This window comes from Thermosynechococcus sp. TG215 (genome assembly GCF_031583455.1).
Taxonomy (GTDB): Bacteria; Cyanobacteriota; Cyanobacteriia; order Thermosynechococcales; family Thermosynechococcaceae; genus Thermosynechococcus.
Genome location: NZ_CP134178.1, coordinates 632001 through 688551, shown reverse-complemented (window position 1 = coordinate 688551; position 56551 = coordinate 632001). Strand labels below are relative to the sequence as shown.

Here is a 56551-nt window from a genome sequence, read left to right as displayed (position 1 = left end):
GTATGCGTCAGGGGGCAAGTGAGGATGAGGCTTTTGCCCACGCTAAACAAAATCTCTGGCAACAGGATGAGCAAGGCAATTGGCGAATTGATCCGAAGCGGGATGCGCTGCGGATGGCCAACCACACCCGTGTCTTTCACACCAAGCCCAGTCTCGAGGAATGTATCAATGCCGTGCGCAGTCAGTTCTATTCAGGAGAAGGTGCCATTCAATGGGCCGGGGAGGCGATCGCCCGCGCCAATGCCGATCTTTTGACTACAGCGGATCTCAAGCAGGCCTTCCTCCGTGCCTATGAAAATCAACAGGGGGAGGCGTTTTTGCGGCAACTGTTGCCCACTATCGATCAGCGGGAGCTGGCTCACCGCTTGGGTCGTTATGGCCTCAATCCCTGTGTTACAAGCGATACGTGGGTACTCACAGAAGCAGGGCCGCGTCAAGTCAAAGATTTGATCGGCCAACAGCACGGCACCTATGTCAATGGCGAATTGTTTAGTACCACCGCCGCTGGCTTTTTCCTGAGTGGTATCCAGCCAGTTCTCAAACTTACCACCCGTGAAGGCTATACCCTACGGCTCACCGCGAACCATCGTTTGCTGAAAGTGACCGCCCAAACCCCGAAAAGACAATACACGGAATGGGTAGAAGCAGGTCAATTACACGCGGGCGATCGCCTTCTTTTGCACAATCACCGTGATCTAACCCCTTGGGGTGGTAAGGGAACTTGGGAAGAAGGCCGTTACGCCGCTCAAGCCCTTTATCAAGTTGCCATAGGAAGCACTGCTGTGCAAACCCAAGCAGCAGGCTGTTTCACAGGGATTAAACACCGCCAAAACGACTGGATAGCTGTACTCCCCCATAGCTTAGAAAAGAACTTTCGCCTAATCACGATCGAGGAAGGCAGCTATGCATTCTACTGCGGGTTCCTCCGAGAGATTTTCGTTACGACTCAGTTAACATCAATACCACGGCTGCATGTCACACTGGGGGATCGACAACTAGCCTCACTTATTCAGCGCATGCTACTGCGTTTGGGAATCGTTTCGGTGGTTGCAGAATCATCCCTAGTTATCCAAGGGGATAATCTCACAACGCTGGCTCGGGTTCTGGAATTGGGGGCGATCGCCCATAATGACTCCTTACCTCCCGAACGCTTTACAGTTGTCGTTGAGTCAATTACTCCCGATGGCATTGAGCCAGTGTATGACTGTACCGTGCCCGGCCCGAATTGCTTTGATGCCAATGGCTTTGTTGCTCACAATTGCGGTGAAATTATTGGTGCTGATTTCCACTGCAACCTTGCGGAAATCCACCTGAATCAAATTGATCCAGCGGATACGATCACACAGGAAAAAGCCTTCAAGGCTGGTGCGGTCTCAGTGGCAGCGCTGTTGAACCATCGCTTTGTTGTCGATCGCTATCAATACTCCCGCGCGATTGATCCCATTGTTGGCGTCAGTTTTACGGGGCTATTTGACTTCTGTGTTCATGCCTTTGGTGTGCCTTGGCTGGAATGGTGGGCCGCAGGACGACCGGATACCCCCCAAGGGCGCGAATTCAAAGCCCAAGAGGCAGCCTTCCTACAACACTGGCGGCAAATTGTCCATGAGACCGTCTGGGAGTATTGCGATCGCCACGGCCTCAAGCGCCCCAATCGCTGTACCACCGTCCAACCCTCCGGTACCAAATCCCTGTTGACGGGTGCCTCTCCCGGCTGGCATCCCCCCAAAGCCCAACGCTTTATTCGACGGATTACCTTCCGCAAGGGCGACCCCGTGGCCATGGCCTGCTATGACTTTGGCTACAATATCATTCCCTCCCAGTCCGATAAGGATGAGACAGGGAAACTTCTTGATGATCCCTTTGATCCACGGTGTACCGAGTGGCTAGTGGAAATTCCCGTTGCCGTCTCTTGGGCAGATCTGCCGGGGGCAGACACGATTGATATTAGCCAGTTTTCGGCCTTGGCGCAGTTTGACTTCTATATGCAGGTGCAGCAGCACTACACCACCCACAACACCAGTGCCACCATTGAGCTACGGGAACCTGAAGTCGAACCCCTTGCCACGGCAATTTACACGGCGATTCAGCAGGATCAAGGGTATATCTCTGCGGCGCTCTTGGCACGCTTTGATGCCCATGAAACATTCCCGCGTCTGCCCTTTGAGCCCATTAGCAAAGAACGGTACGAGCAAGAAGTCGCTGCGGTTGCTCGGCGCAAGCGGATCCATGATTTCCATGCAGCCCTTTCCCGCTATACCCAGCCCGTGATGGAAGCAGGGCCTGCCGGCTGTGACTCCGACAAGTGTCTCACATCCTAGGACAGCTGGGGGGATGCCCCCCTGATTGAGTTCGGGTTTAGTATTTAGGCAACTTTGTAAACCAATTCTTTTTGGCGCGATCGAGTTGGCCTTGAACCATTCCAGAGACCATACTGAAGTCTGCCCCAGAAATATCGGCACCGGTAAAGTTGGCTCCTGAGATCGAGGCATCCTGCAATTTTGCTCCCTTCAAATTTGCCCGCTCAAAGTTGGCTTGCACCAGATAGGCACCGCAGAGATTGGCATCACTCAGGTTGGCCCCCTGAAGATTGGCTTCCCGCAAGACCACATTGGTGAGGATACAACCCTTCAAATCAGCATTGGTAAAATTGGCATTGGCAAAATTGGCACCGGAGAGATCGGCATTGCGCAATACCACATTGGAGAGATCGACATCCACAAAATCCCGTTCTCCCCGCTTATAGGCCGTTAGCACTTGGGCAGCCGTCATCCGTACGGTGACTTTGGGGCGCAGATGCTGACCCGAGCCTACCCCCACAACTGGCGGCCCACCCCATGGAGATCCTGTCATCCGCGATTGCCGCAACCGAGCTGCTGCAGCATTTTGACGCACAGAGGAGGCATAACTAGAGGACTGAGCTGATCCACGGGGTCGGCCTTGGCTGGGAGGGGCTGCAAGGGCATTACTGAGGTCATCATCCTCTGCTGTAACGGTAGGGGCAGCCAGCGCAGGTGTTTCTTGGCAATCAAGGAGCTGGAGATCGGCTAGGACATCGATCGCGCTTTGGTAACGGTTTTTAACGCTATCCTCCAGCATTTTGTCGAGGAGAGCGGCAAACTCAGGGGAGATATTTTTGACGTAGCGCTTCCAATGCCATTCCCCCGTGTGCGGATCTCGCTCAATCTCTTTGGGTGATTTACCAGTGAGCAGATAAACACAAGTGACACCCAGAGCGTAAATATCGCTGGCATAGATGGGACGCATGGCCATTTGCTCCGGCGGCGCATACATGGGCGTTCCCACGGCAAAGCTGGTAAATGTGGATAGCTCTGGGGCATTTTCCACCATCGCCTGGGTGACTTTGTCTTTGACTGCACCAAAGTCAATGAGCACTAGCTTGTTGTCAATATCACGGCGGATCAAGTTGGCAGGCTTAATGTCACGGTGGATCACACCATTTTTGTGTAGGTAATCAAGGATGGGCAGCACTTCCTGCAAAACCTGCTTCACCTCTTCTTCGCTTTTGGGGCCAAAGCGTTTGACCTCCTGTTGCAGGGTGAGGCCACCCACATATTCTTGGATGAGATAGAACTCATTTTCATTTTCAAAGTAGCCAAGCAGACGCGGCAGTTGGGGGTGGTTGCCAACTTTGCCGAGAGTGGTCGCTTCCCGCAAAAAGAGTTCCCGCGCCATAGCCAAGATATGGGGGGCGGTGGCGGCTGGCCGTAATTGTTTAATCACACAACTGGGATTGCCGGGCAACTTTGTATCAATCGCCAAGAAGGTCGTGCCAAACCCCCCTCGCCCCAGCACTTTAATGGCTTTGTATTGATCGTTGAGCAACAATTTGCTGCCACAGGATTGGCAAACCTCTACATCATCGGGGTTTTCTGGCTTGACACAGTTTGGGTTTAGGCAGTAACTCATAAGCAGCCAAGGGGATGAACAGCACGTTCAACAGGGGGAAGGGTGATAGGGTGACCTGTTTTCAAGTCACAGCTCACAGGAATGTGCCCCCACCGCTAGTATGATTCAATAGCTTCCACAGGACGACTCCGTACTTTTACGATACTCTTTTTTCTTTGCCTTACCCTATCCGTGAAATTACGGAAGTTGGACAAAACGCTTACAGCCTTTTCTTAAAAAAAATATGGGATGCATAAGGAGAAAGTTTATCCTGCTCTACAGTTGCTTTGACGGTTTCAAGAGTTTCCCAACCTTGTGAAAAGAGCCTTCGGTATGATACAAGGGTAGCACTTCATCATCCCTGCTGTGGCTTTGGCTATGACCCCGCTTGTGACAACTGATGCTAAAGATTCGCTGTGCGATCGCCAGCAGGTTTTGGCGTGGTTGACGGAGAATGTGCCGGCACCCCGACTCCAACATATCCTGCGGGTAGAAACGATGGCGGCGGAGCTGGCTCTCCACCATGGCTTGGATGTGGATCGGGCGGCGTGGGCGGGGTTATTACACGATTTGGCAAAGTACTTTCCGCCGGAGCGGCTATTGAGCATGGCACGGGAGGCGGGGCTGCCGATTACGGAGGTGGATGAGGCGGATCCCCACCTGCTTCACGCGGATGTGAGTGCCCTTGTGGCGCGACAGCAATTTGGTATTACCGATGAACAGGTCTTAGCAGCCGTTGCCAACCATACCTTGGGTCAACCGGGAATGGATGCCTTGAGTTGTGTTGTGTTTCTGGCGGATAGCTTGGAGCCGGGGCGAGGCCAGACGGTAGAGCTAGAGGAATTGCGCAAGGTGGCTCACCAAAATTTACAGGAGGCGGTGTGGCGGGTGTGCGATCGCACGCTGTTGTGGTTGGTTGGCCAGCACCGTTTAATTCACCCCCGCATGATCCTCACCCGCAACTGGGCAATGCAGGTGGCACCAGCAAAACCGAAAAAGAGCGAAAAGAAAGGCGCCGCCAAGGTTTAGAGGCCTTGCTACCCTAGAAAACAGGTTTGATCTCGGAGTTGCGTTATGACCACCGCTTCAGCAAGGGCTGTTCCCGGTATTTTCTCAGGTGAATTCATTCAGGAAACGCTCGCTTTGACCCGTCGCCTGTTTATCCAACTGCAACGGCGCCCTTCAACACTGGTGGCGGGGGTGGTACAACCCTTGATTTGGCTGATCCTCTTTGGTGCCCTCTTCCAGAATGTGCCGCAGGGTCTGTTTGGCGAGAGTACCAATTATGGTCAGTTTCTCTGTGCCGGTATTATTGTCTTTACCGCCTTTAGTGGCGCCCTCAATGCGGGGCTGCCGGTGATGTTTGACCGTGAGTTTGGCTTTTTGAATCGGCTGTTGGTGGCGCCATTGGCTTCGCGGTTTTCAATTGTGTTGGCCTCGGCTTTGTTCATCACAACCCTGAGTTTGATTCAGGTGGTGGCGATCGCCAGCCTAGGGGTGCTGCTAGGAACGGGGCTACCGAATTTAGCGGGCATTGGAGTTGTCTTGGCCACCGTACTAATCTTGGTTTTTGGTGTGACAGCCCTAAGTCTGGGACTCACCTTTGCCTTGCCCGGTCACATTGAACTGTTGGCGGTGATTTTTGTGATCAACCTGCCGTTACTCTTTGCCAGTACTGCCTTGGTGCCCCTGTCGTTTATGCCGCGCTGGTTGCAGTGGATTGCCAGCCTCAACCCCCTCAGTTTGGCGATTGAACCGATTCGCTATGTCTATTTACATCCTGACTGGCAGTTTAGTGATGTGGTCATGGTAGCGCCTTGGGGATCCCTAAGCTTGGGAGCAGCGCTGCTGATTCTTTTGGCGGTTGCCGTGGGGATGAGCCTACTCATTCAACCCCTGTTGCGGCGGCGCTTGGCCTAGACCACCCGCAGCGTGAAGCCTTGGGTACACCACTCCCGCACATCCAAGCAAAACTCATTCCCTTCCGGTTCACTGCTGAGATCCCCTAGCAGACCGAGAACCAAGGCAAGACTATCCTCACCAGAAATTAGCAATGGCTCTGAATGGCTAGGGTGGCTACTCAGTTGACTAAAACGAGTCAGGGGGCGGTGGCTGCTGATGATAAAAACCTTCAGCCATTGGCAAGGGCGATTCAGCGTCCACGTATAAAGGGGAATATTCAAGCCCGGCGCAACCGCCAACTGCCACGACTGTGTTTGCAGCGGCAGGAGGAGAATGCCCTGACTGCTATCCCATGCAAAGGCGACAATGTTGAGGGGGCGATCGCCATAGTTGTAGAGGCTCCAGCGGCAAGTATCCCCCTTGGCCAAGGTGAGGGGCGTGTCTAAGTTCGTGGCTGGCAGCTTGGTGCTCAGGACATCTGGCAGGGGATTGGGGCTGCGGGGTGGGGATTGGCGGCTTAAGAGTTTTGCCATTGGCGATAGTTGCTCAAGGGTTGTACACACGGCCACCTGACTAGAGGTGGGGTTCAAGGTCAGTGTCAGCCATTTTTGAGCCAGCAGGGCATTCAGCAGGGGGTTCAAGCGGCGGATGCCGGCTTTAGCAGCTTCATTGGTACCACTACAACTGTGTTGAAGCAATGTTCCCACCGGCCATTCCAATCCATAGCTACCCCCTGTGGCACTTCTAGTGAGAACCACATCTGGCAGCGACTCACTGCCGTTGAGCACAGCAACGTTCTCTTCGTTGGTCAGGGCATTGATGGCATCTACGCGCTCAATTTTGCTCAGCTTGGGGTCTAGTGCCACTTGTACCTGCAGATTTTTCCCTAGGCGCCGTTGTTGCTCATAGAGGCGATCGCCCACTTGCAGGGGCTGACCACTTACCCCCTGAGCCATGATGCCATTAAAACTAACCATGTCAACGACCGTGGCACCGTCAGCAGTGCTCCAACGACTGTGGGGATGACAATGGGCTAATAGCCAAGGACTGAGGCCGCCACACCAAACCTGAAGGGCGCGATCGTGACCGGTACTTTGCACCACACCGTCAAAGCCGTGGGATAGGGGGACATTCCCCGGCAAGCTATCGCTGACGAGATGAATTTCTGCCCCGGTTTGCCAGCGCAGTTCATCGGCGGTGTACATCAGGCTCGTCGCCAAAGGGCGATCGCCCCCCAAAGCCGCTAGATAATGGCTCAAACTAGCAGTAAAGAGTCCCATAGGAACGCCATTCAGGTGCGTTTCTACCCCCAAATCGGCCCAAAGCAGATGATCCTTGGGAACTCGGCCTGCGCCACGGCTCTCTACAGGCTGCAACGGCACAAATCGCCAGCGCAACATCTCCCCCTCAATGGGTGGCGGGCTAAAGCGGGTGTCGAGCCATACCTGTACCCCTTTGGTACGCAGTAATTCAGCAAGCGGTAAGATGCCCTCACCTGCTGCTGTGGCATCGGCGAAAACCAGTGCTGGTTGTTGCTGCCAAAGCGTGCCGTAGCCACTAAAGTAAACTAACAGGGGCTGACCCGCGTGCTCCAGCACCCCTAGGGTTTCTTGAACCGCATCGAGGGTTGCCGCCTGTTCCGTCAGTAGCGTAATGTCACTGTCCGCTAGCCCCCAGCCATCTAGCAATAGGTTTTTCACTAGCTCAACATCCGTTAGACAACCGCCTAAAGGGGGCACACCCACTAACTGGGGATAGTGGTTAATGCCAATCAGGAGTGCTCGCCACGGACGAAGAGAGTCTGCCAAGGAGCCGCCTGCCGTTTGCCAAACCCACGGCATCAGTGTCAGTGCCGCAGCACCGTACAAAAAAGAACGACGGCTTAACCTCATGCCTTACCTCCCAACAGGCCCATCCTCAGATTCGAGCACAGGCACGACAACACTTATGAATTAGGACTAGTTCTATTCTCAAAGGTTGTGGACGCAATTCAGCGCACAGCGAGCATAAAACGTCAATTTTTCCTAGGGGTCTTCCCCCCGCACAATGAAGCAGACGCGCTGGCCAATGGTTACCGCATGATCACCAATGCGCTCTAGGTTGCGAATCAGCAGCAGGAGGATTAAGCGCAATTCCACTGGTTCTTGCGGATCCAAAGGGGTGCAGAGTCGCTCATAAAGACGTTGATAGTCGGCATCGACGGCATCATCGCAGTTGGCAAGGGCTAGCCCCACCTCAGGATCCAAATTGGCAATGGCGGATAGGGCTTCCGATAGTAACAGTTGCGATCGCTGGAACATCAAGCGGATGTCCTCAAGGTAGGGTGGGGGTGGATAGCGCAGCAGCGTTTGACCCGCACGGCCAATTTCAAGGGCATAATCGCCGATCCGCTCTAGATCGCGGCAGAGGTGCGAGAGCATGACCAAAAATCGGAGATCCTCGGCCACAGGAGCTTGCAATGTCAGCAGGGCGATCGCCTCACGATTGAGTTCTTGGGCGCTGCGGTCAATGTCCCGCTCCCTTTGGATCAACTGCTCGACACTGAGGAGATGTCGCTCAATCAAGACACCATAGGCCAACTGACAGGCACTTTCCACCAGTGTTCCCAGTCGCAGCAAGTCACTGCGCAGACGTTGTAATTGCCGTTCAAAATGGGTGGCCACGGCCTCAGACCAGCTCTTTGTAACATTATAGCTATTTCGAAAGAGAGTGAGATATTTTCAAGAGGGATAGGCTATACTCAAAGCGTCATGAATGTTACTCAAGAATATGAGCTATAGCTTGGACTTACGAGAGCGGGTTGTCTCCTACATCCAGCAAGGTGGCAAAATCAGTGAAGCGACTCAAATTTTTCAGGTGAGCCGCGCCACCATCCATCGCTGGCTGAAGCGAGAGAACTTAGCGCCCACGGTTGTCCCCCGTCGTCCTTGGAAGCTGGATTGGGCGGCCTTAGCAGCCGATGTTGCTGCCCATCCCGATGACCGTTTAATCGACCGTGCCCAGCGATTTGGCGTTCAAGTTTCCACCATTAGTTATGCCCTCGCCCAGATGGGCATCACCCGAAAAAAAAAACAGATGCGTTACCAAGAACGGTGTGAAGAAGAGCGGCAAGCGTATCAACAACAGCTCGACACATGGGTAGAGAGCCATGGGGAGGAAACGGTAGTCTATATCGATGAGACGGGGTTTGACTCTCGAGTAGAGTGTGAGTATGGGTGGTCAGCGCGAGGCCAACGAATTGATGGAGAGCGAGCGGGGAAGCGTCAGAAAAGAGAGAGTTGAGTCGCAGGACGGTATAGACACCAGAAAGACTTCATCGCCCCAATGCTGTTTTGCGGATACTTGAATGCGTTAGGGTTTGTGAGTTGGCTGAGTCAGTACTGTTTGCCGACGTTAAAGAGACCGTCGTTGTTGATGATGGATAATGCACCGATTCATCCGAAAGGGGTGATTCAGGAAGCGGTCAAAGCGGCGGGTCACGAGGTGTTATTTTTACCGAAATACTCTCCTGATTTGAATGTAATTGAGCACGACTTCAGTGCGCTGAAGCGATCGCGGATGTATGCAGGGTCAAACAGTTCGATTGATGAAGTGATTCGCAAGTATTGTGCTGGATGATATCTCATTCCTTATTGGAATAGCTATATCTGTCCACTGGTGCATCAATGGAGCCGACAATGTGTCTTTTCATCCGCCTAAAGTCATTAAAGAGGGATATTCCTAATAGGCGCGACCTAAGGAGGGTGTCCAAGGGGTCTCCGGTGTTGTGACTACCGACAGGAGGCTGCCAATGCCTTCAATTTCGACGCGCACGCGATCGCCCACCTGTAATGCACCAATTCCTGCGGGTGTCCCCGTCAATACCACATCCCCCGGCAGCAGTGTCATCACATAGCTAATGAAACTCACCAACTTGGCGGGTGAGAAAACCATTTGATCAATCGTTGCTGATTGGACGGGTTGCGCGGCCTCATTAATAAAGGTTTGCAACCGCGCATCGCTAGGAACCTCTCGCACAATCCAAGGCCCTAGGGGGCAAAAGGTGTCAAACCCCTTGGCCCGCGTCCATTGCTGCTCCCGCTGCTGCAGATCCCGAGCCGTGACATCGTTGGCGATCGTGTAACCCCAAATATGCTCAAGAGCTTCATTTTCAGGGCAGGCACGGGTACGACGACCAATGACCACCGCCAATTCCCCCTCATAGTCCACCCGCTTTACTTGGGGCGGATACCAAATGGGACAGCCGGGGGCTTGAACCGTTGTCGGCGGTTTTAGAAAAATTAATGGCTCAGGGGGCACGCTATCGCCCATTTCGGCAGCGTGCTTCACATAGTTGCGTCCGACAGCAACAATTTTTGAGGGGGAGCAGGGAGCCAAGAGTTGATAGCTATCGGGACTGAGGACTTGGTTCGTGGGTTGGCCGTGGAGCCACGGTGCCGCATCCCAAATCATCACTTCGCGGTTGAGTTGCAGTGTGCCGTAATGAATCTGTCCCCCCGTGGTCTGTACCCGCACAAACCGTTCCACCATAGTGAATTAGTCCCCTTTTTTCCTTGCCAAGAATGGCAAACTGCGGTGCTAAAATTATAAAGCCTTGCTTTTTGCATCCGTCAAAAGGCCATTTGTCCAAAGGGAGTTGACCTCAGTGATTACACGGAACTACGAAACGCTCTATATTGTTCGTCCTGATGTGGGCGAAGAACAACTGGAACAAACCATTAGCCAATTTCGCACTTTTTTAGAAGAACAGGGTGCGACAAAGCTTAAGGTGCAAAATCGCGGCAAGCGTCGGTTTGCCTACCCGATCAAGAAACTGCGGGAGGGCTACTACATTCTGATGACCTATACCGCTGCTGGGACGGCGATCGCCCCCCTAGAACGCGCTATGCGCCTCAATGAAAACATCCTCCGCTTCATGACGATTGTCCTTGAAGAAGAGGCCGACACCGAAGATGCCGAAGACGACAATCCTGTTCTTGCCCGTGCTTAGGACAGTACACTGATCCAAATTCACTTGAAAGGGGGGCATCATGGCACCATCTCCCGGTTCTTGGAAGTGCGATGGCGTACCTAAAAACGGTAAATCCTACCCCAATGCCAGCGGTGCCCACCCCCCCTATGAAAACTTTGGCCCCGACTGTGACATCTGTGGACTACCCCGTGAGGCCATGAATCCTGCCAGTGGTAATAGTGCTGCTGGGGCTGGAAAGTGGAAACTACCGCTAGTTGCTGCTGCCCTTGGGGTGGTTCTATTACTCGCGGGTGGTATTGGTTTCCTTGGCTATCGAATCTTTATTGCCAACCGCAACGGCACTACGCCACTGCCGATAGGAGGGACAACCAGTGGCAACCACTTGGTGAGCAAAACCACTGCCCGCAACACAGCCTATATTAGCCAAGGGGAGCGCATCCTGATCAGTGAACCCAATCCGCAGCGAGCAGCCCTGAAGCAAGAAGCCGCCCTTGCCTTTGATCAGGGAGATTGGGCACAGGCGATCGCCAAGTATCAAGAACTCGTCACCCTCGATCCCAATGATCCAGAGGCGCGCATTTATCTTAACAATGCCCGTGCCCGCCAAGCCGGCAATCCGATGACGATGGCCACCGTTGTTCCCATTGGTACTAGCCCCGATACTGCCAAGGAAATTCTGCGGGGGGTCGCTCAGTACCAAGAGCGCTTTAATGCCAGTGGCCCCAGTCGTGCCCTTGAAGTCGCCATTGTCAATGAAAACAGCCCCAATGGTGTAACCAGTTTGGCCGAAGATTTGATCAACAGTTCAATCCAAGGGGTACTGGGTCATGGCACCGACGCCAATAGTCGTGCCGCTCTACAGGTTTATGAGCAAGCGGGGATTGCGGCCCTTTCTCCCCTGACCACGAATGTCATCCCCCAAGACAACGGCACGGTTCAAGTGCAAACCCTATCTTTGAGTGAAAAGGGGCAACAACTCCTCAATACCTACCTTGACAATGCCGCCAATACCCTCGCCCAAGCCGCTGCGAAAAAAGTCCCTAATGCCAAAGTGGCTGTTCTCTACAACAGCGATAGTCCCTACAGTGATGAACTGAAAACTAAATTAGTCGCTGCTCTGCCTCGGTTTGGTGCGCAAGTGGTGCAACAGATGGATGTGGCCGCCCCCGGCTTTAATGCCAATACAGCAATGACCACAGCACAGCAAGCGGGAGCCAATGTGGTCATTTTGGCCATGAGTCGCGCCCGGGTGAATGATGCCGTTGCCCTTGCTATTGCCAATCAAACCCAAACTACCCCCCTGCAGTTGTTTGGTAGTGATCAACTCTACAGCCCTGATTTACTGATCAAGGGGGATAGCGCCATCAATGGCATGATTCTAGCAGTGCCTTGGAGTACTAACCCCAATGATCCCTTTGCGCAGCAGGCCGCACAAGCGTGGCGGGGGCAAATTAGTTGGCGCACCACAACCGCCTACGATGCAACTCAAGCCCTTGCCCAAGCGATGGTTCAAGGGGGCGATCGCGCCAGCACCCAACAACTGCTCCGCCAAGGGGTACAAATTCAGGGGCAAACCGCCAGTGGTACCTTTGATCGAGTTCCTCTGGTGCAAGCAGCACCGGGACCCAATGGCCCTAAAGGCTCCAACTACCAGTTCAACCCCCTCGGTAGCCTCTAAACCATCAAAATTGGGGCAACTAGTGCTAAGCTATTGCCGATTGGTGTTTTAGGAATCTCCATGACTGCAAAAATTGGCATTATTGGCGGTAGTGGTCTCTACAAGATGGAGGCCCTCACCGATGTCGAAGAGGTACGTCTGACTACGCCCTTTGGTGATCCTTCCGATGCCTTTATTTGCGGCAAGATTGCTGGGGTTCCAGTCGTCTTTTTGGCACGTCATGGCCGCGATCACCATCTACTGCCGACGGAGATTCCCTTTCGTGCCAACATCTATGGCTTCAAATCCCTTGGGGTCGAGTACCTGCTTTCTGCGTCTGCGGTGGGTTCCCTACAGGAACAGGTGAAACCCCTTGATATGGTGGTGCCCGATCAGTTTATTGACCGTACCCGTAACCGCATTTCCACATTCTTTGGGGATGGCATTGTGGCGCACATTGGCTTTGCCGATCCGGTGTGTCCTGCCCTTGCTGGCGTTCTCGCGGATGCAATCGCCGATCTCAACCTGCCCGATGTCACCCTTCACCGCCAAGGTACCTATGTGTGTATGGAAGGCCCTGCTTTCTCAACGCTGGCAGAGTCCAACCTGTACCGCTCGTGGGGCGGCACCGTAATTGGCATGACGAATCTACCGGAGGCCAAACTGGCTCGTGAAGCGGAGATTGCCTATGCAACGCTGGCGCTCGTTACCGATTACGACTGCTGGCACCCCGAGCATGACTCAGTCACAGTGGAGATGATTATTGACAACTTACAGCGCAATGTCAAAAATGCCCAAGCGATTATCTGTGAAACCGTCAAACGCCTCCATGCCAATCCACCAGCCTCTAAAGCCCACCGTGCCTTAAAGAATGCCATTCTCACTCCCCTTGACAAGGTACCCGCAGCCACCAAGGAGAAACTGCATCTGCTCTTGGCTAAGTATCTCTAGGTCATAGACTCTGCTGTATTCTGATCACCCTCAAAGCTGATCTGCTCACACAGTTGCGGATAGGTGGTCTTGGGACTGAGGCAGCGACAGCGGTTGAGGGCCGCGGCAAGGGCTTCAATTTTAATCGGTTTACTGATGTAGTCATCCATCCCCGCCGCAAAGCAGCGTTCGCGATCGCCAGCTAGGGCATTTGCCGTCATGGCAATAATCCAAGGACGCTGGCTGGGAGGCCATTGGGCACAGATGCGTTCGGTGGTCTCGAGGCCATCCATCTTTGGCATTTGCACATCCATCAGCACAACATCGTAGGGGCGCTGTTGCAGTGCTTCAAGCACCTCGAGGCCATTGGCCGCCACATCAGCGCGGTACCCCATCCGCTTGAGAATATGCAGTGCCACCTTTTGGTTAACAGCATTATCCTCGGCAAGGAGGATACGCAGCGGAAAGCGACTGCCCAAGTTGGGATCAATGCCTGTTTTTGTCAGGGCAGGTTGAGTTGCAGATTCACTGCTAAGGGTCTTAATTAGGGTTTGCCGTAGGGTGAGAGGGCGAATGGGTTTGGGGACGTGGGCTGTGATCAACTCCTTGCGACTAGCGGTTTCCAGCCAACTCAGGGGTGTGAGCAAAATAATCGGCTGTTGATTGAAGTGCGGCTCTGATTGCAACCGCTCTGCTAACTGAAGCCCAGTCATCTCGGGCATATTCAAATCAATTACTGCCAAATCCCACTGGGGAGCGGCCTCTAGAACCAGTTGGGGATTGCCATACCCGATAGGCACCATCCCCCAGTTTTGCAGTAATGTGCAGAGATTCTCACGGCTAGCGGCATTGTCATCAACAACGAGGACACGCTTGCCCTCCAAAGCCGGATGAAGCGTTGGCGGTACATAGGGTTTTTGCCCCTCAGCGAGGATCGTAAAGGTAAAGGTTGTACCTTGACCTTCAGTACTCTCAACGGACATATCGCCGCCCATTAGCTCACAGAGGCGTTTGCTAATGACTAGCCCTAGGCCTGTGCCGCCATACTCGCGCGTCGTCGAGGCATCCACTTGACTAAAGGGCTTGAAGAGCCGATCCAAGCGATCGCTAGGAATGCCAATGCCCGTATCCTGAACTTGAAATTGGAGAAAATCCTTGCCCTCGTGCTTGACCGCGCTCACATGGACGACGACTTGGCCTTCGTGGGTAAACTTAATGCCATTGCCCACTAGGTTAACGAGGATCTGCCGTAGCCGGGTCACGTCCCCTTTAACTTGGGCAGGGGTTTCGGGGGTACAGGTGTAAAGTAACTCTAACTCCTTCTCCTCGGCTTTGCTGGCCAATAGGCTCAGGACATCCTCCACGCACTCACGCACATCAAAGGGCTGCTGCTCTAGCACCAGTTTGCCCGATTCAATTTTCGAGAAGTCAAGAATGTCGTTAATAATTGTCAGGAGTGCCTCGCCGGCTTGGTGTAGAGTTTGCAAAAAGTCCCGCTGCTGCTCATTGAGGGGCGTATCCAAGAGCAAATTCGTAAAGCCCAAAACCGCATTCATGGGGGTGCGGATCTCATGGCTCATGGTGGCCAAAAACTCACTCTTGGCTCGGTTGGCCAGTTCTGCTTGCAGGCGGGCTTGTTCGAGTTCTTGGTTTTGCTGAGCCAATAATTGGCGCTGCTGCTGTTCATGGCGCAGGAGTTCCGCTTGGGCGATCGCAATCCCCACTTGCGCGGCCACTGCTTCCAGAAGTTCAATCTCATCGGGAGTCCACTGCCGCTGGCGATCGCACTGATGCAGGCCAATAATGCCATTGGGTACGCCTTTATAGGAGGTGCGAATAGCCAGCATTGACTGGATTTGAAATTGATGACACAGCTCAATGGCACTGCCAAGTAGGGGCTCTTGAGTCACATCGTGGGAAACAACGGCGGCATCACTCCTGATAACCTCCAAGGCGTGGGGGTTGTTTTCCACGGGCACACTGACCCCCCTCATTGAGGGGTAGCCCGGTTGCAGGTATTCAGCCACATCGGGAATACGCGGCGGTGGCCCCGGCTCGTAGCGATGAATTAAACAGCGACTGACCCCAAAGGCCTGACCAATTTGGGTGACGGTTGTTTCAAACACCCTTTCCGTATCGAGGCTCTGGCGAATCTGTTCGGTAATTTGATTCAAGAGTAATGCCCGCTGCATTTGCTGTTGCAGTTGCTGACGTTGGCGGGTTTCCTGTTCCAAAAGTTGTACTTGGGCAAGGCCAATCCCCACCTGTGCCGCCACACTCTTGAGCAAACTTTTAATGGCCGCCGTCCACCGCCGCTGGCGATCGCACTGGTGCAAAATGAGCAAACCATTCGCTTGATTGCGATAGGCCGTGCGCACAATCACCGCAGATTTCACACTCAGGGCTTCGCAGTACTCATGAAGTGAGGTTAGACGACTGTCTGTTGCCACATCCTCGCAGCTAAACACCTCATCGGAGGCAAAAACCGATTCCAAAAACGGTCCCCGCATCTGGCTCAAATCGAGAGGGCATTCCTTGACGGAAGACACCCCCGGCGCACAATACTCTGCCACCAATTCCATCGGCGAAGGGGCATTCTCCTGATAGACAAATAAGAGGCAACGACTGACATTGAGGGTTGCTCCCACCTGCTGCACTGCTGTACGACAGATGTGTTCCCGTTCAATTTGCTGGCGAATTTCCTCAGTAATGCGATTGAGCAGGAGCGTGCGCTTCACCTGCTGCTGTAAAAACAGCTGTGCCCGCTGCCGTTCGGTGACATCACTTTGAATGCCAATGTAGTGGGTAATTTCGCCAAACTCGTTATAAATCGGGGAGATGGCCAGTTCATTCCAGAAGGGTTGGCCGTTTTTGCGGTAGTTGCGCAGCACCACCCGGCAGGATTGGCCTTTTTTAATGGCATTACGAATGGCTTCAGCCCCCGGTTGATGGCGATCGCGCCCCTGCAAAAAGCGGCAATTTTTGCCAATCACCTCCGTTGCTCGGTATCCCGTCATCCGCTCAAAGGCGGGGTTCACATAGATAATTGGATTATCGGGTTGGCGGTAGTCGGTAATCACAATGCCATTAGTACTGGCAATGATCGCTCGCTCCCGCAGTCGCAGCTCTGCCTCAATTTGCTTCTTGTCGGTAATATCAACCGCTAACTCCAAAAAGCCAATCAGTTGCTCTTGGCTATCATGAATCGGGGTGACTGACAGGGACACAGGGAAGCGAGAGCCATCCCGTCGTATAAATGTCCACTCCTGCTCATCGGCCAAGCCCCGCCGCGCCCGAGCCACGAGAGTCTCAAACCCCGCAGGAATGGGTTCTCCCAATTGCGCACTGAGGATCTGGGCATAGCGCTCCACCTCTTGAGGATCATGGAAACGTTCTGGCGTTGCTTTACCCACCAGTTCTGAGGCAGGATATCCCAGCCATTCCTCAGCGGCTCGATTCAGCAGCGTGATAATGCCATCGGTACGGGTGGCAATGATGGCGTGATTACTACTATTGAAGACCGCCTCTTGGAGGCTGCTCATCTGCTGAATGTAGGCCAGTTGTTGCTGGGTGACCTCTAAGTGATGGCGGATTTCCAGTTCACTAATGACTTGGCGAGCAAGGGTGCGCAGGGTTTGCTGTTGAACGGGGTTTAGCTCACGCGGCTTATAGTCCACCACACAGAGGGTACCAATGCCATAGCCATCGGGCGTCATCAAGGGCATCCCCGCATAGAAGCGGATATAGGGCGGCCCTGTAACAACGGGATTATCGGCAAAGCGGGGATCCAGCCGAGCATCCGGTACCACCACCAGTTCTGGCTGAAGGATCACATGGGCACAAAAGGCAATATTGCGTGGGGTTTCACAGGCATCTAGCCCCACCTTGGACTTAAACCACTGCCGCTGGCGATCGATGAGACTAATCAAAGCAATGGGGGTTTCGCAAATGGCTGCCGCTAAATTCGTAATTTCATCAAAGATCGGTTCCGGAGGCGTATCTAAGACTCGATACTGCTCAAGGGCACGTTGCCGTTCCGGTTCATTTGCTGGCAATGGGGCAGCAGGCATAGCCCAAGTGTACCGCCTTTTTGTAGGAGCAAGTCTTTCATCATTATATGAATTGCACTGGTTCTAGAGAGGATTCCCTAGGGGATGCAGAACACAACATCTATCTTTGCAGGACTTGGAGGGCAGTCACAGAATAAAAAAAGGATGTAGCACCTACGCCTACACCCTTCATCAATCGTTTTTTCAGACGGTGGCAATCTTAGCCTGCCCAACCCTTGGCGGCTTGATCGAGCACGTAGGCAGCCACATCTTGAATTTGTTCATCGGTGAGACGACCAGCAAAAGCGGGCATGGCATTTTTGCCGTGCTGCACTTGGTAGATAATGGCATCCTCGGAGTACATGCCAAATTGCTCAAGGGCTTCTTTTTTCAGGGTTTTGTTGGCCATCACCACATTGCCACCCCCCATGTGACAGGCTGCACAGTTGCCGCTAAAGACTTTGGCACCATTGGCTAAATCTGCCGCAAAGGCCGCAGGGGTGAGGTTGACAAACAGCGCGATCGCGATCGCGCAAACACAAATGAATAGCTTTTTCAACGGAGTTCTCCTTTCATGGAATGCGTCAGGGTATGGATAAAGCCCCAAAAATCAAGGGGTGCAAGGTTCACCAAAGGTCAGTGTAGCAAAGTTCCCAACCTAGGGGACACTGTCCGGAAAGCTTTCTACGCCCCAACCGGGCGCCACGGCTGCCGCTCGCAAAATAAAGGCAGCTAAGGTCTCAAGCTGTTCCGTGGTCAACCAGTCCTCACTCACGCGGCGGCAGGAATAACTCTCTTCGCTGCCATCGTACGATCTCGGCGATCGCTGGAAGGCCACCAGACTGGTAATTGTATCCCGTGGAGGGGTGGCTCCCTTGAGATCCTTCAGGGAGAGGGAGACCAACGGATTGGGGAGTGTACTGCCGCCAACGTGGCAGTTTTTGCAGTTTTCCTCAAAGAGCCGTTTCCCACGGGTCAAGTCCACGGCTGTAAAGGTTTTGGTCTCACCGCCGTCATTGAGGGGCAGTTCCACCGTATCTGTGACCTTCAGGTATTGGATCACATAGTTATCTACCCCAGAGGCCGCCAGCGCCGTTGCCGGGGCGATCGCCCAGCCCAGCAGCAAGAACAGTAGGCCACTGCAGAGCCAGACAACAAGCCGAAGCCGAGAGTGAGGTTGGTGCATGAGTTGGGAAGATCCTTCTTGAGTTGTGACTAGTAGTAAATTTTACCGCCTCCCCATTTATCCCCAAGAATCTTGGGTTCGACGAGGATGTGACCGGCGATCGCCACCAAATCTTTCTCCGTCAGGTTGCGCATTTTCGGGAAAATGTCGGCACTGCGCAGACTGGGGTGCACCTCAGCAATTTCCTGCTCACCATCGTAGGTGGTGGGGTTTTTCATATAGTCCACCAAGCCTTCGATGTTATCCCGTGGCGGTGTGGCCAAAGCCAAGGTTTCAGTGCGCAAATCCAAATTGGGGTTGGTTTTGGTGATCCCCCCCACATGGCAGGAGGCGCAAGCATACTGGAAGAGACGCTTACCCTCAACGTATTGCTTTTCCGTCAGGGTAATGGTTTTTCCTTCACTGTTGAGGGGAACGGTCAGGACGTCAGGGGTCAGTTCAGCGGCCAGTGCTGTACCTAGGGTCAGTTGCCAGAGGCAGAGGCAAAGGGCGACCGCAAGCCAAATGGATTTTCTTAACATAGTTCTCCCAATAAGCAGGTCTTACGAGTGCGGTGATGTGTCCCGTTGATCGGTCGGTGTAGCAGAGTCCGTCAAAGCCAAAATGATTGCTTTGGCATCTTCAAGGGGCAGGCGCGTTTGCGGACTGGTATAGCGAATACCCAAGCGATCGCACAACCCACAGACGGTTTCGACCGAGACGCCGTAGTCCGCTGCCAAATCAGCGATCGCAATATCCACAAATCCCATGCTGCTACTCTCCGCTTGGGATCAACGACCAAGTATCATTATCATGCCATTGCGCGGCTTCTTTACCAAAAAGCGTCCCCTTCGCAAAGAGAAGTGCCACCACAGCGTACACTGTTGATGTGGCCGTTCAGATGGAGTTTTCAATGAAACGAGTCTTGGCGATTATCCTTGGGGGCGGTGCCGGCACACGTCTCTATCCCTTGACCAAGCGTCGAGCCAAGCCTGCGGTTCCCCTTGCTGGAAAATATCGCCTCATTGATATTCCTGTGAGCAATTGCATCAACTCCGAAATCAATAACATTTACGTCCTTACCCAATTCAACTCGGCCTCCCTCAACCGTCATATTGCTCGTACCTATACCTTCCCCGGCTTGACGGGCGGCTTTGTCGAAGTGTTAGCAGCGCAACAAACCCCAGAAAATCCCAACTGGTTTCAGGGCACTGCCGATGCGGTGCGTCAATACCTGTGGCTGTTAGCCGATTGGGACGTGGATGAATACCTGATTCTTTCAGGAGATCACCTCTACCGCATGGACTATCGCCTTTTTGTGCAGCGCCATCGCGAAACGGGCGCCGATATTACCCTCTCCGTCTTGCCCGTCGATGAAAAAGCCGCCTCTGGCTTTGGCTTGATTAAGGTAGATGGCACAGGGCGAGTCATTGAATTCCGCGAAAAACCCAGCGGTGATGCCCTACGGGATATGCGCGTGGACACAACCCGCTATGGCCTTAGTGCCGAGGAAGCCCATTGCAAACCCTACATTGCCTCAATGGGGATTTATGTCTTTAAGCGGCAAGTGCTGATTGATCTGCTGCAACAGATGGCCGATGCCACCGACTTTGGCAAGGAAATCATTCCCGCTGCGGCCCGTTCTCATCTTGTCCAAACCTACGTCTTTAATGGCTACTGGGAAGATATTGGCACGATTGGATCCTTCTACGAGGCTAACCTTGCCCTCACCCAACAACCCCAACCGCCCTTTAGCTTCTACGACGAAAACGCCCCCATCTACACCCGTCCCCGCTATTTGCCCCCCAGTAAGATTCTCAGTTCCACCATCACAGAGTCGATCATTAGCGAGGGCTGCATTCTTAAGGAATGCCAAGTTCACCGTTCCGTTTTGGGGGTGCGATCGCGCGTAGAATCCGGTTGTGTCATTGATCATTCCCTGCTGATGGGCGCCGACTACTACCAAGACTCGGCGCAGCGCAGCCAGCTCCTGTTGCAACATAAAATTCCCATCGGCATTGGTGCCAACAGTGTCATTCGCGGGGCAATTGTCGATAAAAATGCCTGCATTGGCCATGATGTCAAAATCATCAACAAAGACCATGTTGAAGAATCCAACCGTGAGGATCAAGGATTTTATATCCGCAGCGGGGTGGTGGTGATTATCAAAAATGCCGTGATCCCCGATGGCACCGTTATCTAAGCCATAAGCAAATTTGAATTGGCAAGCGGGGAAAACCTGTGTAGCATATCAAAAGAACAGCCCTTTTCACAGATGGAACAGGCTTAAAACCGCGAAAGCCACTATGGGAGGAAATTGCACTTCCTTCATGTATGCCACATTTTAGAAAAGGGCTGTAAAGTAAGCGTCCAACCCTCTAGCGGAACTGCCATCTATGCCCACGATAGAGACTCGCACAGAACCCATGGTCATCAACATGGGGCCGCACCATCCCTCAATGCACGGGGTTTTGCGGTTAATGGTGACCCTTGATGGCGAAGATGTCATTGACTGCGAGCCGGTGATTGGCTACCTCCATCGCGGCATGGAGAAAATTGCTGAAAACCGCACCAACATTATGTTCATCCCCTACGTCAGTCGTTGGGACTACGCCGCCGGGATGTTTAACGAAGCGGTTACCGTCAACGCTCCCGAAAAGTTGGCTGGTATTCCTGTGCCCAAACGCGCCAGCTATATCCGCGTGATCATGCTGGAGTTGAACCGCATTGCCAATCACCTGCTGTGGTTAGGCCCCTTCTTGGCGGATGTCGGTGCCCAGACGCCCTTTTTCTACATCTTCCGTGAGCGGGAATACATCTACGATCTCTTTGAAGCTGCCACAGGCATGCGCTTCATCAACAACAACTACTTCCGCATGGGGGGAGTGGCCGCCGACCTCACCTATGGCTGGGTAACCAAGTGCCGCGACTTTTGCGATTACTTCCTGCCCAAAGTGGATGAGTACGAGCGCCTGATCACCAACAACCCCATCTTTGTGCGCCGCTTACAGGGGGTGGGCAAAATTAGCCGTGAGGATGCCATCAACTGGGGGCTATCGGGGCCGATGCTCCGTGCCTCTGGGGTGAAGTGGGATCTGCGCAAGGTGGATCACTACGAGTGCTATGACGACTTTGACTGGGATGTACCCGTGGCCACCGAAGGTGATTGCCTTGCCCGCTACATTGTCCGTATTCAAGAAATGCGCGAATCGGTGAAAATCATTCGCCAAGCCTTGGATGGTTTGCCCGGTGGTCCTTATGAAAACCTCGAAGCCAAGCGGATGCTCGAGGGTGCCAAGTCAGAGTGGAATGGCTTTGACTACCAATACATCGGCAAGAAGCTGGCTCCCACCTTCAAAATTCCCAAAGGCGAACACTATGTGCGGGTTGAATCGGGGAAAGGGGAGCTAGGGATTTACCTGATTGGGGATGATAATGTCTTCCCTTGGCGCTGGAAGATTCGTCCACCGGATTTCAATAACCTGCAAGTCCTGCCCCAGTTGCTGAAGGGGATAAAAGTGGCGGATATTGTTGCTATCCTTGGCAGTATCGATGTGATTATGGGATCTGTTGATCGCTAGGAAAATGTTGAGCCACCAGCGAGGGCGCCATGGCTGTTCAATTACCGTTTTTTACCTCCACCAACTTCAGTGGCCTCTTTAATGAGCGGTTTTGGCAGAATGCGTGGCCACTGCCGCCCCAAAATCAACTACAGCGGGGTGCACTAGTGCCTGATGGGGAGCTACCCGGCGTAGGGCTAACCGTGCCCGTGCGCCTCTCAACGGTGTGGCAAGAGCAGCCGCTCCTACTGGTGTTTACTCGTATCTTTACGGAGCATCAATACTGTCCGCTGTGCTACCCCTATCTCAAGGCCTTGAATGAACACTATGAAACATTCCAAGGCAAGGGAGTAGCCGTTCTTGTGATCACCAGTACCGATGCCCAGCAAAGTCAAAAGGTCAAGGACGATATGGGCTTGAAGATGCCCCTGCTCTATGACCCCAGTTGCCAAGTCTTTCGCAAATACCGCACGGGTCAAGCCTTGGGGGCACCACTGCCCGCACAGTTTCTCATTGATCAGGAAGGTAAGCTGCGCTACAAGCATCTCTTCTCGTTTTTAGAACCCAATGCACCCCTAGAGCGCTTGTTTCAGGAAATTGATGCCCTGAGGGCAACAGTGGCGACAGCAGCTTAGGGGCGATCAAAACTCGCTAGGATAGAAGGTATCTCTTTGGGGCTGTAGCTCAGTCGGATAGAGCGAGCGCCTCCTAAGCGCTAGGTCGTGCGTTCAAATCGCACCAGTCCCGTTCTTGCCCTTAGAATAAAAAGCAAATCTTTGTAACGTCAGTGTTGCATCTGTGATAGAGCGATCGCCAGCGAATTCTCTGCTGAAGGAACTTCAAGGCACGATTGATGACCTTGATGATTATCAAAGCGCCCGCAGCTATGAAGCGGCCAAAAGTGCCCTTGAAAAACTCCTGTTCGAGTGCAAAGCGACTGGCAGCGAAAAAGCCTCCCTCGCCCGCGCGATCGCTGACCTCGAAGCAATGCTCGACAAGCTCCACTATGGTGTCGTGCAAATTGCCGTCTTTGGTATGGTGGGGCGGGGAAAGTCCTCCCTACTAAATGCGCTGCTAGGGGAACCCTACTTTGCGACTGGGCCGATTCATGGCGTCACTCAAGAAGAAGCCAGTGCCCTGTGGCAAATTTCGGAAGCTCAGCGTGGCAATCCCATCCGCCTCATTGATACACCGGGGTTAGACGAAGTCAATGGCGCCGCACGGGAGCAACTAGCACGAGAGGTAGCGGCTCAAGCGGATTTGATTCTCTTTGTCATTGCTGGCGACTTGACCCGTCTGGAATACCAAGCCCTCAGTGAGTTGCGGCAGGCGGGCAAGCCGATGATTCTAGTGTTTAACAAAGTGGATCAGTATCCAGAGGCGGATCGCGAGGCCATCTATAACAAAATCCGCGATGAGCGCGTCAAAGAACTCCTCTCCCCCGAAGAGATTGTCATGGTAGCGGCAGCGCCCCTTGTCCCCCAAGTGAATCGCGATCGCCAAGGACGAGTACAGGTGAAAATGACCGTCGGTGCTCCCCAAGTGGAACCCCTGAAGCAAAAGATCTTGGAGGTGCTCAATCGCGAAGGGAAGGCCCTGATTGCCCTGAACTCAATGCTTTTTGCCAATAAAGTCAGTGAAGAATTAGCCCGCTACAAGCTGGAACTGCGGGATCAGGAGGCCAACCAACTGATTTGGAAAGGAGCTGTCGCCAAGGCGCTGGCGATCGCCCTCAACCCCGTCACCGTGCTCGATATGGTCAGCAGTGCCGTCATTGACTTGACCACGATTCAACTACTCTCGCTCCTCTACGGCATTGAACTCACAGAAGCAGGCGCCAAGGAGCTATTACAAACAATCGCCCTCGCCATGGGCAGCATCAGTTTAGGGGAATTTGCTGTCAACTTAGGACTCAGTTCCCTCAAGGGACTGTTGGGATTAGCTACGCCCATGAGTGGCGGCATTGCCCTTGGCCCTTACCTCTCAGTCGCCATGACCCAAGCGGGGATTGCTGGCTTTGCCTCCTATACGATGGGGCAAGTAGCCAAAACCTACTTTGCCAACGGCGCAGGCTGGGGAACTGCTGGGCCGAAAACCGTAGTGCAACAAATCCTCAGTCAACTAGATCAGCGCCATATCCTCAATCGGCTGAAGTCAGAAATTCAAGCCCAACTCTACCCTAGTTAAAATTCAGGCCTGCTTGAGCGAGACGAGCTGTTCCATAGGCGGCCTCTGTTTGAGGTGAAACGGCCACGGGAACCCCTAGGTATTGCTGGCGGAGGGCTAACCATGCGGGATTACGGGCACCGCCCCCAGCCGTCCAGACCCGTTTCAAGGGCGAGGCACCCAGACGTTGTAATTGTTGATAGCCTTGGGCTTCAATGCGGCTGAGACTTTCGAGAAGTCCCTGCAAAAAGAGGCGAGGGTCGTCGGGTCGGGGTTCTAGGCGCGGTTCAAGATGCGGATCGTTGATGGGAAAGCGCTCACCCCGCTTGAGCAGAGGATAGTAGTCCAACCCCGTGGGTTGATTGACATCTATTTGGGCGCTGAGGCGCTCTAGTTCCGCTGGGGTAAAAAACTGGGCTAAAATTGCGGCGCCACAGTTGGAGGCACCCCCCACAAGCCAGCGATCGCCTACGGCGCGCGAGCTGCGATCGCCCAAGCGATGACTGTAGATACCTGCTGCCAAATCCTCTACCCTAGAGGCACTCAAGAGCTTGAGCACAAGGGTTGACCCCAAAGATGTCACCGCCTCACCCACCTCCGAGGCACCACTCGCTAAAAAGGCGGCAATGCTATCGGTGGTACCGGCACACACCTCACACTCTAAAGACAAGCCTAAATCGGTGGCTGTGACCTTTCCCAGAACTGTACCGGGGGGAATGACCTTAGGGAGCAGGGGCTGCAAGGACGCAAGCGTGGGGTGGCTGAACCAGTCGGGGTAAGCTTCCTTTGCCGGGTCATAGCCCAACTTCAGGGCATTGTGCCAGTCGGAAATGCCCAGTTGACCATGGAGCAAAAAGGCCAGCCAATCCGCTTGGTGTACCAAAACAGCGTTGACCGTGGGGTAGTGGGTCTGGAGCCACAACAGCTTAACGAGACTACTGGTGGCACTCAGGACTAGGTGATCCGTGGTTAAAATCTGCCGCAGCGTTTGAACCTGATCTTGGGCGCGATCGTCGTTGTAGAGGAGAACGGGTGAGCAGGGCTGCCCCTGAGCATCACAGAGGAAAACGGTGCTAGAGGTGGCATCAATAGCAATCCGCTGAATTTGCTGACGGATAGCGCTTGGAATATCTAAAATCAACGCCCGCAGAGTTGCCGCCCATTCTTGGGGGCGATCGGGCTGGTGCAACGGACGACGGGCAGTGGCGAGAATCTTGCCTTCAGGATCGATGGCGATCGCCCGCGCTCCCGAGGTACCAAAATCAATCCCCAGTGCGATGACCGCCATAGCGCTAGGGAGCCTTCAAAACTCAAGGAGGTCAAAAAGAGCCGTATCTAGCTCATAGCCAAACATCGCTGCCATGCCTTTAATTTTTTCAGCAGCAGGATAGCCCTGTCCCTGAAGCCATTGCCAAAGGGTAAAGACCTTGGCCATCACAAAAATATCAAGGGCTTGGGGGTTGAAGATAATACCCTGCTGCGGATGAAATTCGTGGGGCACCAGCATTGCCCCATAGCGCACCAACTCACCCGCTGACCAATCCAGTAAATAGGGCAACCATGGGTAGCAGACATCAGCACGAATGAACCACAGGCGCACAGCTGGCAATTCCGAAAGCTCTAGATCAGGTTCATCGGCTGGCCGCGGGTAGTCAATGACAAAACGCAGTGCTTGGTGATGATCTAGAAGCCGCTGCTCTGCAATCAGGGGAGCAAGGACTTGTTGCAGGGGAGATAGATCAAGACGATCAATCTGATCTGGCGTTAACTGGATCGCGATCGCCACGTTCTATCTCTCCCCAGCAGCCAGCGAGATTAAAGCACCTGTTGGACTTCAGCAATCTCTGGAATCGCTTCTTTTAACTTGCGCTCAATACCCATGCGCAGTGTCATCGTCGAACTGGGACAAGCACCACAGGCACCCTGTAAGCGCAGCCGTACCACCGGCCCTTCGATTTCCACCAATTCCACATTACCGCCATCGGCCATCAGGTAAGGACGGAGCTCATCAAGGACTTTTTCGACGTTTTCTTGACTGAGTTCAAGGGTTGCAGCCATTGTTAGTGTCCTTGGATCATGAATGAGATTAACAGCTTCAGTTTATCATCCCCATGGGCGATCGCCCTTTGGGAATTGCAAGGGATGGCAATGGATCTGACTCTAGGGAAATCTGCTGAACAATGTTTAGGAAGGGCAACGCTCAAGGATACAATAATAGCTTGGTGAACTGCACGGTAGGACATGATTTCCAGTAATGATTTTCGCCCCGGTGTAAGTATTGAGCTGGATGGTGCCGTCTGGCGAGTCGTCGAATTTTTGCACGTCAAACCCGGTAAAGGCTCAGCCTTTGTGCGCACAAAATTGAAGAATGTGCAAACGGGCAACGTGATTGAGCGCACCTTCCGCGCCGGCGAGACCGTTCCCCAAGCCACCCTTGAAAAACGCACCATGCAGCATACCTACAAAGATGGCGAAGACTATGTCTTTATGGACATGGAAAGCTATGAAGAGGCTCGCCTCACGCCCGCACAAATGGGCGATCGCGCCAAGTATCTCAAAGAAGGCATGGAAGTCAATATTGTCAAATGGGGTGAGCAAGTCCTTGAGGTGGAGCTACCCAACTCCGTTGTTTTAGAAGTGGTGCAAACCGATCCGGGGGTTAAAGGGGATACTGCCACTGGTGGATCGAAACCCGCCATTGTCGAAACCGGTGCCCAAGTCATGGTACCGTTATTTATCTCCGTAGGCGAGCGGATTCGCATTGATACTCGCTCAGATACGTATCTTGGCCGCGAATAGGAGTAATGGGTGTGGAGCTTGACCTCAACCAAGTACGCGAACTGCTACTAATGTTTGACCAAACCAGCGTCACCGAACTCAACCTTAAGAGTGGCGAACTGGAACTTCAACTCCGCAAGCGTGAGCAGATCAGTGGCAGCGCCCCCGTGGTTGTGGCTCCAGCTCCTGCATCAACCGTCACGCCCACCCCTGTGCCCCCTCCAGCCGTTACCCCCGATCCGGAACCAACGCCACCTCCCGCCAACCGTAAAACCGTGGATATTGTGGCGCCAATGGTAGGTACCTTTTATCGTGCCCCCGCTCCCGATGAACCCCCTTTTGTCGAAGTGGGCGATACAGTCAAAAAAGGTCAAGTGGTTTGCATCATTGAAGCCATGAAGCTGATGAATGAAATTGAAGCCGAAGTTAATGGCCAAGTGGTGGAAATTTTGGTGCAAAATGCTGAACCAATTGAGTATGGCCAAACCTTAATGCGCATTTTACCTAACTAAATCAACAGCGTTCTTTCAGCAAGGAGAGGCAGCTACTAATTGCAAAGATATGTTAAGCATTGAGGAGTTTAAGGCCAAGAATTCAATGCTTTCAAGCCTTTGCGCTCTTGCCGAGACCCTAATTGAAAAATTAGAATTTAGAAACATCTACCACCACTGCCTGACGAGGTTGGCCTGTGCAAGCAACTGGAGCATACATTCTTATTGATACCCTATGCCGTCACGGCGTTAAGCATATTTTTGGCTATCCTGGTGGCGCAATCTTACCGATTTATGATGAACTGTACCGTGCTGAGTCAAAGGGAATCATTCAGCACATTCTGGTACGCCACGAACAGGGGGCAGCCCATGCCGCTGACGGCTACGCTCGTGCCACAGGTCAAGTGGGGGTGTGTTTTGGTACTTCAGGGCCGGGGGCGACGAACTTAGTGACAGGCATTGCCACAGCCCACATGGATTCCATTCCGCTGCTGGTAATTACCGGTCAGGTGCCTCGCTCCGCCATTGGTACCGATGCCTTTCAGGAAACGGATATCTTTGGCATTACGCTGCCGATTGTCAAGCACTCCTACGTCGTGCGCGAAGCCAAGGACATGGCACGGATTGTTGCTGAAGCCATTTACATTGCCACCACCGGTCGGCCAGGGCCTGTGCTTGTGGATATTCCCAAGGATGTCGGCCTAGAAGTCTGTGAGTATGAACCGATCGAGCCGGGGCAAGTCAAGCTAAGGGGCTATCGTCCCACGATTCGCGGCAATGTCCGTCAAATTGCCCAAGCGGTTCAACTGATTCGTGAGGCCAAGCGACCCTTGCTCTATGTGGGCGGCGGTGCAATTACAGCGGGTGCTCACGAGGAGGTGCTCAGGTTAGCCGAGCTATTCCAGATTCCGGTGACAACAACCCTGATGGGCAAGGGGGCGTTTCCTGAGTCCCATCCCCTCTCCGTGGGTATGTTGGGGATGCATGGCACCGCCTATGCCAACTTTGCCGTCAGTGAGTGTGATCTATTAATTGCCGTGGGGGCGCGGTTTGACGATCGCGTCACCGGTAAGCTGGATGAATTTGCCTCCCGCGCTAAGGTGATTCACATTGACATTGATCCTGCCGAGGTGGGCAAAAACCGCGTGCCGGATGTGCCGATTGTTGGCAGCGTTAAACCGGTGCTGCAGCAACTCCTCAAGCACATTGAAGACAGTGGTGAAGCCATTGAACCCGTCACCCAAGCGTGGCTCGAGCGCATCAAGGTCTGGAAAGAGGACTATCCCCTTGTCGTGCCGCAGCCCAGTGGTGAACTCTCACCCCAAGAGGTGATTGTTGCCTTTGGCCGCCATGCGCCTGATGCCTACTACACGACTGATGTGGGTCAGCACCAGATGTGGGCAGCGCAATTCCTGAAAAATGGCCCTCGGCGTTGGATCTCCAGTGCTGGCTTGGGCACGATGGGCTTTGGCATGCCCGCAGCAATGGGGGTGAAGGTGGCACTACCCGATCAACAGGTGATCTGTATTAGTGGCGATGCCAGTTTTCAAATGAATTCCCAAGAGTTGGCCACATTGGCTCAGTACGGTATTGCTGTCAAGACGGTGATTATTAACAATTTTTGGCAGGGAATGGTGCGCCAGTGGCAGCAAGCCTTTTACGAGGAGCGTTATTCCCATTCCAATATGGCCAAGGGGATGCCCGATTTTGTGAAATTGGCGGAGGCCTACGGGGTTAAGGGGTTGCGGGTGAGCGATCGCCACGATTTGGATGCAATTGTCCAAGAGGTTTTGGCCTACGATGGCCCCGTGCTACTGGATGCCCATGTCACCCGCGATGAAAATTGCTACCCGATGGTGGCTCCCGGCAAGGCCAACTCGCAAATGCTGGGGCTACCAGAGCGCAAGGTGCTGCAAAAGGCTGCCGAATTAATCTACTGCGCCAACTGTGGGGCAAAGACAATTTCGACCCATCGCTTTTGTCCAGAGTGCGGCAGTAAGCTCTAGGGAGTTGGACAGGCTTGAGCAAAGAATCGCCTTGGCAGGGGCTGGCGAAAATGGAAGCGAAGTGCATTTTGGCGGCGATCGCGCGGTTCAGGACCACGCCCCCATAACGTCTCAAAGGAGAAAAAGGACACCCCTAACCCTGATCGCAGCGCGGCTTCTACCTTGGCATCCACCAGTTCGATGGGCACAGGGTTGGTACGTAGCCCTGTAAGGACACCAACGGCGGTGGGAATTTTGGCTTGGGCGTGGAGCATCTCCGGCTGAGTCAACTGCTGTACAAAGCTGGCAAGATTGTAGCGATAGACTTGTACAATCACTTCATCGAGGAGTCCGAGGGCGACCCACTGCGGCCAATCTTGGAGAAATGTCTGGTAGGCGGTGGGCAATGTGGTCGGTGAGACGGAAAAAATGGCATTGGGAAATTCTTGTTTGACCTGCTGCCGCAACGTTTGCACAAAGGCGGTGAGTTTGTCGGCACGCCAGCGCATCCAGTCTGGATCACGGGGATTATCGGGAACGGGCTTTTGGGTTTCCTGCTGATAGAGGGCACGGGTATAGGTATCGTAGCCAAACTCCACGGGCAGGCTGAGGTGGTCATCAAACTGTACACCATCCACTGGATACTGCCGCAGCACCTCAAGGACAATACTAGTGAGAAAGGCTTGTACCTGCGGATGAAAGGGATTGAGCCACGCCACTTCCCCGGCCGCCGTTAAGCGAGTGGTTTGACCATTGACCCCTTGGGTAAGCCAGTCTGGATGGCCAAGGGCGAGTTCTGAGGTTTCTGGCACCATGAAGCCAAATTCAAACCAAGGAATGACCAAGAGATTACGGCAGTGCGCCTGCTGGGTGAGTTCTCCGAGAATGTCGTAGTCTTGGATTCCCCGCAGGACAAAGGGCTGAATGCCCAGATTCCTAGCCGTGGCACTGGGGAAACTGACATAGCCAGAGTTCCAGACAACGGGGTAGAGGGTGTTGAAGTTCAGGCGCTGTAAATCATTGAGGGTTGCCTCTAACCGCGGGCGATCGCGCAGGATCGGTAAATCATTGGTTGTCAGCCAGACGCCGCGAATCAGCGTTGAGTTTTGTGCCTGTACTGGCCAAATCGTCCAACACAAACTCCAACAGAAGAGAAAAAATAACAGCCAAACGCGACGATGCAGCATAGGTTACAACGCCAGTGGACGGAGATGTCCTGACTCTAGGAGAAAAATCTGAGTACAGACTCTGCGTAAAAATGCAGGGTCATGACTGACGATGAGACCGGGGGTGGTATCCGCCTGCAAAAACTCGATCAACGTGCCACAACTTCGCTGATCCAAAAAGGCCGTGGGTTCATCATAGAGAATCAACTGGGGCTGCATGGCTAAAATGCCCGCGATCGCCACCATGCGTTGTTCGCCGCCCGACAGTTGATGGGGCATGCGATCGGCCAAGTGACTGGTTCCTGTCTTGGCCAAGGCTTGGTCAACTCGCTGCTGCACTTCTGCGGTCGGACAGCCCAAGTTTTCAGGGCCAAAGGCGACATCCTCGGCCACGGTAGCCCCAATTAACTGATCCGCTGGATGTTGCAGCACGACCCCCACCGCCGGTTGAAACTGTCCAGCCACCACTGACTGTCCCAAGCAGGTGATCGTTCCTCGCTGTGGCGCAAGAACAGCCGCACAGAGCAGCAGGAGTGTGGTTTTGCCAGAACCATTGTCCCCCATGATGCCTAGGCGATCGCTCCCCTGCACCGTGAGATCAATCCCTTGGAGTAGTGAGGGGGTTGCCCCATAGCCAAAATGGAGATCCCTGATTTCCAGCAGGGCAGTCACAGTTTAGAGCGTCAGGGCTTGGGGATTGGTTTCAATCAGTTTCGCCAAATCCTGAAGGAAAGCGGCAGCATCGGCACCATAGATCACACGGTGATCACAGGTGATATTCACCTTCATCTGCCGTTTTACCCCCAGCAGGCCATCCTCGGTGGCAACCACCGTTGGACGCGACGCCCCCACCGCCATAATGGCTCCTTGACCGGGGGTGAGAATGGCGTCGAAGAAGTCAACCCCGAACATTCCTAAATTGGAGAGACTAAAGGTACCTGTGCTGTACTCCTCAGGTTGCAGTTGCTTGGCGCGCGCCCGCTCCACCAAGTCTTTCCAAGTGCGCGAGAGGCTGTAGATGTCAATTTGATCAGCGTTCTTCAACACTGGTGTAATCAGCCCACCCCCCGGCATCGCCACAGCCACAGCAATGTTAATGTCGCGGCGATATTGAATCCCTTGCTCTGTGTAATAGGCATTCATGATCGGGTGTTTTTGCAGCGTCAGGGCGATCGCCTTGGCAAGGAGCGCCGTCATTGTCACCCCTTTTGACTTGATTTGCTGGTACAGCCGATCCAACGCATCCGTTGTAATCGTGTAGGCCACATGGAAGTCGGGAATGCCAAGGCTGGCCACCATATTTCGCACAACGGCATTTTGTAGCGTTGTCAGGGGCACCAGATCCTCTTTGGCGACGACCGGGGCAGTCGCAGCGGCGGCTGTGGGGACAGGGGGTGTCGCTACTGGTGTAACGGGAGTTGCAGGCGCACCAATCAAGGCTTCCACATCAGCGGCGGTAATCCGACCATTGGGGCCCGTTCCCTTGAGCGTCTGCAAATCAATTTTGTGTTCCTTGGCCAATTTGCGGGCACGGGGGGAAGCAATCACTCGCCCAGTAGTTGCAGCGACAGCACTGGTGGGAGAAGCCACTGCCACAGGAGCCGTTGCGGAGCCATTACTTGTGGCCGCAGCGGGAGTCGAGGCCGTTGCCGCAGAACTCGTCGTAGAACTGGTCACCGCCCCAAGGGACTTGGCCTTTGCCTCTGCTTCCGCAATTTCTGCTTCTGTTTCTGCCACAAGGCCAATGGTGGAACCGACGGGTGCCACTTCGCCAGCAGGCACGGTAATCACCGCCAAATAGCCGTCGTAGAAGGACTCCACATCCATATCGGCCTTGTCGGATTCCACAATCAGCACGGTTTCCCCTTTGGCCACCTTATCGCCGGGAGATTTCACCCAAGAGACAATTTTCCCTTCGGTCATGGTGGAGCTGAGGGCGGGCATGAACAGTTCACGAATCATAGAGGCTGCTATCCTTGGTTGGCAATCGAGAGGGAGTCAAATTCACTAAAAATGAAAGGTAAAAGTTAGAGCGTGCCGCGAATTTCTTCGATGACGCCATTGCGCAGGAGAATCTCCACCTGCATTTTTTGGATCAAGTTGTCTCCTTTAGTGACATAGAAGAAGTTATCCACCTGCCCTTGATCGACTTCCTGACCCATTTGGAGGCGCTGTACCTGATCGAGTTGCTGCAGAATCAGATTTTTTTGCTGCAACAGTTGCGCCTTTTGATTGTTGGCTTGCCCTTGAACCTCTTGAATGCGGGCATTGATTACGTCTGGCGCTTCAGTGCTTTTGCGCAGTTCCTCAATCACCTGCTGCAATTGAAAATCTAACTGCTGAATTTGGCTATCCACTTGATTTAGTTGTGTCTGAAGCTGCCTTTGGGCATCGTCTTTCCACTCGGGAGTGACGATTGCTTTCACCATAATCTGGCGCCGCAGGAGCAGTTTAGTATCCATAGGGTCTGTCATGGAGATTACTCAAACATGGCGTTAATCATATCGCGGTAGCGATCGCTCACGACATGACGACGAATTTTTAGGGTTTGGGTCAAAAGACCATTCTCTATCGTAAAGGGTTCGAGGACAAAGCGAAATGTGGCAATGCGATCATCTGGGCGATAGCCGGGGCGATTTTGCACTTCCCGCAGCAGTTCTTGGCGGTAGAGATCAATAATCACTTTGCTCTCCAGCGTCACCAGTTCACCCGTGCCTGCTGGTGCCGGTCGGTTCGGCAACTCTAGCCGGTACCCCTTGGCAGCCACCCACTGCTCCAGCGCTTCCAAATTAGGCACAATCAAGGCACCCAAGGCTTTTTGATCTTGACCCACCAGCATAATCTGGTCAATGTAGGCGCTGCGGATACAGGCATCCTCAATGGGCTGCGGTTCAATATTTTCGCCGTTGCTGAGAACAATCGTGTCCTTCTGCCGCCCCGTCAGCACCAAATCGCCATTGGGGGTGAGGTAGCCCAAGTCGCCCGTGTCAAACCAGCCCTCACCATCCAGCACCTTGGCAGTGGCCTCCGGTTTGTTGTAGTAGCCGCGCATCACTTGTGGCCCTTTGGCCATCACCAGTCCTTTTTGGCCAAACTCAACGGGGGCTTTAGTTTCGGGATCCACAATTTTAATCGCGGTATCGGGAATGGGACGGCCGGCGGAGCCGCGTAGATTTGCCCAAGAGCGGCGAGCGGTCAGTACCACAGCCGTTTCTGTGAGGCCATAGCCCACTAGTACTTCTAGGTTGATGACTTCATAGAATGTGTCCAAATGGGGGGCAAGGGCACCGCCACCACTAATCACCTGTTTAATTTCACCGCCCGTGGCTTCACGAATTTTGCGATAGACACGCTTCTCCCCCAGTTCGTAGAGAGGCTTGAGGAAAAAGGTTTGCAGACGGGCAACCAATTTTTGCCAACCGCTGGGATGGGGGTTGGTCAGGCTGAGGCCGGTGAGCAGTTGCCGTTGCAGGACATATTGCTGGCCAACACTGAGGAAAAACTGGGCAAGACGCCGCTTTGTGGCCGGGGCATCGCGCAGTTGCTTTTGCACCCCTTCATAAAAGCCTTCCCAGATACGAGGTACGGCAATCAGGTAGTGGGGCTTACACCGTTTTAAGTCATTCTTGAAGTGACGGAGGTTAGTATAGGTTTGGCTACAACCACAGGCAAAGAGAAAGTATTCGGCCACCCGTTCGTAGGCATGCCAAATAGGCAAGATACTGAGAATGCGATCGCCCACCTGCGGTTGCACAATTGCCCAGAGATTGACAATTTGACTCAGTAGCCCCCCATGGGTGACCATCACGCCCTTGGGTTGACCTGTGGTACCGGAGGTGTACATCAGCGTTGCCAAGTCATCGGGGGTAATGGCGACTGCCCGCACTGTGCCATATTGTCCTTCCGTAAAGACTTGACCAAAATTCAAGAGCCGCAGGGGAAAATGCTCAAGTTCTGGGGATTCTGCACTTAAGAGCACAACAGTTTCCACCCCTGTCTCTGCTAAACCCTCTTGAAGTTTGCGCAAGGTGGCCAAGTTTTCAATCAGCAGCAGGGTTGCCCCACTATCACGGAGAATGTAGAGAAGTTCTTGGGCCTCTGCGGTACCACTGCGCACCACATTAATGGCACCGGCCATCATACTGCCTTGATCGGCAATCAGCCAGCGGGGACTATTGTCAGCAAATAAGGCCACGCGATCGCCGGCAGCGACACCCAGCGTTTGTAGGCCAGCAGCAAAGCGTTGAATGCGTTGATAGAGTTCACTGTAGGTAATGCGAGTGGCCGGCTCTTCGTAGGGCGCATCAACAGCAACCACCTCCCCATGGCGTTGCGCTAGGAGAGGCCAAATTTCCGGCAGCGACTGGAGGGTTTTGTAGGCCAAAAAGTGATCGGGTAACGAGGCATCTTGGGGGAGGCCGCCGGGGGGAGTGTAGGTGTAGGCCGCACTGGTCATTGGTTTGGCTCCAGACGCAACACCTAGATAATAAACCCTCAATGGGACACCTCATGCAGGTTTAACAATTTCAATGTGAGATCATAAGAATCGGTTACTTAGCAAGCAGTCCTATGGTGCCCTTTGTTCTTGCCTCTGCCTCGCCGGCGCGCCGCCAACTGCTGCGACAGGTTGGCATTGATCCCATTATTCAACCCAGTCACTTTGATGAATCCGTGATTCAGGCAACTACTCCCACGGAACTGGTGCGATTACTGGCACGGTGTAAGGCAGAAACAGTGGCTCAAACCTACCCACCCCCCGCCCTCATTTTGGGCTGTGATTCTGTGCTGGTTCTAGGGGGAGAAATTTATGGTAAACCAGCCTCGCCAGAGGTGGCGATCGCCCGCTGGCAACAAATGCGCAGTCAAACGGGAGAATTGCTGACAGGCCATGCCTTGATTGACTTGGCACAGGGGCGCACCTGTGTTGAGGTCGAGTCCACCCAAGTTGTTTTTGCCGATATTAGCGATGCCGAAATCGCTGCCTACGTCGCTTCTGGTGAACCCCTTGCCTGTGCTGGTTGTTTTGCCCTCGATGGCCAAGGTGGTGCCTTTGTCGAGAAAATTGTCGGGACTCCTAGTAATGTCATTGGCTTGAGCTTGCCCCTACTGCGGCAGATGCTGCTGAGCTTGGGATACACCCTTGGCGATGTGCAAAGCAAGAAATGAAAAACTGGCCTAGACAAGTCTAAATGCTTAGGGTATGCTAAGAGATTGCGAGTTAAGGAACTGTCATGAACGCCCAAGAGATTATTCGCTCGATTGAAGCGGAGCAAATGAAGACTGACTTGCCCGTGATTCATGTGGGCGATCGCGTTCGGGTCGGAGTCAAAATTCAAGAAGGCGGTAAAGAGCGCGTCCAACCCTACGAAGGGGATGTGATTGCCATGCGCAACACGGGCATTAACCGCACCATTACCGTGCGCCGTGTCTTCCAAGGAGTGGGCGTTGAGCGCGTCTTTTTGCTACATTCGCCACGAATTGATAGTATAAAAGTAATCCAGCGGGGTAAAGTCCGCCGTGCCAAACTCTACTACCTGCGCAACCTCGTGGGTAAGGCCTCGCGCATCAAAGCACGGTTCGATCGCCCTCTGTAAACAGCCTTGCGTCCTTAGTTCAGTTGGTAGAACGTCGGTCTCCAAAACCGGATGTCGGGGGTTCGAGTCCTCCAGGGCGCGTTAGTTAATCTGATCTGAAGGTTTTGGTGTCTTAAAGTCCTTTGCAACAGGGATGTACTGGACTAAATGCTTGAGTATCTGGGCGACGCGGATGAGATTGCGATCGCTATCGGAAAGCAAAGTAAAGTTATGAGATAGCGCAAATTCATTGCCAATGAGTTTCACAAAAAGATAGTCATAGCCATTCGTCACCAAGCCAAAAATAGGGAGATTGCGGTCGGGACAGGCAGACATATAGGCAAGGGCTTGGGGCACAGCCCGTAAGACACTAAAGCCACTCCGTTTACCTTCAATCACGACTAGCCAGAAGTTGTCCCGAATCGTCAGCGCATCTATCCGTCCCTCTAGGCTGACTTTGCCCTCCTCACTATCAACTTCCGTTTGGATTTCTACCCATGTTTCACCGCGAATGCGATAGGGGGGGTCACACAGGCCTAATGCGTCTAGTAAGGGGGATAGCAAGATAATGTTTAGCGTTCCCTCGCTCACTTCACTTTCTTCTAAGTAGAGTAAATACCGTTGGGATAAGCGGTTTAATGCCTCTATTTCCCTATCGCTGAGCTGTGCTGTTTCCGATTGCCACTCAGGAAAAAAGTTAGGGTTGGTGGATTTAACGAGACCTAATTTGGTCTCTAAATCCCGAAAGTTGATGATTGCTCGAGCGATCGCGGTTGCAGTAGCCATTATTACCCATTAAAAACGATACCTAGCGAACTTCAGAGACGAGGGGTGTGCCGCGATCGCTCCCCTGAAATTGCAGCGCTGTTTTTGCCAGTTCCAATAATTGCAGTTCAGGGGGATAGTGCCTTTCTTGCTTGAGGCGTTGAATGTCCTGTTTCCCCAGTTGCCAGTGCAACCGTTTGGCTAGAGCCAGTAGGACATCGCCGCGATCAATGACGCCCGCCACGGCATCGGCAGGGGTTAAAACCGTAACAAAGCGTTGTTGCTGCTCCTCTAGGGTGCAAACCGTCTTGGCGAGAGAGTCTGATTCTTTGACGGTGGCGATCGCCCGCAGGGGGACGGCTAACTCTTCGACTGGCGTCACTTCCCAGCGGCTGCGCTCCACATGGTTCAAGGCTTGGGGATCCAAATAGCCGCGGTAGCGACCATCGGTGGCGACAAAGTAGGCTGTGGGCTGGCGATCAGCTAGGAGGAGATAGCAATCGGCAAACTCCCGCAGAGAGAGCGTGCCCTCAATGACGCGAAAATCCCGTGTCATGGCCTCGGCAGCCGTTAGAGTGAGCAGCGTTTCTTGGAGCTGGCTGAGACGGTGGTAGAGTATCGCATTTTGCAGGGCAAACCAACCCAACAGTCCCAACCACAGACCATTACCACTGCCAAGGAGTGTCAGCAATAGCCCAAAACTAATAGCTAACCAGCCCAACACCTGCCCCGATCGCGCCGCCCAACGCATCCCCTGAAAGCGATTGCCTGTCAATTTCCAAACGGCTGCCTTGAGCACTTGACCCCCATCGAGGGGAAGTCCCGGCAGAAGGTTAAAAACCCCCAAGACAAAGTTAATATTGGCCAGATAGAGCAACAGTTCATGGAGGGGATGATCCCCCGGCAGTACCACGGCTGCCCCTTGCAACAGGGCAAAAAGGGCAAAACTCACCAAAGGCCCCGCGATCGCCACCTGAAAAGCTTGACCGGGGGTATTGGATTCCCGTTCAATGGCCGCCATGCCGCCAAAGAGAAAGAGGGTAATCGAGCGCACCGTAATCCCTTGGGAACGTGCCACCAAGCTGTGTCCCAATTCATGGAGCAAGACTGAGGCAAACAACAGCAGGGAAACGACAAATCCCATTCCCCATGCCAGTGCTCCCCACTGCGGGTAGGTGGCTTGCCAGTCACTGCCATTGAGAAAGGTAAACAGCAGAATCACCAGAAACCACGACCGATCAATGTAGAGGGGAATGCCAAAGACACGCCCCACTTGCCAACCTTGTCCCATGCCCACCTCAGTGCATCGCGCTCTATCTCCATTATCGCCCCAGATTCTGAATACACATGATTTACAAAAATTTGCGTCTCAAAACGTGACCTTCCCATCTCTGGCCTAAAATAAAGGCAACGCTGCTAGAGGATGGTGCGATGTCTCAAGCCCCTGTACTGGTGTCTGCCAATGGCCATGTCCTAGACGTGCCCTTTGATTCCTTTTGGCAAGGGTTGCAGGAGTTTGGCTCCCATTTGCTGTGGTCATTGTGTCTCTCACTGCTCCTGAGCCTTCTCCTCAGTCTGATCAGCTACTGGCTTAGCGTGACTTTTGGGATACCCGTACTGCCCTTCTTTTTGATTGTTGTTTAACTTGTGAGGAGCTGCGTATGTGGGGTTTACTCATTACTTGGATTGTGACCAGTATTAGTTTGTTTATTGTGTCGCGCCTCTCATTTTTGGGTGTGGAAATTGATAAATTCACAACCGCGCTGTGGTCGGCGATTGTCTTCGGCTTTTTGAATGCCACGTTGGGGGCTATCCTGAAATTCTTTGCATTCCCCTTTATTTTTCTGACGTTTGGTTTGGTTGCGCTGATTATCAATGCCGCCATTTTTGCCCTTGCAGCAGCCCTTGTCGATGGCTTTAGACTACGCAATGGCTTTTGGAGCGCCTTTTTTGGCTCGATCGCCCTCAGTATTGTCAACTGGGCTTGCTTTAGTCTGCTGGGTCAGGCCGGCTTGCTCTAGGATGCCTTTCCTAGATAGCCACGAGGGGTAATCAGCCAATCATGGAAGCGGTGGGTACTGGCATTGCCGATCAGCACCAAGCTGAACATATCCACCGTTTCCGGTTTCAAGGCGCCAAGGGTGGTGAGGGTGATCTGCTCCTCAGGGCGATAGGCGGCACGGACGATCGCCACGGGTGTTTGCGGTGAACGATATTTTAAGAAAATGGCTTTGGCGTCCACCAATTGCTGCTGGCGATCGCGCGAACGCGGATTATAAAGGGCGGTCACAAAATCGGCTTCAGCCGCCGCCCGTAAGCGCTTCTCAATCACTGGCCAAGGGGTCAGGCGATCGCTGAGGCTAATGGTACAAAAGTCATGCATCAGGGGTGCCCCTAGGCGGGCAGCGGCAGCATTCACGGCACTCACCCCCGGCAACACCTCTACGGGTAAATCGCTGATACCCGCTTCTGCCAATAGCTCTAGCACCAGACCCGCCATGCCATAGATGCCACAGTCCCCAGAAGAGACCACGGCGACATTGAGTCCCCACTGGGCTAGATCGATGGCATCTTTGGCGCGTTGTCGCTCTTGGGTAATGGCATAGGCAGCAACCATCTGTCCTGGTCGCCGCAGGGGGGCCAGCAATTCTAGGTAAAGCCCATAGCCCACGAGAATATCGGCGGCCAAAAGGGCAGAACGGGCTGCGAGGGTGAGTTGATCCAAGGCTCCCGGACCAGTGCCAATCAGGCTCAAGGCACCTTGGCGGGGAATGAATTCCCGTTCAGACTGGGCAATGGCGATCGTCACCGCACCGGGTTCACCCCCTTGGCGGTAAATCTGCTTAGGAACAATTAAACGCCCCCCCTCACTGGCTAATACTGCTGCGGCTTCAGCCACACTGGGCGTTCCCATTTCTGCGGCGACAATGGTTGAGGGGGTGGGTACGCTAACAGGCGCCAATTCTTGAGCGGAAAACCAGCGGCTTGGCCAATGGTGCGCCGCAGCCACCTGACATAACCCCACTTCATCGGCTTTGCGATCAATACTGGCAAGGCCGGCGATCGCCAGCGGGCTTAACCCGGCTTGGGCAAGGGTATGATCAATGGCCTGCTGGATCAGGGCTGCGGATGTTCCCCGTTCACAGCCAATGCCGAGCCACAGTACCCGTGGATGCCAAGCCACACCTGAGGTCAAAGAGGCGGGCAACGCTTTTTCGGTAATCCAAACCGCATTTTCTAGGGGTGGGGTGCTGACAAACTCAAGGGGGTGATCTGAACTAAGAGCCGTGCGCCACAAAGAGCTACCGCAGGTTTGATACACTTGCAGCGGTTTTCCTTGAGCTTGTTGGCGGGCGATCGCGTTCCAGTCGCCGCTGCCTCGTTGCCACCCCAAGGCCGTTCCCCAGGTATCCACAGCAAAGTAGCCTTGGGCATGACTTGCTCCCGTGAGAATGGGTGTCGCGCCAATGGCGGCGCTGAGCATTTGACACAGGCGATCGCCCCCAGCCCCATGACTACCTAGCAAACTCACGATCCATTGACCATCCTCGGACAGAACGCAGACCGCCGGATCCTGTCTTTTGTGGGTCAACAGGGGCGCGATTAACCGCACCACCGCACCGCAGGCTAGGGCAAAGACCCAAGCGCGATAGTGGCACCAGTGTTCCTGCAAATGGGCTGCAAGGGGGCGATCGTAGGTTTGTACCCTAGGGTGAGTGGATGCTAAATGGCTGGGTACCCAGATGTTCAGGGGAATCCCCGTGTCAACAAGGCGTTGCAGTTGAGCCAGCCCTTGGGCAGTGGTGGCGATCGCCCCAATGGGTTGAAACTGGTCTAACCGTGGCATGAACTAGACATCAAAGCGATAGCGCACTGCGCCCGTTTCTGGATCGTTAAATACTGTGGCGTAGCCGAGGCGTTGGGCTTCAAAGAGCAGTTCCTCAACGGTTTGGGCATCAAAATGGGTATAAAGTGCGGCTTGGGCGGCAGAAAGGACGCCACCGTGTTCCTTAGCCACTTGCAGTAAGCGGTGCATGGGCGTCGTGGGGTTGAGGTCGGCTTGTTCCCATGCGGTCAGATAGCGCCCCCGCAGGTAGGTATTGCGGTGATCTACCATCCCCGGAATTAAAAAGAGATCAATGAATTGGCCAATGCCACAAAAGCCAAAGGTGATCAGGTACAAAAAGCCAATCATCGGCTGGCCGACATAGAAGCGTTGCAGGCCACAGAAACCCCCAAAGCTCAAGCACCACAGCAGATAGGCAACCCCCACCTTGAGGAATTTTGGCTGCGTTTGCCAGCGTTGGCGATGACTGGAAAAGGAGAGTGTTTGCCCCATGATCTCAGGAGGATTCCGCTATTTCTCATCCTAACCTAAGTTTCTGAAAACCACTGCGGGGGCTAGCGATCGCCCCCCAAGGATACGTCCTAGAAATTCGGCTGATGACGAATCAGATTCAGAAACTCCTCACGGGTCTTTTGATCTTCACGGAAAACCCCCAGCATCGAACTGGTCACCGTCCAAGAGCCGGGTTTTTGGACACCGCGCATCACCATGCACATATGGCTGGCTTCCATGACCACAGCCACCCCCTTCGGATCGAGAACGGTTTCAATGGCTTCGGCCACTTGACGGGTCAGGCGCTCCTGCACTTGCAGCCGCCGTGCATACATTTCGACAATTCGTGCCAATTTGCTGAGGCCGATCACCCGCTGATTGGGGATATAGGCCACATGGGCTTTGCCAATGAAAGGCAACATGTGATGCTCACAGAGGCTAAAGAAGTTAATGTCGCGCACTAAGACCATTTCATCGTGGCCTTCATCAAAAATCGCGCCGTTGACAAGGGTTTCAAGGGATTGACTATAGCCACTGGTGAGAAATTGCATCGCTTCAGCAACCCGCTTGGGGGTTTTCAGTAACCCCTCGCGATCGGGATCCTCACCCACATTGAGTAGAATTGTGCGCACTGCGGCCATCATTTCTTCTTTGGCAACCTCAGGGGGGGGTGGGTGGGGAATCGCTTCTTTGCCTTGGTGGGTGTTGCGATCGGGCAGAATTGCCGGAGTGGTCGCTTTACCGTTGATGATCGAATCGGGCATATTGAACGTTGTCATAGAAAGAGTGACAAGTGAAGGACAAAGGGAGCCTAGAGGGTTCCGCCAAGGGGCATCACCACTAGCTCTTCCACAAAAGCCGTTTGCGGCAATTGAGTCGTGTACAAAATCGTGTTAGCAACGTGTTCAGGGGTTAACATCCCCGTGCGGTCAAAGTTTCCTGCTACGTCTTCCCAAATGGGGGTATCAACGGCGCCGGGACAGATGGCAATCACGCGGATACCGTGGGCGCGTTCTTCAGCCGCCATCGTTTTGGTCAAGGCCATGAGGGCAAACTTCGAGACACAGTAGGCGCCCCAGTCGGGAAAAACTTGGCGTCCAGCAATTGAAACAACATTTACTATCGTACCGCACTGGCGGGATCGCAGTTGCGGCAGTACCGCTTGCGAGCAAATGAGGGCACTGGTGAGGTTGACGTTAAGAATTTGCTGCCAGTCCGCCAAGGGTTGATCAATCAGGGGCGCAGTCCTAGCCATCCCCGCATTATTCACCAGTACATGGACATCGCCAACACGAGCGAGAATCTCATCAAGGCGCGATCGCAGGGGTTCAGGATCGCTAAAGTCCACGCTAAAGGTATGGGCTTCAACCCCACAGGCCACCACTTGGGCATGAACGGCAGCAAGTTTGGCGGGCGATCGCCCCAACAGCACGACATTAAACCCCGCTTGGGCAAAGGCAATGGCCGTGGCGGCCCCAATGCCACTACTGGCGCCCGTGATTAAGACTTGTTGGGTCATATCGCTTCACTAAAGACGCCCATGCGCCGAAACTTCTGATAGCGCAACTCCCGCCGTTCACTACTGCTGAGGGCTTGCACTGCCGCCAAATTTCGCAGGAGAGCCGCCTTGAGATTTTCCGCCGCTTCTACGGGGTTGCTATGGGCAGCGCCGACAGGCTCGGGCACAATTTCATCAATAATCCCCAGCTTCAGCAGGTCGCGAGCCGTAATTTTCAGGGCTTCCGCCGCTTGGGGCGCTTTTTGGGCATCGCGCCAGAGAATTGCGGCACAGGCTTCTGGGGGCGCCACACTATAGACGGCGTGCTCAAACATCAGCAGGCGATCGCCGACACCAATGGCCAAGGCTCCCCCTGAGCCACCTTCACCAATCACGGTACAGATGATCGGCACCTCAAAGCGAAACATCTCCCGCAGATTGTAGGCAATCGCTTCCCCTTGGCCAAACTTCTCCGCCTCTACCCCAGCCCAAGCCGCTGGTGTATCAATAAAGGTGAGGATGGGCATCTGAAAACGGTTCGCGTGCTCCATCAGACGCAGGGCTTTGCGATAGCCCCCCGGTGAGGCCATACCAAAATTGCGAGCCACATTATCCTTGGTGTCGCGACCCTTTTGCTGCCCCAGCATCACGACGGGTTGACCATTGAGGCGACCAATACCACCGACAATCGCTGGATCATCGCTGCCTCGGCGATCGCCATGGAGTTCAATCCACTCTTCGCTAATGGCTTGGATGTAATCCAGCGTGCTGGGACGGCGCGGATGACGAGCCACCTGCAGGGTTTGCCCCGGCGTCAGCTTACTGAAAATTTCATAGCGCAGTTGCTTGGCGCGCTCTTCCAATTCACGGATTTGCTCCGAGACATCAACGCCAAACTCCGAGGACTTATCCCGCACCTGCTGAATTTGGGCTTCTAGCTCCACAAGGGGCTTTTCAAACTCCAACAGAAGCGTGCGACGTTCGTTTGCCATAGGCGATTGGGTTCCTTTTGGTTTTACTGAGGGTTCAACAGTAGGGGCTGAAATCCGTGTTTACGGGAGACCTCACCAATTTGCTGCATCTTTTCCACCGTGATTTGATTGCGCCCCCAAGAGAAATTGGTGTGCCAGCCCTCAAACTCCAAAAGCATGGCTTCCGCAAAACAGGCAAACATCTGCCGTGAGGGCACATCCATATTCACAATTTCCATAATTTTCCAGTCAATATCGAGGGCATGCTCAACAATGCCACCATTGAGAACATGAATCTCTGGGTGCTGAATTTTGGTGCCCATATTTTTCGGGTAGCCGCCATCAATCATTAGCGAGGGGCGTTTTAACTGCTCAACACTCAGCTCGACGCCCTTGGGCATACTGGCCACCCAAACCACAATATCGGCAAGGGGCAGGGCATCCATTAAGTCTAGAATTTTCCCCCGTCCCAATTCCGCCTGTAGATCTAGCAGGCGATCGCGATTTCGTGCCACCAGTAAGAGATCCTGCACATCCAAGCAGGTATTCAACCAACGGCAGACAGCACTGCCAATATCCCCAGTAGCCCCACAGACAGCCACAGTTGCCTGACGCAAATCAATCCCCACTTGGGGCGCCGCCTGCTCAATTTGTTGGCAGATGATATAGGCGGTGTGGGTATTCCCCGTGGTAAAGCGGCGAAAGTCTAGCTCGATATTGCGAACGTGGGACATTTTCTCCAGATCAAAGTTCTCAAAGATGATCGAGGAGAAGCCCCCCAGCGCCGTAATGTCAATATCATGCTTTTGGGCATGGGCCATGGCGTTAATGATTTTGCGAGTCGCCGCCTTCACCCGCTGGTTGGCCAGCATTTCCGGTAAGAAGCAGGACTCGACGTATTTGCCATAGATAGTTTTGCCCGTGACGCTTGTCACCGTAATCTCATCGACGATCTGCGGCGGTGCCATACACCAAAATTCCAAGCCTTGATCGGCGTATTCGGGATAGCCTAACTGGTGGGCAACGGCTTGGGCGTGCTCCAGATTCGTCAGATGACCAATTAATCCAAACATACAAGCGTGCGGTGACTAAAATGTAACGATATGTTAAGCCACCCTTATGCCGCAGTTAGGCCATAAACCGACATCTTCATAATTTCGCGGGTGGTAAAGCCGATATTTTCTAGGGCACCACTGTACTGAATCATGAAGTCTTCCACAAGGGCGTCTTTTTCCATGCCAAGCACTTTGGCATCTGCTTCCACTTGGTTGAGCATTTTCCAGACCAAGGGCAGGTTGGCGCGATTGGCTTCTTCAACTTCCGCTTTGACGCTCTCAAAGTTTTCCTTTAACCAGATTTCGCCAAAGTTGAGGTGGCTGTACTCATCTTTGACCACACCCTCAGTAATTTTGCGGGCAAAGGGATCTGCCATCGGGATGTAGATGTTGTAGGCGGCGATCGCGAAGCACTCGATGATTAAAGCTTGAATCAGTAAGCAAGTCGCAATTTTCCCCTCTGCGAGTGCCGCTTGAAAGTTACCGTGCAGTTTTTCAAAGAAGGCCTTGGCAAATTCCATATCTGGGGTCACGCTCAGGTTGCGACCACAGGCCTCAAACCCCTTTCTGTGGCGGGCTTCCATCTTGGCAAGGCGGGTGAGTTCTTCTTGGTGCTCGGGCAGCAGCTTGGCTAGGTCAATGTAATTGTCGTGAGCTTCCTGTTCACCTTCAATGACAATGGCGTTGATGCGGCTGTAGGCATCCTTGTAGCGATCGCTATGGTAGTCCAACTCAGGGGTAGCGGTAGCCGTTGTCATTGCAAACTCTCCTAAACACAAATTTATTAGAAGTTATGAGGTAGCAGGGCTTCCGTTATCATAGCGCAGCAGCGATCCCCTGACGAGGGGCAGCGTGCCAGAGATTTTCGAGTTCCTGAATAGGCGAATCTCTATGCACCGATAGCACTAGAAACTGCCCATATTGCTTGGGGGTGGCACTTCTGGCAACGGCTGAGGGGGAGGAGCGACCGACTGAATAGGGCCATTGTAGTCAATGCGAATCATCGGATTGCTGGGGTCGGGGTTGACCGTGACAATACTTTCAATAGTTGGTGGTTCCGCAGGTGCCCCCCCTAGAAAGCGAAAGGTAAACGTACCATCACCATTGTCCACGTAGGGGGATTGACTCGCAGGCCCAAACATGGATGCTTCAGCGCGGTAGCGACTCAACCCGCCATTCGCCCGCTCTGCTGCCTGTCGTGCCCAATTCCGTGCCCGCTGGAGGACTGGATTATCTACCCCAAAGGGATTAAAGTTTTCCCGTGGTGGTAGCTCTGTCTGTGCCAGCACTGGACTGATACCTGTCAACGCGCACGCTAGAATCAGGCTGAATGTCATGGGGTGAAAGGACATCAACGCAAACTCCCACTCCTAAACTTTGCTTTGGCAGTCATGCCCTTAAGTGACGAGCAACTGAATCTTTCAGTTCCAAACCCAATATGAACCTTGTCCTAAAATAGGGGATCCATAAAGGGGAGGCAATCCTCTTCCATAGTGCCCCTCAGGTTTTTGGCTGCGTGCCAGCCTTGGGAAAAGAGCCGTAGTAGAGAAGTCCGTAATAGACGGATGCCTCGCCCCTATTGATACAATGGGTAAAGTGATAGGCTAAAACGATTGCACGAGTTAAACGCACTGCGGTGCGCAATCCACAGTCTAGAGGGCATAACCTGAGTCAACCTATGAGTGATGAAACCCTAACCAACCCCGCTGCTGAAGCCCAAGAAGGCGAAATTACCCCCGATGTCGTTGAGAATCATGCAGAGGCCACCACGAGCGAAGAGGGTCAAGCATCTGAGGCGACCTCTACGGATACTCCTGCGGATGCAGCGGACTTGCTAGAGAAAATTGCTGCCCTTGAAGCTGCCAAGGCTAGTCTTTCGCAGGTGGTGGAGGAGCGCAATAGCCAATATATGCGCCTTGCCGCTGACTTTGAAAACTTCCGCAAACGCACCCAGCGAGAAAAAGAGGAACTAGAGCTACAGATTAAGTGCAGCGTCATTGCTGATTTACTGCCGGTGGTGGATAGCTTTGAGCTAGCCCGCACCCACATTCAAACCGAAACAGAGGCGGAAGAAAAAATTCACCGCAGCTATCAGGGGGTTTACAAGCAACTGGTGGAATGCCTCAAGCGCATTGGTGTTTCGGCGATGCAGGCCAGAGGCAAGCCCTTTGATCCCAATCTCCATGAGGCTGTGCTGCGGGAAGCAACGAATGAGCACCCTGAAGGCACGGTGATTGAAGAACTCAAGCGGGGGTATATGCTGGGCGATCGCGTGTTGCGCCATGCCATGGTCAAAGTGGCCGCTCCTCCTGAAGAGGGTAGTGCCAGTGACACGAATCCCACCAATGATGTGACGGACGTATAGGGGCACTTCAAGGGAATGCCACGCCGCTACTACATCACCACCTTTGGCTGCCAAATGAACAAGGCCGACTCCGAGCGCATGGCCGGGGTCTTAGAAGCAATGGGCTTAGAACCGGTGGCCGAGCCGGATGAGGCCGATGTCTTGCTCTACAATACCTGCACGATTCGCGACAACGCCGAGCAGAAACTCTATTCTTACCTAGGGCGGCAAGCCAAGCGCAAGCATCAAGACCCCAACCTAACGCTGATTGTGGCCGGTTGTGTGGCTCAACAGGAGGGGGAACAATTGCTGCGGCGAGTGCCTGAAGTGGATCTGGTGATGGGGCCGCAGTATGCCAATCGCCTTGGCGAGCTGCTGGAGCAGGTGTGGAATGGCAGCCAAGTGGTGGCAACGGAGCCACTGCACATTGTTGAGGACATTACCAAACCCCGCCGCGATAGTACGGTCACTGCTTGGGTCAATGTGATCTATGGCTGTAATGAACGCTGCACCTACTGTGTGGTGCCGGGGGTACGGGGGCAAGAGCAATCCCGCCGCCCCGAGGCAATCCGCGCCGAAATTGAGGAACTGGCGGCTCAAGGCTACAAGGAAGTGACGCTCCTTGGGCAAAACATTGATGCCTACGGTCGCGATTTGCCGGGAATTACCCCAGAGGGGCGACGGCAGCACACGTTTACGGATCTGCTCTATTACATCCACGATGTGGCCGGCATTGAGCGGATTCGCTTTGCCACCAGCCATCCCCGTTATTTTACAGAACGCTTGATTCGAGCCTGTGCCGAACTGCCCAAGGTGTGTAAGCATTTCCACATTCCCTTTCAGTCGGGAGATAATGAGATTCTTAGGGCAATGGCACGGGGCTATACTCGCGAGCGTTACCTACAAATCATTGAAACGATTCGCCGCTATATGCCAGATGCCGCCATTAGTGCCGATGCCATTGTCGGCTTTCCCGGCGAAACAGAAGCCCAATTCCAACGCACCCTAGATCTGGTGGCGGAGGTGGGCTTTGACCAACTGAATACGGCAGCCTATTCACCGCGCCCGAATACGCCAGCGGCCACCTGGGACAATCAAGTACCGGAAGAGATTAAAGAAGATCGTCTGCAACGGCTGAATCATTTAGTGGCCACGATCGCCAGCGATCGCTCCCAACGCTATCTTGGACGGGAAGAGGTGGTGCTGGTGGAGGGGGTCAATCCCAAGGATCCGCAACAAGTCTATGGCCGCACGGATGGCAACCGCCTGACCTACTTACCCGGTGAGATTGAGACCCTACGGGGACAACTGGTGCGGGTTCGCATTACCGAGGCGCGAGCCTTTAGCCTCAGTGGCGTGCCTCTTACAGCTCATTCCTTGGTTGGCTGATTCCGTGGGGTCTAGATCGCACAAATCACTTCATCGCGGCAAAGAGTGGGATCAACATAGGGCAGCATCGGCTGATCCCCGACATAAATGCCCAGCCCTTGAGCCGTGCGAATTAAAAAGCTATTGGGATCTACATGGCGTGGGCATTGAGCCACCACATCGGCAATGGGAACAGTGACCACCTGTCCTGCCTGCCAAGCTACCATGCGATCAAATGTCCCTTGAGCGGCTAAATCCACAGCGGTATGGCCCATGCCCGCTGCCAACAGCCGATCTATGGCCATGGGGGCACCGCCCCGTTGAATGTGACCTAGGACTGAAACCCGCAGCTCAATGGGGATGGGACTGTGCTGGGCAATTTTATCGGCAATGTACTGACCAATACTGCAATGGCGGCGCTGGTGGGCGTCCTGCTCCAGTTCTTTGACACCCTCGGCAACGACGATGAGGGCAAACTTACGTCCCCAGCGATCGCGCAACTTTTGCAGATGCTGGCAAATGCCTTCAATGGAGTAAGGAATTTCTGGGATGAGGATCATATCGGCACCCCCAGCAATCCCCGAATACAGAGCCAAGTGACCGGCAGTGCGCCCCATCACTTCCACCACAAAGACGCGATCATGGCTAGCGGCGGTGGAGGTAATCCGACTCAGGGCTTCCACCACAATGTTGACGGCGGTATCAAAGCCAATGGCGCGATCCGTAAGAGCAACGTCATTATCAATGGTTTTCGGAATGGCAAGGAAATTCCAGTTTCCCTTTTGCGCCAGTTGATGCAAAATCTTCAAGCTGCCATCGCCACAAATGGCAATAAGAGCATCCAAGCCCAATTCATAGTACCCAGCAATGACTTCATCGGCATGGCCAAGGGTATCGCCCTTATTAATTGCTCCGAGAATGGTTCCCCCCATGTTGAGCAGTACATCCATTCCCCCGAGACCCTCGGCATTGAGGGGGATCGCCTTCCGCTCAATTAACCCCTGAGTGGCGTGGAGAATGCCAAGCACCTCCCAACCGTAACTTAAGGTAGCATGGGCAACAATAGCACGGATGGCCGTATTTAGACCCGGGCAATCTCCGCCACTCGTAAACACACCAAGTCGTTTGCGGCTGGTACTCATGAATCCTTGCTCCCTATGTGAACGGTTATGGCCTCAAAGCCTGCCTCTGCGCCTAACAACGACACCGTCAACATCCTAGCGAAGGTCAATCGCCCTTGACTGCTTGAGTTAAGAGCTTGCAACATCCTTAGGAATCGTTAAATTTTGCAGCGGGGAATCTCTGATTAGGGGGATCGCTTAGACTAGTGATCTATGGAAATTCCTCGCCTACACCCCGATACGATTGAGGCGGTGCGCCAAGCGGTCAACATTGTCGATGTGGTGGCCGAGCACGTTGTCCTACGCAAGCGTGGGCAAGAATACGTGGGTTGTTGTCCTTTTCATGAGGAAAAAACCCCCAGTTTTACGGTGAGTCCCCTGAAGGGCTTTTATTACTGTTTTGGCTGTGGGGCGGGCGGCAATGCCATTAAGTTCCTGATGGAACTGCAAAAACGCTCCTTTGCCGAGGTGGTACTCGACCTTGCCCAACGCCATCAGATTCCAGTGCGCACCCTCGATAGTGAGCAAAAACAGGCCCTACAAGCGCGGCTCTCCCTTCAAGAGCAACTCTACGAGATTCTGGCGATCGCCACCAGTTTCTATGAACATGCCCTGCGGCAACCCATTGGCCAAGCCGCCCAAGACTATTTGCAGCGACAACGCCATCTCAAAGAGGAGACGATTCAGCAATTTCGCTTGGGCTATGCCCCTGCGGGTTGGCAAGTGCTCTACACCTACCTTGTGGAGCAAAAAGGGTATCCCCCTCAGCTGGTAGAACAGGCCGGTTTGATTATCCCTCGGCGGACAGGGGACGGCTACTATGACCGCTTTCGCGATCGCCTGATGATCCCGATTATGGATGCCCAAGGACGGGTGGTGGGGTTTGGCGGTCGTACCCTCAGCAACGAAGAGCCAAAGTATCTCAACTCCCCAGAAACCCCGATTTTTAACAAGGGGCAGTTGCTCTTTGGGCTGGATAAGGCGCGGCAGGCGATCGCCCGCAAAGATCAAGCAATTGTTGTCGAGGGTTACTTTGACGTGATGGCGCTGCACCAAGCGGGGTTTTCCCAAGCGGTGGCCAGTCTAGGAACAGCCCTCAGCCAAGCTCAAATTAAATTACTGCTGCGCTACACCGAGTCGAAGCAAATTATTCTCAACTTTGATGCCGACCCAGCGGGAGAACGGGCGGCCGATCGCGCCATTGGTGAGGCTGCCGATTTGGCCTATCGGGGTGATCTGCAACTGCGAATTCTCACATTACCAGCGGGCAAAGATGCGGCTGACTTTTTCAGCGCGGGTGAAGCACAGCGGGAGCACTACCAAGCTCTCTTGGATCAAGCGCCCCTGTGGCTGGATTGGCAAATGCAAACCATTGTGCAGCAGTACGATCTCAAGCAAAGTGATCAATTTCAGCAGGCGAGCCAAGCCCTGAGCCAACTGTTGGGAAAACTGCCCAATGCCACACTGCGCAGCCACTACATTCACCACTGTGCTGAGCTATTGGGAGGCCATGATAGTCGCTTCGTTCTCCGTTTAGAAGAATCCCTGCGGCAACAGGTGCGGGGTCAACGTTGGCAGGGGCGATCGCAAAAATGGCAACGTCCGGCGGACTATAACCTCCGTCAAGCGGCGGAAGAACAACTGCTGCGCCTCTACCTCCACTGCGGCGACTATCGTCCCCTGATTCGCCAAGCCCTGCAAGCGCGGGACATTGAATTTAGCCTCTCCCACCATCGTTGGCTGTGGCGGCAGATCTTGGCCATTGAAGAAGCGTACTGTGCCGGTCTGCCAGCGCCCGATGATCCCTATACCACTGAGTGGCCCCTTCATTCGCCCACGGAAACAGAAACCCAACTCACGGATTTAGATTTGGTCACGCACCTTTTTGATCGCCTCGATGAGGCAGAGGAGGCCGCCCTCATTACTCCACTACTCCATTTGGATGAAACGACTACCGTGAGTCTGGATCGTCCTGAACTCGTGATCCAAGCAGCGGCAGCAGCCCTTGAGCGCATTGCTGTTGAAAAGCGATGTCGCTATATTCTCCGGACTTGGCAGGAAACTGTCGCGCTGATTTTAAGTGAATCCCTTGCCAGCGAAGCCCTGCGCCAGTATTTGGATCGCCTACTCACCGACAACGAACCTGCGATTGACGACATCCCCGGTGTGGCGCCAGAGCGACTGCAAGTGCTTGCCCAACTGCGCCGTGACTACTACCAGCATCGCCAATACCTGCAGCAATTGGATCAGCAGCGCTGTCCGCCGTTGGCCGCAATTCGCAGCTATACCTAGGTCTAGTTCTGGCGCTGTTCAATACTGAGCCCCTTCATCGCTGCCCAAAATTGTTTCTGAAGGTTTTGAGCCGGTTGAGCCTTGGGGAAAAAGCTCGACTATTCTTCACTCAATCTTTGTAGCCGCTGGCGATCGCAGATGGTAATCTCATTGCCCTCTACCTTCAGAATGCCTTGGGTATTCAGGTCGTAAAACGCCCGCGACAGCGTTGCAGGAATAGTGCCTAGCAAAGCGGCCAGCTCTGTTTTTTTCAAATCTAGGGTAATACTATCTGGGCGATCGCTAGTGGCCAATCGTTGCAACAAATAGGCTGCTAGGCGTTGGGGCACCTGTCTAAAGGAAAGGTCTTCTATAAGACTCACCAAATGACGCAGATGCCTAGCAAAGCTAGCTAGCAAACGAACACTTAGATCCGCATCTTGGTGGAGCAAATTCAAAAAGGCGAACCGCGGCAAAAAGATCAGTTCAACGTATTCAATTGCTTCTGCCGAGGCAGGATAGGGCTGGTTATCGAAGGCCACCACCTCCGCAAAGCTGTCGCCCGGTTCAAAGATATTCAGGATTTGCTCCTTCCCTGCCGCTGAGAGATTAAAGACCTTGACCCGCCCGGTTTTCACAACAAAAAACCCCGCAGCGGCATCGCCTTTTCTAAAAATGATTTGCTGCCGTTGCCAAGTCTGTAACTGCGAAATTGCAACCAACCGCCCTAGCTGGGGTGGCGAAAGCTCACTAAACATTGGTGACTGGCGCAGACATTCCTCAATACCCGCTTTCATGACCCACCGTAAAAGTTAAATATTTCTCAAGGTTCCTTTTGACCTAAGTCAAGGCGCTACCCCCCAAGCCGCAGCTACCTTAAGTCTCAATAGCTGCCGAGAGGAAGTGTCTATGGCAAACGTCCCCTTCAATATTACTCAAGCAGCTCACCTAGAGCGAGGGTGGCACTTGCGGCTACCCGCTTGGTTAGTGCTAGTCTGTGTCATTACCTTTAGTGTGCTGCTGACAGCAGGCGCCGTTATTTACCGGCATGCCCCGCCAATACCGACAACGATTGTCTCGCCCCAACAGGAGGTGCTTTTTAGCCGTGAGAACATACAGCGAGGTCAAGAACTGTATCTGGCACGGGGCGGCCAGCACATTGGCAGCATCTGGGGTCATGGCAGTTATCTGGCTCCAGACTGGACAGCGGATGTGCTGCACCGCTGGGGTCTAGCCACCGCTGGAATTCTCTACCGCGGCGATGCGAGCTTTAGCCAAGCAGATTGGGAGGCACTCTCTGCCTCTGAGCGGGCTCAACTACAGGTGCAAGTGCAAGAGCAATTTAAGCCCAACCGTTACAATCCTGAAACAGGAGTGCTGACGCTCACCCGTGCTCAAGCCCAAGGACTGCGCCACGTCTTTGAGCAGTACAAAACACTGCTATCCCAAGGTGCAGCGGCGCACTCTATTCCGCGCAACTGGTTTACTGATCCCGCGCAAATCCGCGATGTGACTGCTTTTTTTGCCTGGACCGCTTGGGCAGCAGTCGCCACTCGTCCTTTGGCGCCCTTTTCCTACACGGCGAATTTTCCCCATGATCCACTGGTGGGCAACCAACCCCCAGGGCAGTTTGTCATTTGGTCGATTGTCTCAGTCGTTGTGTTAATTGCTGCGATCGCCGGCTTTCTCGTTGTCTATCTGCTCCAAGGGGAGGATGCGGTTCAAGCGGTAACAGAACGCCCCGCCATCCGCCTTGCCACCCCCAGCCAAAAAGTGACTACCCTTTTCTTTGGGGTGGCCATGGGTCTGTTTCTCCTGCAGATCCTCATGGGCATGGTTACTGCCCACTATGCCGTGGAAGGGGATGGATTTTATGGTGTGCCGATTCAGCAGTATCTCCCCTACGCTGCCTCACGGACATGGCACCTGCAACTGGCGGTCTTTTGGATTGCCACCTGTTGGCTGGCGGCCGGTCTATACTTTGGCCCTCGCTTTGCGCGCCATGAACCGAAGTTTCAGGCTTGGGGAAACATGGGGCTTCTGATTGCCCTCACCGTAGTGGTTCTTGGTTCCCTTGGGGGAGCTTGGGCAGCCGTTCAGGGCTATCTGGGTGCCCAGAGTTTTTGGTTGGGCCATCAGGGCTATGAGTATGTGGAGCTAGGGCGACTTTGGCAACTCTTGCTGATTGGTGGCATGGTATTTTGGTTATGGTTGATGTTTCGGGCGCTGCGACCTGCCCTTCAGGCAGAAGGGAGCAAGACAGGCCTCAACCACTTTTTCCTTTACAGCGCCATTACCATTCCCCTCTTTTATGGGGCAGGGCTGATGTACACCAACCATACCCCTCTCAGTGTGGCCGAGTATTGGCGCTGGTGGGTGGTTCATCTGTGGGTAGAGGGCTTCTTTGAGGTCTTTGCCACGGTGGCGATCGCCTACTTGTGCAGTGAACTGGGATTCCTAAGGCGCTCCGCAGCTCTGCGGGCCACTTACTTGACCACCATTCTCTACCTCGGCAGTGGTGTCATTGGCACACTCCATCACCTCTATTTTGCGGGTACACCGGTTCTGATCACTGCTTTGGGCGCTGTGGCCTCAGCGTTGGAAGTGGTTCCCTTGACCCTGATTGGGTTTGAGGTTCTGAAGTCGCTGCAGCTTTCCCAAGAAGCCCAAGGGTTCTATCGGCTACCCCTGCGATTTTTCATTGCTACCTGCTTTTGGAATTTGCTGGGGGCAGGGGTCTTTGGTTTTCTAATCAATCCACCGATAGTTCTCTACTATTCCCAAGGACTGAATACGACGCCAATTCATGCCCATGCCGCCCTCTACGGCGTATACGGCTCGCTGGCGATCGCCTTAATGCTCTTTGTTCTGCGGGAAATCACCCCGGAAACTGCTTGGGATGAAAAGACCTTCAACTGGGCATTTTGGTGGCTCAACGGTGGCTTGGTGGGCATGCTGGTGCTCGGTCTGATTCCCAATGGCTTCTATCAGCTGGTGCAATCCATTAACCACGGTACTTGGTATGCCCGCAGTGGAGCCGTCATTCACTCCCCCTGGATGGAATGGACCGTCTGGCTGCGGATTCCTGGGGATGTCATCTTTGCCGTTGGTGCCGGACTGCTCATCTATGGCGTAGGACGCGCCCTCTGGGGGATTTGGCGGCAGCCCACTGTTGCGGTCTCCCTCGACCTTACCCCCTAGATTCTCTCTCCACCTTGCATTTGGAGGCCTGACCATGACATCTTTACAACTGACGGATACGGTGGGTGCCCTTGTGCGGGATTACCCTTCCTTAGCGGCCTTGTTTGAGACGGCAGAGATTGATTACTGCTGTGGCGGTCAGCAAACCCTTGCTGAAGCCTGTGCCCAGCGGGGCATCGATGCCCAAACCTTCCTTAAGGAGCTAGAAGCTGCCATAGAAACTGCTCCTGAGCCGGCGATCGCTGACCTTTCACTGACCGCCCTCGTTGACCACATTGAAACAGTGCACCATGCCTACTTGCAGCGGGAACTCCCCCGTCTCGAGGCGCAGGCGGAGAAGGTGGCGGCCGTTCACGGCTCGCGGGATGCCCGTCTCCAGCAACTGCACGCAACCGTCGTGGCCTTGGCCGCAGAGCTAAAAACCCACCTCCAAAAAGAGGAGCAAGTTCTGTTCCCCAGGCTGCGGCAGTTGGAGAAAAGCTATGATCAGGCAGTCAATGTCTTGATCCCAGCTGCGATTGATTGTATGCAACGGGAGCATGCAGAGACGGGCGTAGCCCTCACCCAGTTGCGGCGCCTGAGCGATGGTTTTACGCCGCCTGAGTGGGCCTGCAATACGTACCGCGTGCTTTTGGCAGGGCTGTTGAGCCTTGAGAAAGACTTGCACCAGCATATCCACAAGGAAAACAATCTCCTGTTTCCCAAGGCGATCGCCCTCCTTGAAGCCAAGCGTCTAGCCTGTGCGTCGTGATGTTATTCAAACTCCTGGTGATTCTCCATACCCTCGGCGCAACTGTATGGGTGGGCGGGCACCTTATTCTTGCCCTAACCGTTCTGCCCAAGGCCCTCAGGCAGCAGGATGCAACGCCCATCCAGCAGTTTGAGCAGCCTTTTGAAAGGTTGGGTCTGGGGGCATTATTGCTGCAGCTGCTGACGGGTATTGCCCTAACCCTCATTTATTTTCCCGGCGGGGTGGGATTTTGGCCACCGCAGTCTGTGGTCTCCCAATATGTTCTCGTGAAGTTGGGACTGTTGCTGGCAACCCTTGCCCTCGCTGTACAGGCTCGGTGGTTCATTTTGCCCAAGCTGACAGCAGAAACACTGCCCCGGCTGGGGTTTCACATTATGGGGGTCACAGTTCTGGCTGTTCTGTTGACTATTTTTGGTGTTGGTATTCGTCTAGGGGGATTGGTTTAGTGGAGGATGCAATCATGACCATTTCAGAGCCATCAGCGGTTACGGAAACTGCATCAGCAGCAAGGAGGGGAACACCTTGGTACGTGCCCACCTTCTCCCCAGAACATGGGGTTTATGTGAT

General features: G+C 53.8%; 53 protein-coding genes, 2 tRNA genes and 1 pseudogene (2 of these 56 only partly in view). 27 read left to right on the top strand and 29 right to left on the bottom strand.

What is annotated here, in order from left to right; genetic code table 11:
- On the top strand, positions 1 to 2318 hold the 3' portion of the coding sequence (nrdJ, locus tag RHJ02_RS03165) for a ribonucleoside-triphosphate reductase, adenosylcobalamin-dependent (RefSeq protein ID WP_310800448.1). 2047 nt of this gene lie to the left of the window's left edge; 2318 of the gene's 4365 nt are visible here — the last part of the coding sequence; the start codon falls outside the window, past its left edge; its stop codon occupies positions 2316 to 2318.
- Positions 2319 to 2355: 37 nt separating this feature from the next.
- Here nrdJ and RHJ02_RS03160 read toward each other — a convergent pair whose 3' ends face one another.
- Positions 2356 to 3927 (bottom strand): serine/threonine-protein kinase, encoded by a 1572-nt coding sequence (locus RHJ02_RS03160; protein WP_310743371.1) that lies wholly within the window; start codon positions 3925 to 3927, stop codon positions 2356 to 2358.
- A gap of 357 nt (positions 3928 to 4284) precedes the next feature.
- Between RHJ02_RS03160 and yqeK the strand changes: the two genes are divergently transcribed.
- Positions 4285 to 4935, top strand: coding sequence for a bis(5'-nucleosyl)-tetraphosphatase (symmetrical) YqeK (gene yqeK / locus RHJ02_RS03155; RefSeq protein WP_310800447.1), 651 nt, complete (start codon positions 4285 to 4287; stop codon positions 4933 to 4935).
- 45 nt (positions 4936 to 4980) lie between these two features.
- On the top strand, positions 4981 to 5826 hold the full coding sequence (locus tag RHJ02_RS03150; protein WP_149820969.1) for an ABC transporter permease: 846 nt from the start codon (positions 4981 to 4983) through the stop codon (positions 5824 to 5826).
- Here the strand turns inward: RHJ02_RS03150 and RHJ02_RS03145 are convergent.
- Together RHJ02_RS03145 and phoU are read right to left on the bottom strand one after the other, a co-directional pair.
- Positions 5823 to 7700: a caspase family protein gene (locus RHJ02_RS03145; RefSeq protein WP_206201031.1), complete on the bottom strand. Its 1878-nt coding sequence runs from the start codon at positions 7698 to 7700 to the stop codon at positions 5823 to 5825. The genes RHJ02_RS03150 and RHJ02_RS03145 overlap by 4 nt on opposite strands.
- 132 nt (positions 7701 to 7832) lie before the next feature.
- The gene (gene phoU, locus RHJ02_RS03140; RefSeq protein ID WP_206201030.1) at positions 7833 to 8471 is read right to left on the bottom strand and encodes a phosphate signaling complex protein PhoU; all 639 of its coding nucleotides are present in this window, start codon (positions 8469 to 8471) and stop codon (positions 7833 to 7835) included.
- Positions 8472 to 8577: 106 nt separating this feature from the next.
- On the opposite strand from phoU, the pseudogene RHJ02_RS03135 reads away from it, so the two are divergent.
- A pseudogene (locus RHJ02_RS03135) lies at positions 8578 to 9426 on the top strand (IS630 family transposase).
- 102 nt (positions 9427 to 9528) lie between these two features.
- On the opposite strand, the gene RHJ02_RS03130 reads toward RHJ02_RS03135, so the two are convergent.
- On the bottom strand, positions 9529 to 10338 hold the full coding sequence (locus RHJ02_RS03130; RefSeq protein WP_310743370.1) for a fumarylacetoacetate hydrolase family protein: 810 nt from the start codon (positions 10336 to 10338) through the stop codon (positions 9529 to 9531).
- A gap of 115 nt (positions 10339 to 10453) precedes the next feature.
- Here RHJ02_RS03130 and rpsF point away from each other — a divergent pair, with 115 nt between their 5' ends.
- The 3 genes from rpsF to RHJ02_RS03115 are packed head-to-tail and all read left to right on the top strand — an operon-like array spanning position 10454 to position 13388.
- Complete coding sequence (gene rpsF, locus RHJ02_RS03125; protein ID WP_206201028.1) at positions 10454 to 10798, top strand: 30S ribosomal protein S6; 345 nt, start codon at positions 10454 to 10456, stop codon at positions 10796 to 10798.
- 40 nt (positions 10799 to 10838) lie between these two features.
- Positions 10839 to 12458: an ABC transporter substrate-binding protein gene (locus RHJ02_RS03120; RefSeq protein WP_310438017.1), complete on the top strand. Its 1620-nt coding sequence runs from the start codon at positions 10839 to 10841 to the stop codon at positions 12456 to 12458.
- 60 nt (positions 12459 to 12518) lie between these two features.
- The gene (locus RHJ02_RS03115; protein ID WP_206201026.1) at positions 12519 to 13388 is read left to right on the top strand and encodes an S-methyl-5'-thioadenosine phosphorylase; all 870 of its coding nucleotides are present in this window, start codon (positions 12519 to 12521) and stop codon (positions 13386 to 13388) included.
- Here RHJ02_RS03115 and RHJ02_RS03110 read toward each other — a convergent pair.
- The 5 genes from RHJ02_RS03110 to RHJ02_RS03090 all read right to left on the bottom strand — a co-directional run bounded on the left by RHJ02_RS03110 (position 13385) and on the right by RHJ02_RS03090 (position 19351).
- Positions 13385 to 17437: a GAF domain-containing protein gene (locus RHJ02_RS03110; RefSeq protein ID WP_310800446.1), complete on the bottom strand. Its 4053-nt coding sequence runs from the start codon at positions 17435 to 17437 to the stop codon at positions 13385 to 13387. The two genes, RHJ02_RS03115 and RHJ02_RS03110, sit on opposite strands and share 4 nt — an antisense overlap.
- A gap of 199 nt (positions 17438 to 17636) precedes the next feature.
- Positions 17637 to 17975 (bottom strand): cytochrome c6 PetJ, encoded by a 339-nt coding sequence (petJ, locus tag RHJ02_RS03105; protein ID WP_149820357.1) that lies wholly within the window; start codon positions 17973 to 17975, stop codon positions 17637 to 17639.
- 99 nt (positions 17976 to 18074) lie between these two features.
- Entirely contained in the window at positions 18075 to 18602 is a 528-nt protein-coding gene (psbV2, locus tag RHJ02_RS03100) for a photosystem II cytochrome PsbV2 (RefSeq protein WP_310800445.1), read from the bottom strand.
- Positions 18603 to 18631: 29 nt separating this feature from the next.
- Positions 18632 to 19123, bottom strand: a complete 492-nt coding sequence (psbV, locus tag RHJ02_RS03095) for a photosystem II cytochrome c-550 (RefSeq protein WP_206201022.1) — start codon at positions 19121 to 19123, stop codon at positions 18632 to 18634.
- A 21-nt stretch (positions 19124 to 19144) separates the two neighbouring features.
- Complete coding sequence (locus RHJ02_RS03090; RefSeq protein ID WP_206201021.1) at positions 19145 to 19351, bottom strand: translation initiation factor IF-2; 207 nt, start codon at positions 19349 to 19351, stop codon at positions 19145 to 19147.
- 143 nt (positions 19352 to 19494) lie between these two features.
- Between RHJ02_RS03090 and RHJ02_RS03085 the strand changes: the two genes are divergently transcribed.
- The 5 genes from RHJ02_RS03085 (at position 19495) to RHJ02_RS03065 (ending at position 24328) form a co-directional block, all read left to right on the top strand.
- Positions 19495 to 20784, top strand: a complete 1290-nt coding sequence (locus RHJ02_RS03085) for a glucose-1-phosphate adenylyltransferase (RefSeq protein WP_206201020.1) — start codon at positions 19495 to 19497, stop codon at positions 20782 to 20784.
- 193 nt (positions 20785 to 20977) lie between these two features.
- A complete protein-coding gene (locus RHJ02_RS03080; protein ID WP_310800444.1) occupies positions 20978 to 22162 on the top strand; it encodes an NAD(P)H-quinone oxidoreductase subunit H in 1185 nt (394 codons plus the stop codon).
- A 29-nt stretch (positions 22163 to 22191) separates the two neighbouring features.
- Positions 22192 to 22776 (top strand): peroxiredoxin family protein, encoded by a 585-nt coding sequence (locus tag RHJ02_RS03075; RefSeq protein ID WP_206201019.1) that lies wholly within the window; start codon positions 22192 to 22194, stop codon positions 22774 to 22776.
- A 38-nt stretch (positions 22777 to 22814) separates the two neighbouring features.
- Positions 22815 to 22888 (top strand) — tRNA-Arg (locus RHJ02_RS03070).
- A gap of 51 nt (positions 22889 to 22939) precedes the next feature.
- On the top strand, positions 22940 to 24328 hold the full coding sequence (locus tag RHJ02_RS03065; RefSeq protein ID WP_310800443.1) for a GTP-binding protein: 1389 nt from the start codon (positions 22940 to 22942) through the stop codon (positions 24326 to 24328).
- Here RHJ02_RS03065 and RHJ02_RS03060 read toward each other — a convergent pair.
- From RHJ02_RS03060 to RHJ02_RS03050, 3 genes are read right to left on the bottom strand one after another with little or no spacing between them, the layout of a single operon-like run.
- Entirely contained in the window at positions 24321 to 25595 is a 1275-nt protein-coding gene (locus RHJ02_RS03060) for an FGGY-family carbohydrate kinase (protein WP_206201017.1), read from the bottom strand. The two genes, RHJ02_RS03065 and RHJ02_RS03060, sit on opposite strands and share 8 nt — an antisense overlap.
- Positions 25596 to 25610: 15 nt before the next feature.
- A complete protein-coding gene (locus tag RHJ02_RS03055) occupies positions 25611 to 26093 on the bottom strand; it encodes a CRR6 family NdhI maturation factor (protein ID WP_310800442.1) in 483 nt (160 codons plus the stop codon).
- 29 nt (positions 26094 to 26122) lie between these two features.
- Positions 26123 to 26365 carry a NifU family protein gene (locus tag RHJ02_RS03050; RefSeq protein ID WP_206201015.1) on the bottom strand — a complete coding sequence of 81 codons (243 nt, stop codon included), beginning with the start codon at positions 26363 to 26365 and terminating at the stop codon, positions 26123 to 26125.
- Positions 26366 to 26548: 183 nt separating this feature from the next.
- On the opposite strand from RHJ02_RS03050, the gene efp reads away from it, so the two are divergent.
- The 3 genes from efp to ilvB all read left to right on the top strand — a co-directional run bounded on the left by efp (position 26549) and on the right by ilvB (position 29582).
- The gene (gene efp / locus RHJ02_RS03045) at positions 26549 to 27106 is read left to right on the top strand and encodes an elongation factor P (protein WP_149820380.1); all 558 of its coding nucleotides are present in this window, start codon (positions 26549 to 26551) and stop codon (positions 27104 to 27106) included.
- An 11-nt stretch (positions 27107 to 27117) separates the two neighbouring features.
- On the top strand, positions 27118 to 27597 hold the full coding sequence (gene accB, locus RHJ02_RS03040; RefSeq protein ID WP_206201594.1) for an acetyl-CoA carboxylase biotin carboxyl carrier protein: 480 nt from the start codon (positions 27118 to 27120) through the stop codon (positions 27595 to 27597).
- 176 nt (positions 27598 to 27773) lie between these two features.
- Positions 27774 to 29582, top strand: a complete 1809-nt coding sequence (gene ilvB / locus RHJ02_RS03035; protein ID WP_310800441.1) for a biosynthetic-type acetolactate synthase large subunit — start codon at positions 27774 to 27776, stop codon at positions 29580 to 29582.
- Here the strand turns inward: ilvB and RHJ02_RS03030 are convergent.
- The 5 genes from RHJ02_RS03030 to RHJ02_RS03010 form a co-directional block, all read right to left on the bottom strand.
- The gene (locus RHJ02_RS03030) at positions 29579 to 30748 is read right to left on the bottom strand and encodes a glycoside hydrolase family 10 protein (RefSeq protein WP_206201013.1); all 1170 of its coding nucleotides are present in this window, start codon (positions 30746 to 30748) and stop codon (positions 29579 to 29581) included. The two genes, ilvB and RHJ02_RS03030, sit on opposite strands and share 4 nt — an antisense overlap.
- A 3-nt stretch (positions 30749 to 30751) precedes the next feature.
- Positions 30752 to 31399 (bottom strand): energy-coupling factor ABC transporter ATP-binding protein, encoded by a 648-nt coding sequence (locus RHJ02_RS03025; RefSeq protein WP_206201012.1) that lies wholly within the window; start codon positions 31397 to 31399, stop codon positions 30752 to 30754.
- 3 nt (positions 31400 to 31402) lie between these two features.
- Positions 31403 to 32689 carry a dihydrolipoamide acetyltransferase family protein gene (locus RHJ02_RS03020; RefSeq protein WP_310743362.1) on the bottom strand — a complete coding sequence of 429 codons (1287 nt, stop codon included), beginning with the start codon at positions 32687 to 32689 and terminating at the stop codon, positions 31403 to 31405.
- A gap of 65 nt (positions 32690 to 32754) precedes the next feature.
- The gene (locus RHJ02_RS03015) at positions 32755 to 33201 is read right to left on the bottom strand and encodes a YlqD family protein (protein ID WP_399375675.1); all 447 of its coding nucleotides are present in this window, start codon (positions 33199 to 33201) and stop codon (positions 32755 to 32757) included.
- Between the two features lie 5 nt (positions 33202 to 33206).
- Positions 33207 to 35183 carry a long-chain fatty acid--CoA ligase gene (locus RHJ02_RS03010; protein ID WP_310800440.1) on the bottom strand — a complete coding sequence of 659 codons (1977 nt, stop codon included), beginning with the start codon at positions 35181 to 35183 and terminating at the stop codon, positions 33207 to 33209.
- Positions 35184 to 35296: 113 nt separating this feature from the next.
- On the opposite strand from RHJ02_RS03010, the gene RHJ02_RS03005 reads away from it, so the two are divergent.
- The 3 genes from RHJ02_RS03005 to RHJ02_RS02995 all read left to right on the top strand — a co-directional run bounded on the left by RHJ02_RS03005 (position 35297) and on the right by RHJ02_RS02995 (position 36402).
- Entirely contained in the window at positions 35297 to 35893 is a 597-nt protein-coding gene (locus RHJ02_RS03005) for a nucleoside triphosphate pyrophosphatase (RefSeq protein ID WP_302677317.1), read from the top strand.
- A 65-nt stretch (positions 35894 to 35958) separates the two neighbouring features.
- Positions 35959 to 36321 carry a 50S ribosomal protein L19 gene (rplS, locus tag RHJ02_RS03000; RefSeq protein ID WP_149820398.1) on the top strand — a complete coding sequence of 121 codons (363 nt, stop codon included), beginning with the start codon at positions 35959 to 35961 and terminating at the stop codon, positions 36319 to 36321.
- An 8-nt stretch (positions 36322 to 36329) separates the two neighbouring features.
- Positions 36330 to 36402, top strand: a tRNA-Trp gene (locus RHJ02_RS02995).
- Here RHJ02_RS02995 and RHJ02_RS02990 read toward each other — a convergent pair.
- Positions 36403 to 37086, bottom strand: a complete 684-nt coding sequence (locus tag RHJ02_RS02990; protein WP_206201007.1) for a type I restriction endonuclease subunit R — start codon at positions 37084 to 37086, stop codon at positions 36403 to 36405.
- A gap of 22 nt (positions 37087 to 37108) precedes the next feature.
- The gene (locus RHJ02_RS02985) at positions 37109 to 38356 is read right to left on the bottom strand and encodes a site-2 protease family protein (RefSeq protein ID WP_310743360.1); all 1248 of its coding nucleotides are present in this window, start codon (positions 38354 to 38356) and stop codon (positions 37109 to 37111) included.
- 140 nt (positions 38357 to 38496) lie between these two features.
- Between RHJ02_RS02985 and RHJ02_RS02980 the strand changes: the two genes are divergently transcribed.
- Positions 38497 to 38709, top strand: a complete 213-nt coding sequence (locus RHJ02_RS02980) for a hypothetical protein (RefSeq protein WP_149820404.1) — start codon at positions 38497 to 38499, stop codon at positions 38707 to 38709.
- A 17-nt stretch (positions 38710 to 38726) separates the two neighbouring features.
- The gene (locus RHJ02_RS02975) at positions 38727 to 39086 is read left to right on the top strand and encodes a phage holin family protein (RefSeq protein ID WP_206201004.1); all 360 of its coding nucleotides are present in this window, start codon (positions 38727 to 38729) and stop codon (positions 39084 to 39086) included.
- Here RHJ02_RS02975 and cobJ read toward each other — a convergent pair.
- The 8 genes from cobJ to RHJ02_RS02935 all read right to left on the bottom strand — a co-directional run bounded on the left by cobJ (position 39083) and on the right by RHJ02_RS02935 (position 46280).
- The gene (gene cobJ, locus RHJ02_RS02970; RefSeq protein WP_206201003.1) at positions 39083 to 40912 is read right to left on the bottom strand and encodes a precorrin-3B C(17)-methyltransferase; all 1830 of its coding nucleotides are present in this window, start codon (positions 40910 to 40912) and stop codon (positions 39083 to 39085) included. The two genes, RHJ02_RS02975 and cobJ, sit on opposite strands and share 4 nt — an antisense overlap.
- A gap of 3 nt (positions 40913 to 40915) precedes the next feature.
- Positions 40916 to 41404 carry a TM2 domain-containing protein gene (locus RHJ02_RS02965; protein WP_225901636.1) on the bottom strand — a complete coding sequence of 163 codons (489 nt, stop codon included), beginning with the start codon at positions 41402 to 41404 and terminating at the stop codon, positions 40916 to 40918.
- An 89-nt stretch (positions 41405 to 41493) separates the two neighbouring features.
- Positions 41494 to 42168: a GTP cyclohydrolase I FolE gene (folE, locus tag RHJ02_RS02960; RefSeq protein WP_225901689.1), complete on the bottom strand. Its 675-nt coding sequence runs from the start codon at positions 42166 to 42168 to the stop codon at positions 41494 to 41496.
- Positions 42169 to 42215: 47 nt separating this feature from the next.
- On the bottom strand, positions 42216 to 42923 hold the full coding sequence (locus tag RHJ02_RS02955) for an SDR family oxidoreductase (protein WP_206201001.1): 708 nt from the start codon (positions 42921 to 42923) through the stop codon (positions 42216 to 42218).
- The gene (locus RHJ02_RS02950) at positions 42920 to 43894 is read right to left on the bottom strand and encodes an acetyl-CoA carboxylase carboxyltransferase subunit alpha (RefSeq protein ID WP_206201000.1); all 975 of its coding nucleotides are present in this window, start codon (positions 43892 to 43894) and stop codon (positions 42920 to 42922) included. The genes RHJ02_RS02955 and RHJ02_RS02950 overlap by 4 nt, the downstream gene beginning before the upstream one ends.
- Positions 43895 to 43917: 23 nt before the next feature.
- Complete coding sequence (locus RHJ02_RS02945) at positions 43918 to 44946, bottom strand: long-chain acyl-[acyl-carrier-protein] reductase (RefSeq protein ID WP_310743359.1); 1029 nt, start codon at positions 44944 to 44946, stop codon at positions 43918 to 43920.
- Positions 44947 to 44990: 44 nt separating this feature from the next.
- Positions 44991 to 45686: an aldehyde oxygenase (deformylating) gene (locus tag RHJ02_RS02940; RefSeq protein ID WP_149820418.1), complete on the bottom strand. Its 696-nt coding sequence runs from the start codon at positions 45684 to 45686 to the stop codon at positions 44991 to 44993.
- Between the two features lie 147 nt (positions 45687 to 45833).
- Positions 45834 to 46280 (bottom strand): hypothetical protein, encoded by a 447-nt coding sequence (locus tag RHJ02_RS02935; protein WP_206200998.1) that lies wholly within the window; start codon positions 46278 to 46280, stop codon positions 45834 to 45836.
- Between the two features lie 326 nt (positions 46281 to 46606).
- On the opposite strand from RHJ02_RS02935, the gene grpE reads away from it, so the two are divergent.
- Entirely contained in the window at positions 46607 to 47293 is a 687-nt protein-coding gene (gene grpE, locus RHJ02_RS02930; protein WP_302677309.1) for a nucleotide exchange factor GrpE, read from the top strand.
- Between the two features lie 15 nt (positions 47294 to 47308).
- Complete coding sequence (gene miaB, locus RHJ02_RS02925; RefSeq protein WP_206200996.1) at positions 47309 to 48661, top strand: tRNA (N6-isopentenyl adenosine(37)-C2)-methylthiotransferase MiaB; 1353 nt, start codon at positions 47309 to 47311, stop codon at positions 48659 to 48661.
- 11 nt (positions 48662 to 48672) lie between these two features.
- Here the strand turns inward: miaB and RHJ02_RS02920 are convergent, their stop codons facing one another.
- Positions 48673 to 49782: an ATP-dependent 6-phosphofructokinase gene (locus tag RHJ02_RS02920; protein WP_302677308.1), complete on the bottom strand. Its 1110-nt coding sequence runs from the start codon at positions 49780 to 49782 to the stop codon at positions 48673 to 48675.
- A gap of 192 nt (positions 49783 to 49974) precedes the next feature.
- Here RHJ02_RS02920 and dnaG point away from each other — a divergent pair, with 192 nt between their 5' ends.
- Positions 49975 to 52053, top strand: a complete 2079-nt coding sequence (dnaG, locus tag RHJ02_RS02915) for a DNA primase (protein ID WP_310800439.1) — start codon at positions 49975 to 49977, stop codon at positions 52051 to 52053.
- A gap of 98 nt (positions 52054 to 52151) precedes the next feature.
- On the opposite strand, the gene RHJ02_RS02910 is transcribed toward dnaG, so the two are convergent.
- Positions 52152 to 52829 carry a Crp/Fnr family transcriptional regulator gene (locus RHJ02_RS02910; protein WP_206200993.1) on the bottom strand — a complete coding sequence of 226 codons (678 nt, stop codon included), beginning with the start codon at positions 52827 to 52829 and terminating at the stop codon, positions 52152 to 52154.
- A gap of 112 nt (positions 52830 to 52941) precedes the next feature.
- Here RHJ02_RS02910 and RHJ02_RS02905 point away from each other — a divergent pair, with 112 nt between their 5' ends.
- The 4 genes in view from RHJ02_RS02905 to RHJ02_RS02890 are tightly spaced (at most 34 nt apart) and all read left to right on the top strand, a layout consistent with a single transcriptional unit that may run on beyond the window.
- Positions 52942 to 55233, top strand: coding sequence for a nitric-oxide reductase large subunit (locus tag RHJ02_RS02905; RefSeq protein WP_310800438.1), 2292 nt, complete (start codon positions 52942 to 52944; stop codon positions 55231 to 55233).
- Between the two features lie 34 nt (positions 55234 to 55267).
- Positions 55268 to 55984 (top strand): iron-sulfur cluster repair di-iron protein, encoded by a 717-nt coding sequence (gene ric / locus RHJ02_RS02900; protein WP_310744787.1) that lies wholly within the window; start codon positions 55268 to 55270, stop codon positions 55982 to 55984.
- The gene (locus tag RHJ02_RS02895) at positions 55984 to 56430 is read left to right on the top strand and encodes a CopD family protein (RefSeq protein WP_206200990.1); all 447 of its coding nucleotides are present in this window, start codon (positions 55984 to 55986) and stop codon (positions 56428 to 56430) included. The genes ric and RHJ02_RS02895 overlap by 1 nt, the downstream gene beginning before the upstream one ends.
- A 14-nt stretch (positions 56431 to 56444) precedes the next feature.
- Positions 56445 to 56551 carry the beginning of a YwiC-like family protein gene (locus RHJ02_RS02890; RefSeq protein WP_310744786.1) on the top strand. The gene runs 727 nt beyond the window's last position, so the window shows 107 of its 834 coding nt (coding positions 1-107); it begins with the start codon at positions 56445 to 56447; the stop codon falls past the right edge of the window.

What these genes read in the sequence shown, in the direction of transcription:
- RHJ02_RS03090 (WP_206201021.1), bottom strand. Translation starts at nt 19,351, where the DNA reads ATGGGATTTGTGGATATTGCGATCGCTGATTTGGCAGCGGACTACGGC.
- psbV (WP_206201022.1), bottom strand. Translation starts at nt 19,123, where the DNA reads ATGTTAAGAAAATCCATTTGGCTTGCGGTCGCCCTTTGCCTCTGCCTC.
- RHJ02_RS02955 (WP_206201001.1), bottom strand. Translation starts at nt 42,923, where the DNA reads ATGACCCAACAAGTCTTAATCACGGGCGCCAGTAGTGGCATTGGGGCC.
- RHJ02_RS02990 (WP_206201007.1), bottom strand. Translation starts at nt 37,086, where the DNA reads ATGGCTACTGCAACCGCGATCGCTCGAGCAATCATCAACTTTCGGGAT.
- RHJ02_RS02935 (WP_206200998.1), bottom strand. Translation starts at nt 46,280, where the DNA reads ATGTCCTTTCACCCCATGACATTCAGCCTGATTCTAGCGTGCGCGTTG.
- yqeK (WP_310800447.1), top strand. Translation starts at nt 4,285, where the DNA reads ATGACCCCGCTTGTGACAACTGATGCTAAAGATTCGCTGTGCGATCGC.
- grpE (WP_302677309.1), top strand. Translation starts at nt 46,607, where the DNA reads ATGAGTGATGAAACCCTAACCAACCCCGCTGCTGAAGCCCAAGAAGGC.
- folE (WP_225901689.1), bottom strand. Translation starts at nt 42,168, where the DNA reads ATGCCCGATTCGATCATCAACGGTAAAGCGACCACTCCGGCAATTCTG.
- RHJ02_RS02910 (WP_206200993.1), bottom strand. Translation starts at nt 52,829, where the DNA reads ATGAAAGCGGGTATTGAGGAATGTCTGCGCCAGTCACCAATGTTTAGT.
- RHJ02_RS03015 (WP_399375675.1), bottom strand. Translation starts at nt 33,201, where the DNA reads ATGACAGACCCTATGGATACTAAACTGCTCCTGCGGCGCCAGATTATG.
- RHJ02_RS02940 (WP_149820418.1), bottom strand. Translation starts at nt 45,686, where the DNA reads ATGACAACGGCTACCGCTACCCCTGAGTTGGACTACCATAGCGATCGC.
- rplS (WP_149820398.1), top strand. Translation starts at nt 35,959, where the DNA reads ATGAACGCCCAAGAGATTATTCGCTCGATTGAAGCGGAGCAAATGAAG.
- RHJ02_RS03145 (WP_206201031.1), bottom strand. Translation starts at nt 7,700, where the DNA reads ATGAGGTTAAGCCGTCGTTCTTTTTTGTACGGTGCTGCGGCACTGACA.
- ric (WP_310744787.1), top strand. Translation starts at nt 55,268, where the DNA reads ATGACATCTTTACAACTGACGGATACGGTGGGTGCCCTTGTGCGGGAT.
- RHJ02_RS02945 (WP_310743359.1), bottom strand. Translation starts at nt 44,946, where the DNA reads ATGTTTGGATTAATTGGTCATCTGACGAATCTGGAGCACGCCCAAGCC.
- psbV2 (WP_310800445.1), bottom strand. Translation starts at nt 18,602, where the DNA reads ATGCACCAACCTCACTCTCGGCTTCGGCTTGTTGTCTGGCTCTGCAGT.
- RHJ02_RS03160 (WP_310743371.1), bottom strand. Translation starts at nt 3,927, where the DNA reads ATGAGTTACTGCCTAAACCCAAACTGTGTCAAGCCAGAAAACCCCGAT.
- RHJ02_RS03075 (WP_206201019.1), top strand. Translation starts at nt 22,192, where the DNA reads ATGGCTGTTCAATTACCGTTTTTTACCTCCACCAACTTCAGTGGCCTC.
- miaB (WP_206200996.1), top strand. Translation starts at nt 47,309, where the DNA reads ATGCCACGCCGCTACTACATCACCACCTTTGGCTGCCAAATGAACAAG.
- RHJ02_RS03130 (WP_310743370.1), bottom strand. Translation starts at nt 10,338, where the DNA reads ATGGTGGAACGGTTTGTGCGGGTACAGACCACGGGGGGACAGATTCAT.
- RHJ02_RS03060 (WP_206201017.1), bottom strand. Translation starts at nt 25,595, where the DNA reads ATGGCGGTCATCGCACTGGGGATTGATTTTGGTACCTCGGGAGCGCGG.
- RHJ02_RS02905 (WP_310800438.1), top strand. Translation starts at nt 52,942, where the DNA reads ATGGCAAACGTCCCCTTCAATATTACTCAAGCAGCTCACCTAGAGCGA.
- RHJ02_RS03030 (WP_206201013.1), bottom strand. Translation starts at nt 30,748, where the DNA reads ATGCTGCATCGTCGCGTTTGGCTGTTATTTTTTCTCTTCTGTTGGAGT.
- RHJ02_RS02920 (WP_302677308.1), bottom strand. Translation starts at nt 49,782, where the DNA reads ATGAGTACCAGCCGCAAACGACTTGGTGTGTTTACGAGTGGCGGAGAT.
- RHJ02_RS02980 (WP_149820404.1), top strand. Translation starts at nt 38,497, where the DNA reads ATGTCTCAAGCCCCTGTACTGGTGTCTGCCAATGGCCATGTCCTAGAC.
- RHJ02_RS03005 (WP_302677317.1), top strand. Translation starts at nt 35,297, where the DNA reads ATGGTGCCCTTTGTTCTTGCCTCTGCCTCGCCGGCGCGCCGCCAACTG.
- RHJ02_RS02985 (WP_310743360.1), bottom strand. Translation starts at nt 38,356, where the DNA reads ATGGGACAAGGTTGGCAAGTGGGGCGTGTCTTTGGCATTCCCCTCTAC.
- efp (WP_149820380.1), top strand. Translation starts at nt 26,549, where the DNA reads ATGATTTCCAGTAATGATTTTCGCCCCGGTGTAAGTATTGAGCTGGAT.
- RHJ02_RS03120 (WP_310438017.1), top strand. Translation starts at nt 10,839, where the DNA reads ATGGCACCATCTCCCGGTTCTTGGAAGTGCGATGGCGTACCTAAAAAC.
- dnaG (WP_310800439.1), top strand. Translation starts at nt 49,975, where the DNA reads ATGGAAATTCCTCGCCTACACCCCGATACGATTGAGGCGGTGCGCCAA.
- RHJ02_RS03085 (WP_206201020.1), top strand. Translation starts at nt 19,495, where the DNA reads ATGAAACGAGTCTTGGCGATTATCCTTGGGGGCGGTGCCGGCACACGT.
- RHJ02_RS02975 (WP_206201004.1), top strand. Translation starts at nt 38,727, where the DNA reads ATGTGGGGTTTACTCATTACTTGGATTGTGACCAGTATTAGTTTGTTT.
- RHJ02_RS03150 (WP_149820969.1), top strand. Translation starts at nt 4,981, where the DNA reads ATGACCACCGCTTCAGCAAGGGCTGTTCCCGGTATTTTCTCAGGTGAA.
- RHJ02_RS02950 (WP_206201000.1), bottom strand. Translation starts at nt 43,894, where the DNA reads ATGGCAAACGAACGTCGCACGCTTCTGTTGGAGTTTGAAAAGCCCCTT.
- RHJ02_RS03080 (WP_310800444.1), top strand. Translation starts at nt 20,978, where the DNA reads ATGCCCACGATAGAGACTCGCACAGAACCCATGGTCATCAACATGGGG.
- RHJ02_RS03050 (WP_206201015.1), bottom strand. Translation starts at nt 26,365, where the DNA reads ATGGCTGCAACCCTTGAACTCAGTCAAGAAAACGTCGAAAAAGTCCTT.
- RHJ02_RS03020 (WP_310743362.1), bottom strand. Translation starts at nt 32,689, where the DNA reads ATGATTCGTGAACTGTTCATGCCCGCCCTCAGCTCCACCATGACCGAA.
- RHJ02_RS03115 (WP_206201026.1), top strand. Translation starts at nt 12,519, where the DNA reads ATGACTGCAAAAATTGGCATTATTGGCGGTAGTGGTCTCTACAAGATG.
- RHJ02_RS03010 (WP_310800440.1), bottom strand. Translation starts at nt 35,183, where the DNA reads ATGACCAGTGCGGCCTACACCTACACTCCCCCCGGCGGCCTCCCCCAA.
- cobJ (WP_206201003.1), bottom strand. Translation starts at nt 40,912, where the DNA reads ATGCCACGGTTAGACCAGTTTCAACCCATTGGGGCGATCGCCACCACT.
- RHJ02_RS02965 (WP_225901636.1), bottom strand. Translation starts at nt 41,404, where the DNA reads ATGGGGCAAACACTCTCCTTTTCCAGTCATCGCCAACGCTGGCAAACG.
- RHJ02_RS03110 (WP_310800446.1), bottom strand. Translation starts at nt 17,437, where the DNA reads ATGCCTGCTGCCCCATTGCCAGCAAATGAACCGGAACGGCAACGTGCC.
- RHJ02_RS02895 (WP_206200990.1), top strand. Translation starts at nt 55,984, where the DNA reads ATGTTATTCAAACTCCTGGTGATTCTCCATACCCTCGGCGCAACTGTA.